This window comes from Rufibacter sp. JT3400010 (assembly GCF_054956755.1).
Map to the genome: position 1 here is coordinate 115,343 of NZ_JBUDXA010000010.1, position 54,761 is coordinate 170,103.

General features: G+C 48.6%; 43 protein-coding genes (1 of these 43 cut by a window edge). 25 read left to right on the forward strand and 18 right to left on the reverse strand.

Going from position 1 to position 54,761, the window contains the following annotated elements:
- From ACY0JR_RS11745 to ACY0JR_RS11755, 3 genes are all read right to left on the reverse strand, one after another.
- Positions 1-293 carry the start of a VWA domain-containing protein gene (locus ACY0JR_RS11745; protein ID WP_462634280.1) on the reverse strand. 757 nt of this gene lie to the left of the window's left edge, so 293 of the gene's 1,050 nt are visible here — the first part of the coding sequence; it begins with the start codon at positions 291-293; its stop codon lies beyond the left edge, outside the window.
- Positions 274-1,200, reverse strand: a complete 927-nt coding sequence (locus tag ACY0JR_RS11750) for a hypothetical protein (RefSeq protein WP_462634281.1) — start codon at positions 1,198-1,200, stop codon at positions 274-276. The genes ACY0JR_RS11745 and ACY0JR_RS11750 overlap by 20 nt, the downstream gene beginning before the upstream one ends.
- A 132-nt stretch (positions 1,201-1,332) precedes the next feature.
- Positions 1,333-2,214, reverse strand: a complete 882-nt coding sequence (locus tag ACY0JR_RS11755) for a DUF58 domain-containing protein (protein WP_462634282.1) — start codon at positions 2,212-2,214, stop codon at positions 1,333-1,335.
- 51 nt (positions 2,215-2,265) lie between these two features.
- On the opposite strand from ACY0JR_RS11755, the gene ACY0JR_RS11760 reads away from it, so the two are divergent.
- Positions 2,266-2,736 carry a DUF4296 domain-containing protein gene (locus ACY0JR_RS11760; protein WP_462634283.1) on the forward strand — a complete coding sequence of 157 codons (471 nt, stop codon included), beginning with the start codon at positions 2,266-2,268 and terminating at the stop codon, positions 2,734-2,736.
- Here ACY0JR_RS11760 and ACY0JR_RS11765 read toward each other — a convergent pair.
- The gene (locus tag ACY0JR_RS11765; RefSeq protein WP_462634284.1) at positions 2,729-3,067 is read right to left on the reverse strand and encodes a tRNA-binding protein; all 339 of its coding nucleotides are present in this window, start codon (positions 3,065-3,067) and stop codon (positions 2,729-2,731) included. The two genes, ACY0JR_RS11760 and ACY0JR_RS11765, sit on opposite strands and share 8 nt — an antisense overlap.
- Positions 3,068-3,208: 141 nt before the next feature.
- Here ACY0JR_RS11765 and ACY0JR_RS11770 point away from each other — a divergent pair, with 141 nt between their 5' ends.
- A complete protein-coding gene (locus ACY0JR_RS11770; RefSeq protein ID WP_462634285.1) occupies positions 3,209-4,747 on the forward strand; it encodes an FAD-dependent oxidoreductase in 1,539 nt (512 codons plus the stop codon).
- A gap of 296 nt (positions 4,748-5,043) precedes the next feature.
- Here the strand turns inward: ACY0JR_RS11770 and ACY0JR_RS11775 are convergent, their stop codons facing one another.
- The 5 genes from ACY0JR_RS11775 to egtB all read right to left on the reverse strand — a co-directional run bounded on the left by ACY0JR_RS11775 (position 5,044) and on the right by egtB (position 10,681).
- Positions 5,044-5,589, reverse strand: a complete 546-nt coding sequence (locus ACY0JR_RS11775; protein ID WP_462634286.1) for a DUF922 domain-containing protein — start codon at positions 5,587-5,589, stop codon at positions 5,044-5,046.
- A 66-nt stretch (positions 5,590-5,655) separates the two neighbouring features.
- The gene (locus ACY0JR_RS11780; RefSeq protein WP_462634287.1) at positions 5,656-6,990 is read right to left on the reverse strand and encodes an MATE family efflux transporter; all 1,335 of its coding nucleotides are present in this window, start codon (positions 6,988-6,990) and stop codon (positions 5,656-5,658) included.
- 132 nt (positions 6,991-7,122) lie between these two features.
- On the reverse strand, positions 7,123-8,217 hold the full coding sequence (locus ACY0JR_RS11785; RefSeq protein ID WP_462634288.1) for a pyridoxal phosphate-dependent aminotransferase: 1,095 nt from the start codon (positions 8,215-8,217) through the stop codon (positions 7,123-7,125).
- Positions 8,218-8,362: 145 nt separating this feature from the next.
- Positions 8,363-9,373 (reverse strand): L-histidine N(alpha)-methyltransferase, encoded by a 1,011-nt coding sequence (gene egtD, locus ACY0JR_RS11790; protein WP_462634289.1) that lies wholly within the window; start codon positions 9,371-9,373, stop codon positions 8,363-8,365.
- Positions 9,374-9,388: 15 nt separating this feature from the next.
- A complete protein-coding gene (gene egtB / locus ACY0JR_RS11795; RefSeq protein WP_462634290.1) occupies positions 9,389-10,681 on the reverse strand; it encodes an ergothioneine biosynthesis protein EgtB in 1,293 nt (430 codons plus the stop codon).
- A 78-nt stretch (positions 10,682-10,759) separates the two neighbouring features.
- Here egtB and menC point away from each other — a divergent pair, with 78 nt between their 5' ends.
- On the forward strand, positions 10,760-11,836 hold the full coding sequence (menC, locus tag ACY0JR_RS11800; protein WP_462634291.1) for an o-succinylbenzoate synthase: 1,077 nt from the start codon (positions 10,760-10,762) through the stop codon (positions 11,834-11,836).
- Positions 11,837-12,226: 390 nt separating this feature from the next.
- On the opposite strand, the gene ACY0JR_RS11805 is transcribed toward menC, so the two are convergent.
- Together ACY0JR_RS11805 and topA are read right to left on the reverse strand one after the other, a co-directional pair.
- The gene (locus ACY0JR_RS11805) at positions 12,227-12,925 is read right to left on the reverse strand and encodes an SIR2 family NAD-dependent protein deacylase (protein ID WP_462634292.1); all 699 of its coding nucleotides are present in this window, start codon (positions 12,923-12,925) and stop codon (positions 12,227-12,229) included.
- A gap of 160 nt (positions 12,926-13,085) precedes the next feature.
- Positions 13,086-15,551 carry a type I DNA topoisomerase gene (gene topA, locus ACY0JR_RS11810; protein WP_462634293.1) on the reverse strand — a complete coding sequence of 822 codons (2,466 nt, stop codon included), beginning with the start codon at positions 15,549-15,551 and terminating at the stop codon, positions 13,086-13,088.
- 149 nt (positions 15,552-15,700) lie between these two features.
- Here topA and ACY0JR_RS11815 point away from each other — a divergent pair, with 149 nt between their 5' ends.
- The 12 genes from ACY0JR_RS11815 to recQ all read left to right on the forward strand — a co-directional run bounded on the left by ACY0JR_RS11815 (position 15,701) and on the right by recQ (position 31,594).
- A complete protein-coding gene (locus ACY0JR_RS11815) occupies positions 15,701-16,177 on the forward strand; it encodes a SixA phosphatase family protein (protein ID WP_462634294.1) in 477 nt (158 codons plus the stop codon).
- 121 nt (positions 16,178-16,298) lie between these two features.
- Positions 16,299-17,048, forward strand: a complete 750-nt coding sequence (locus ACY0JR_RS11820) for a ParA family protein (RefSeq protein ID WP_462634295.1) — start codon at positions 16,299-16,301, stop codon at positions 17,046-17,048.
- A 131-nt stretch (positions 17,049-17,179) separates the two neighbouring features.
- The gene (locus ACY0JR_RS11825; protein WP_462634296.1) at positions 17,180-22,081 is read left to right on the forward strand and encodes a methyl-accepting chemotaxis protein; all 4,902 of its coding nucleotides are present in this window, start codon (positions 17,180-17,182) and stop codon (positions 22,079-22,081) included.
- Positions 22,081-22,581, forward strand: coding sequence for a chemotaxis protein CheW (locus ACY0JR_RS11830; protein WP_462634297.1), 501 nt, complete (start codon positions 22,081-22,083; stop codon positions 22,579-22,581). Before ACY0JR_RS11825 ends, ACY0JR_RS11830 begins: the two co-directional genes overlap by 1 nt.
- Before the next feature lie 23 nt (positions 22,582-22,604).
- Complete coding sequence (locus ACY0JR_RS11835) at positions 22,605-22,985, forward strand: response regulator (protein WP_462634298.1); 381 nt, start codon at positions 22,605-22,607, stop codon at positions 22,983-22,985.
- A 105-nt stretch (positions 22,986-23,090) separates the two neighbouring features.
- Complete coding sequence (locus tag ACY0JR_RS11840; protein ID WP_462634299.1) at positions 23,091-24,119, forward strand: CheB methylesterase domain-containing protein; 1,029 nt, start codon at positions 23,091-23,093, stop codon at positions 24,117-24,119.
- Positions 24,116-25,747, forward strand: a complete 1,632-nt coding sequence (locus ACY0JR_RS11845) for a chemotaxis protein CheA (protein ID WP_462634300.1) — start codon at positions 24,116-24,118, stop codon at positions 25,745-25,747. Before ACY0JR_RS11840 ends, ACY0JR_RS11845 begins: the two co-directional genes overlap by 4 nt.
- Before the next feature lie 37 nt (positions 25,748-25,784).
- On the forward strand, positions 25,785-26,408 hold the full coding sequence (locus tag ACY0JR_RS11850; protein ID WP_462634301.1) for a chemotaxis protein CheC: 624 nt from the start codon (positions 25,785-25,787) through the stop codon (positions 26,406-26,408).
- Positions 26,409-26,602: 194 nt separating this feature from the next.
- Positions 26,603-27,886, forward strand: coding sequence for a polyamine aminopropyltransferase (speE, locus tag ACY0JR_RS11855; RefSeq protein WP_462634302.1), 1,284 nt, complete (start codon positions 26,603-26,605; stop codon positions 27,884-27,886).
- Positions 27,887-27,890: 4 nt separating this feature from the next.
- A complete protein-coding gene (locus ACY0JR_RS11860) occupies positions 27,891-28,982 on the forward strand; it encodes an agmatinase family protein (RefSeq protein ID WP_462634303.1) in 1,092 nt (363 codons plus the stop codon).
- A 21-nt stretch (positions 28,983-29,003) separates the two neighbouring features.
- Complete coding sequence (locus ACY0JR_RS11865) at positions 29,004-29,336, forward strand: phage holin family protein (protein WP_462634304.1); 333 nt, start codon at positions 29,004-29,006, stop codon at positions 29,334-29,336.
- Between the two features lie 125 nt (positions 29,337-29,461).
- Complete coding sequence (gene recQ, locus ACY0JR_RS11870; protein ID WP_462634305.1) at positions 29,462-31,594, forward strand: DNA helicase RecQ; 2,133 nt, start codon at positions 29,462-29,464, stop codon at positions 31,592-31,594.
- Positions 31,595-31,759: 165 nt separating this feature from the next.
- Here the strand turns inward: recQ and ACY0JR_RS11875 are convergent, their stop codons facing one another.
- Complete coding sequence (locus tag ACY0JR_RS11875; RefSeq protein WP_462634306.1) at positions 31,760-32,980, reverse strand: S8 family serine peptidase; 1,221 nt, start codon at positions 32,978-32,980, stop codon at positions 31,760-31,762.
- Between the two features lie 345 nt (positions 32,981-33,325).
- Between ACY0JR_RS11875 and ACY0JR_RS11880 the strand changes: the two genes are divergently transcribed.
- The 4 genes from ACY0JR_RS11880 to ACY0JR_RS11895 all read left to right on the forward strand — a co-directional run bounded on the left by ACY0JR_RS11880 (position 33,326) and on the right by ACY0JR_RS11895 (position 37,794).
- Positions 33,326-34,084 carry a helix-turn-helix domain-containing protein gene (locus ACY0JR_RS11880; RefSeq protein ID WP_462634307.1) on the forward strand — a complete coding sequence of 253 codons (759 nt, stop codon included), beginning with the start codon at positions 33,326-33,328 and terminating at the stop codon, positions 34,082-34,084.
- Between the two features lie 146 nt (positions 34,085-34,230).
- On the forward strand, positions 34,231-34,947 hold the full coding sequence (locus ACY0JR_RS11885) for a pirin family protein (protein WP_462634308.1): 717 nt from the start codon (positions 34,231-34,233) through the stop codon (positions 34,945-34,947).
- Between the two features lie 479 nt (positions 34,948-35,426).
- The gene (locus ACY0JR_RS11890; RefSeq protein WP_462634309.1) at positions 35,427-36,683 is read left to right on the forward strand and encodes a zinc dependent phospholipase C family protein; all 1,257 of its coding nucleotides are present in this window, start codon (positions 35,427-35,429) and stop codon (positions 36,681-36,683) included.
- A gap of 418 nt (positions 36,684-37,101) precedes the next feature.
- Positions 37,102-37,794, forward strand: coding sequence for a hypothetical protein (locus ACY0JR_RS11895; protein ID WP_462634310.1), 693 nt, complete (start codon positions 37,102-37,104; stop codon positions 37,792-37,794).
- Positions 37,795-37,879: 85 nt separating this feature from the next.
- On the opposite strand, the gene rmuC is transcribed toward ACY0JR_RS11895, so the two are convergent.
- Positions 37,880-39,244 carry a DNA recombination protein RmuC gene (rmuC, locus tag ACY0JR_RS11900; protein ID WP_462634311.1) on the reverse strand — a complete coding sequence of 455 codons (1,365 nt, stop codon included), beginning with the start codon at positions 39,242-39,244 and terminating at the stop codon, positions 37,880-37,882.
- Between the two features lie 363 nt (positions 39,245-39,607).
- On the opposite strand from rmuC, the gene ACY0JR_RS11905 reads away from it, so the two are divergent.
- From ACY0JR_RS11905 to ACY0JR_RS11915, 3 genes are all read left to right on the forward strand, one after another.
- A complete protein-coding gene (locus tag ACY0JR_RS11905; protein ID WP_462634312.1) occupies positions 39,608-40,102 on the forward strand; it encodes a DUF2062 domain-containing protein in 495 nt (164 codons plus the stop codon).
- 230 nt (positions 40,103-40,332) lie between these two features.
- Positions 40,333-41,637 (forward strand): cytochrome P450, encoded by a 1,305-nt coding sequence (locus tag ACY0JR_RS11910; protein ID WP_462634313.1) that lies wholly within the window; start codon positions 40,333-40,335, stop codon positions 41,635-41,637.
- Between the two features lie 295 nt (positions 41,638-41,932).
- Positions 41,933-42,406, forward strand: coding sequence for a DUF4920 domain-containing protein (locus tag ACY0JR_RS11915; RefSeq protein WP_462634314.1), 474 nt, complete (start codon positions 41,933-41,935; stop codon positions 42,404-42,406).
- A gap of 194 nt (positions 42,407-42,600) precedes the next feature.
- Here the strand turns inward: ACY0JR_RS11915 and ACY0JR_RS11920 are convergent, their stop codons facing one another.
- Positions 42,601-45,516 carry a PD-(D/E)XK nuclease family protein gene (locus ACY0JR_RS11920; protein WP_462634315.1) on the reverse strand — a complete coding sequence of 972 codons (2,916 nt, stop codon included), beginning with the start codon at positions 45,514-45,516 and terminating at the stop codon, positions 42,601-42,603.
- 179 nt (positions 45,517-45,695) lie between these two features.
- On the opposite strand from ACY0JR_RS11920, the gene ACY0JR_RS11925 reads away from it, so the two are divergent.
- Positions 45,696-46,367, forward strand: coding sequence for a metallophosphoesterase (locus ACY0JR_RS11925; protein ID WP_462634316.1), 672 nt, complete (start codon positions 45,696-45,698; stop codon positions 46,365-46,367).
- Between the two features lie 214 nt (positions 46,368-46,581).
- Entirely contained in the window at positions 46,582-47,229 is a 648-nt protein-coding gene (locus tag ACY0JR_RS11930; protein ID WP_462634325.1) for a metallophosphoesterase, read from the forward strand.
- 639 nt (positions 47,230-47,868) lie between these two features.
- Here the strand turns inward: ACY0JR_RS11930 and ACY0JR_RS11935 are convergent.
- Both ACY0JR_RS11935 and ACY0JR_RS11940 read right to left on the reverse strand, forming a co-directional pair.
- A complete protein-coding gene (locus ACY0JR_RS11935) occupies positions 47,869-49,377 on the reverse strand; it encodes a malate:quinone oxidoreductase (RefSeq protein WP_462634317.1) in 1,509 nt (502 codons plus the stop codon).
- A gap of 128 nt (positions 49,378-49,505) precedes the next feature.
- Positions 49,506-51,548, reverse strand: a complete 2,043-nt coding sequence (locus tag ACY0JR_RS11940; protein ID WP_462634318.1) for a T9SS type A sorting domain-containing protein — start codon at positions 51,546-51,548, stop codon at positions 49,506-49,508.
- Positions 51,549-53,085: 1,537 nt separating this feature from the next.
- Between ACY0JR_RS11940 and ACY0JR_RS11945 the strand changes: the two genes are divergently transcribed.
- Positions 53,086-53,427, forward strand: a complete 342-nt coding sequence (locus ACY0JR_RS11945; RefSeq protein ID WP_462634319.1) for a hypothetical protein — start codon at positions 53,086-53,088, stop codon at positions 53,425-53,427.
- A 213-nt stretch (positions 53,428-53,640) separates the two neighbouring features.
- Here ACY0JR_RS11945 and ACY0JR_RS11950 read toward each other — a convergent pair whose 3' ends face one another.
- Positions 53,641-54,252: a hypothetical protein gene (locus ACY0JR_RS11950; protein ID WP_462634320.1), complete on the reverse strand. Its 612-nt coding sequence runs from the start codon at positions 54,250-54,252 to the stop codon at positions 53,641-53,643.
- A 276-nt stretch (positions 54,253-54,528) separates the two neighbouring features.
- Positions 54,529-54,761 (reverse strand): hypothetical protein (locus ACY0JR_RS11955; protein ID WP_462634321.1); only part of this gene is annotated, 233 nt, incomplete at its 5' end.

Below are 54,761 nucleotides of genomic sequence, written 5' to 3' on the forward strand. Positions count from 1 at the left end.
GTCTTTTGCGGACGGGCCAGTGCTACCAACACCAGCATCAGAAACAACCCAAAAAACACATCTGGAATATAGCGCAGAATACTGGTCCAGTGCCAGGTAAAACTTCCCTCAAACAGGGCCACGTCCATTTTCTTCCGGAACCGCACGTGCAAAAGCCAGCGCAAAAGGAACAGCAGCGGAACGGCCAGAAGCGCGTACAGGTAGCCCGGGTTGGTCCATTCAAACGATTGCCAGGTACGCCAGGAAAACCAGCTCAAGTTGAGCCACGAAAAATCAGCGGGAGTTTGCCACATTGCGGAGGGAGTCTCGGATTAAAACATAGCGGCTGGCGGCAAAATCGGCTAATTGGCCCAATGATTCGGTTTCTTCGCTTTCCTTGTCTGAAATAATATTGCCGTAGATGGCGCGGTCGCAGACTTTCAGGGCATTGCTCACCCGCTCGTCCTCTTCGTAGTAGGTCACAATCTCTTTGGTGGTGAAGGAGTTAATGGCGGTGTCTTCCAGCTTGGTTAAGTAGTTCTTCCAGAGAATGATAGCCCGTTCCAGTTGATCTAAGGTTTTACCTCTAAGAAAGCGCTCTCTGGACGTCTGAAACCTGGATTGGAATTGCGTCTGGTCTTTCTGGAGCACATACAGTTTGTAGCGTAAATTGATTCCTTTCCCGAAAATACCCCAAATACCGCCAATGAGAATAGCAGCGGCCACGGCTCCCAAAAGCCAGTACACATAGTTGAATTCCTCCGGAACAGGCTGTAATAACGTAGTAGACTGCAGCGGCAGCGGCTCCGTGACTTCCGCTACGTTCTGGATCAGAAACACCGTGTCGCGGGCGGTGGTCAGTTGCAGCGTATCGCCGTTGTGGAACAGTTGCGCGGTTAACTGCAGGGTTTGTACGGGTTTTAGGTTAAAGGTGCGCAGCGTGTAAATGGTGCTGTCTGTGCTGATGCCTTGCACCGTACGGGTAGGGTAGAAGTCTTTTCTGACCACTTCAAAAGGGGAGAACACTACGGATGTGTCCGGAAAAACCACCTCGGCCTGAGGTGCATGCCGGGAAAGCAGCACGAATTTCACAGCCTGACCTAGTTCCACAGAATCGCGCAGGAAAAAACCCTCTACCGCAATGGCAGGAAACTGGGCTTGGGCGAAAAATGGCAGCAGACAAAAGAAAAGCCAGCCTGTTTTTTTTAGGAGTGAAAGCAAATTCAAAGTTTCAGTTCAGCCTACCAGATTCAAGGTCTTACTTTGGCAGGCATGATGGTTTGTCAAAGACCGAAGCCGGAAAACGGTTTCGGGTTCAGTTTGGTAAAAATAGCCTTTAAACCGACAGTAAGCTTAGGAGCTGCGTTTCATAATCTTGTTTCGGGCCTTAAACAAATGCACCAATTGGGGCACGTAATCCTGCTCCACAAAAATGGGCAGGAAATCGGCTTGGTACTGGCGACAGAGCTTGGCCAGCCGTTCCTGATTCTGGGCGTACGGGAGCAGGTACTGTTCCCTGAACTCCTTGGAAGACGTATTCACCCAGATGGTTTTGCCGGTTTCTTTGTCCTGCAGCGGAATAATGCCCAGTTTAGGAAAATCAATCTCGCGTTTGTCCATGAGTTGCAGCACAATGAGGTCGTGCTTTTTGGCCAGCATAATGAGTTCGCGCTCGTAATGGAGGTCAATGAAATCAGAAATCAGGATGATGATGCTTTTGCGCTTGACCACGTTCAGGCACAGTTTGATACCGGCACCAATGTTGGTCTTCAGAGATTGGGGCTGCAGTTCCGCCAGCGTTTTGATGAGGCTGTAAGCGTGTTCGTTGCCTTTGCCGGGTTTGAGGTAACGCTCTTTGCCGTCAGAGAAGCAGATCATGCCCAGTTGGCTGCCTTGTTTTATGGCAGATAACGCCAGAATGCCGCCAATCTCTTTGCCAATGTCCATCTTCTGCTCCCCCGGGGTGCCCAGCGCATGGGAACCGCTCACGTCCAGCAGCAGGAACACGTTCTGCTCTTTTTCTTCGCGGTAGGTCTTCACAAATGTACCATGGCCCTTGGCAGATACGTTCCAGTCTATGGAGCGCACATCATCGCCGTACTGGTACGCCCGCACGTCATCGAACTCCAGGCCAGAGCTTTTGAAGACAGATTTGAAGTCGCCCTGCATTTGGGCGTCAATTGCCTTTCTAATCTGTATCTCGTACTTTCGTAGCTTCCTGACCAAGTCTTTCATACCTGCTGAGATTTGCGCCCCGTTTCCATTACCCAAACTTACAACAACCGCGTGAAAAAACGTTTGTGTCTCCTTTTCCTTCCGCTGGTGCTGCTGGCCTGTACCCCTGAGCCCGAGAAACCGCAAGATTTGATTTCTGAGGAGAAGATGACCCAGATCATGATAGACGTTCACCTCACCGAGGCCGCCATTGGCCGCACCATTCAAAACTATGACACCTCCCGGGTGGCGTACCGCGATGCCCACAAACTTATCTTAAAACGCCACGCCGTCTCAGATAGTGCCTTCAAACACAGCTACGACTTTTATCTATCAACCCCCGCTACACTAGACAAGATCTATGAAGATGTCTTGGATAGCCTGAGCTTGCGCGAAGCGAAACTGACTTCTAAAGTAGCTGCGCAGGATTCTGTCAAAATTGTCCCAGACACCACCAAGGCAGTTCTAAGCAAATTCAGGAAAATGCCCATGGAAGATTCTTTGAAATTTATTCAAAGTAAAGTGAAAAGGATGATCAGATAAGACGCTTGCCGTTAGGTACTTGCGCCTGCGGCTGAGAGAGCACAATATTTCCTTCTTCGTCTTCAAAACCCGTTACCAGCACCTCAGAAAGCCAAGGACCAATCTGCTTTACAGGAAAATTGGTGACGCAGATGACTTGTTGCCCCACTACTTCTTCTACCGTATAGCGCCGCGTAATTTGGGCGCTTGATTTCTTGATTCCCAGTTCTCCCAAGTCTACCCACAGTTTATAGGCTGGTTTACGTGCCTCGGGGAAAGCTTCTGCCCGCACAATGGTGCCCACGCGTAGTTCTACGGCCGTAAATTGCTCCCAGGTAATTTTGTTTTCCATGTTTTTTTGCGGTTCAAGATAAGGACTCTGTTTAAAAGGGACAAATACGGAAGATGCTCCGTAGAAACCTCTCCGGCAAGCCCGCGTATCCAAAGAGGCTGTTCTACAGAAGAATGGCTTCCATTCAGTAACTCACAAACTATGAAAAACAATACAGGTACTACTTTATCGGTTTGGCAACCGGGCGTAGAGATGCCCTTTACCCAAACGCTTGCCAACAATATTGCCGCCGATGTGTGTGTGGTAGGAGCGGGAATTTCTGGTCTCACCACGGCCTATTTGCTTTGCAAAGAAGGCAAGAAGGTAGTGGTCCTGGATGCGGGGGAAATCTGCGGCGGCGAAACCAGTCGTACTACGGCGCACCTTTCCTGGGCCCTGGACGACCGTTTCTCTACCTTGATTAAAGTGTTCGGCAAAGCGCAGGCGCTGCTGGCCTATGAAAGCCACCGCGACGCAATCCGTAAAATTGAACAGATAGTCAAAGATGAGAATATCCAGTGTGATTTTGAATATGTGCCGGGCTATCTTTTTCTGGGCGCTACAGATATAGAAAGCCAACTGGACGAAGAGCTCAATGCCTGCAGGGAGTTAGGCATCAAAGACGTTGTAAAACTAAAGCACTGTCCTTTGCTCAGCGTGAGTGAAGGTCCTTGTCTGGAGTTCGCGCACCAAGCGCAGTTCCACCCCGTGAAATATCTGGCCGCTCTCAGCCGCTACATTCTGGAACACGGCGGAGAGATTTACACCAACAGCCACGTCAAGGAATTCGATACCGGCACCGTGCACCGCGCCATCACAGATGCCGGTTTTGCCGTATCTGCCAACCATCTGGTGGTCTGCACCAACTCACCGGTCAATGACATGGTGACCATGCACACCAAACAAGCCCCCTACCGCACCTACGTAATTGGCGCGCGCGTACCCACCGGCAGCGTACCTAACGCCCTGTATTGGGACGATTCTGATCCGTACCATTATGTGCGCCTGGGCACCGTTGCCGGCGAAGAGAACATGACCTCTGAGATTTTGATAGTGGGTGGTGAAGACCATAAAACCGGACAGAGCAACGGCGACGAAAGCGAACGGTTTGACTGCTTGGAAGAGTGGACCCGCAAAAAATTCCCGATGGTGCAGGACGTGGTGTTCCGCTGGTCTGGCCAGGTCATGGAACCGGTTGACTACATGGGTTTCATCGGCCGGAATCCGGGTGACAGCAAGAACGTCTACATCGCCACCGGCGACTCCGGCCACGGCATGACCCACGGTACCATTGCCGGTATTCTCATTACCGATTTAATCTGTGAGCGCGTTAACCCCTGGGAACTGCTGTATGACCCCGGTCGTGTGACGTTCTCCACCGACACCGCCAAAGAATTCCTGAAAGAAAACCTCAACGTAGCCGGTCAGTACCTGGACTGGGTGAAACCGGGGCACAAAGAGGAAGAAGTTATTGCTCCGGGCACCGGCATGGTGGTTCAGAAAGGGGCTGGCAAAGTAGCGGTCTACTGTGATGCCCAGGGCACCCGCCATGAATGCTCGGCGGTGTGTACGCACTTAGGCTGCATTGTGCACTGGAACAACCTGGAAAACTCTTGGGACTGTCCTTGCCATGGCTCTCGCTTTGACCCCTTCGGAAAAGTAGTAGCGGGCCCGGCTTCCAGAGATTTGGAGAAGTTGTAGTGGTGGGTTTTCAGTTTTTAGATGGTTTTCTGAAAAGAGAGCTAAAATGAAATACGGGAAGAGCTTGGCAGGTCTGATTCTGCCAAGCTCTTCCCGTATAATGGCTTTATGAAAGCTAACTAAAAGCTATGCCAAATTACCATGAAAAGTCTTCATTCGAATGCGCACCATTGTTGGTGATCTCACCAACAATCCTTTATCGGCTCCCTTCTCAAAACTAGCATCAAACCAGACTGAGAAAATGTTATTGGTGATAACACCAACAACGGCGAAAATGGCTTCTTGAAAACTAACAACTACTTATAAGCTTCTAGCTGCTTCAGCCGAACTTCAACCGAGGCAATCCATTCTGCTTGCTGGTCTTTGTCTAATCCATGGCGGCTTTCTGCGTCATAGAGGTCTTGCTCTTTGTGCCAGTTGTTGAAGGCTTCGTTGGCATACTTGTTCAGGTCGGCGGCGCCGCGGTTGCAGGCATTGGGGAGTTCGGCCAGGCGCTTGCGCAGCAGGCGGGCGTGCAGCTCCGTCAAGTCAAAATGAAGTTGTTCATGGGCCAGTAGCAGCACGGAGGTTTTGTTCCGGGTCCAGGATTCCTTCGGGTTGAACACGGCCTCTACTTTAAACTTCAACTGGTTGTTCTCGCACTTCACTTTCATCTCCATGTTGGTGGAGGTGAGGGCGTGGTGTTTGTTGGTAGGCGCGGGGTCACCGGCAAAATCGTCCCAGGTGAGGCGCTTCTGCACCGTCCAGGGGATGTTATTCAGGGCAACCGTTGTAGGCTTGGTTTCTGGAAAAGGGGCGAAAAACAGCGCACTTATCCAGAGGGGTAAGAATAGAAATGACATAGCTGCTGCGGTAACACGCTCCTAGGCAAAAGGAGTTTCTTCTCTCACAACTAAGTTATAAAAAAATTATTGCGGACTCAATTTCTTAAACCTGAAAAACAACAACAAAGCCGCAATGGTTAAGCCGGTAAACAGCCCCAGCCAAACGCCCACTGCCCCCAAGCCCAGCCAGAAACCCAAGGCAAACCCTATGGGCAGAGCCACCAGCCAGTAAGAGAACAAGGAAATCATGCTGGGCACTTTCACGTCTTCCAGTCCGCGCAGCGCGCCCAAACCCACTACCTGCACCCCGTCAGACAACTGGAAAACGGCCGCAATAATGAGCAACTTGGACGCTAATGCGTGCACGGCCACGTCTTTTACATAGAAGTGGGGGATAAGGTCTTTGCAAAGAATGATGACAGTGGCACTGGCCGCCATGAACAGAGCGCCCAACACAAGGCTGCTGTGCCCGGCAACATGCGCTCCGTGTAAATCGCCGGAGCCCCGCAGTTTACCTACCCGTATGGTAGCGGCCGCCGATATTCCGCTGGCCATCATGTACGTCACGGAAGCTACGTTGAGGGCAATTTGGTGCGATGCCAGGTCGCGTGCGCCTACCCAGCCAATCATTACCGCCGAGAAGCTGAACGCCCCCATCTCAAAGATCATCTGCAAGGAAATAGGCAAGCCAATCTTGAACATGCGGGCCATGTGCGTCCAGGAGATATGTTGCAGTTTCAGGTACTGGCGATAGCGGGCAAACCGACGGGAATAAAGAATGAACGCCGCCATGATGATGGCCATTAGTACCCGCGAAATGAGCGTGGCCCAGGCCGCCCCGTTCAAGCCCAAGGCAGGTAAGCCGAGCTTTCCGTAGATAAGCACGTAGTTCAGCCCCACGTTTACCACGTTGGCGAAGATGGAGATGTACATAGACTGCTTGGTGAGCGAAAGGCCTTCGGCAAATTGCTTGAACGCCTGAAATACCATAAGCGGCACCATGGACAGAAACAGGATATTCACGTACGGAATGGCCAGCCGCACCACTTCCTCGGGTTGATTCAGGAACGCAATAAGCGGCGAAAGGCCCCAGAAAGCCAGAAACAGCAGTACGCCCATGACCGTGTTCAGGATGAGGCCGTTCAGCAGCACCAAGGCAATGCGGGTGTAGTTTTTCCGGCCGTCGGCGCGCGCCACTAATGGTGTAATACTGAAAGAAATACCCAGTCCGAACACCAGCGTAATGGTAAAGATGCTGTTTCCCAGCGAGGCCGCTGCCAACTGCGTGGTGCCTATTCTGCCCGCCATCACGCTGTCTGCCACGCTCACCAGAATATGGCCCAACTGACTCAATACTACGGGGTAGGCCAGCCAGAAAGTGTTTTTATAATGTTCGCGGTAAAGGGCAGAGAAGATCACGGGCAGATTTTTTTAAAGCCTGCAAAGGTACGGCTTTTTTCTCTTTCTGGTGAAGTGAACCTAAAACCTTTCCAACAGGGTACCCGGCCTGAAATCTGCCAGCTCGTTTCACGCTTGCTTTTGTCAAAACCGCTAAGAAACAAAGGCCTTGAGCCGAAGCAGCACACTTTCCAGGATTTCGTCTGGCAAAGCAAACGACATTCTGACCGCGCCGGGCATGCCCATGTTGGTAGCACACAGCACTTCCAGCCCTACCTGATCTTTAAGTGCCGCGGCCCATTCCTCCACCAACTGGAAAGGAGAAACCGAATTCTGAGGACGCAAGCAGCCGTCTACCTGTAGGGTGAAATAATAACCAGCATCCGGAACGGTGAATTTCAGGTTGGGCATCTGTTCCAGTTCTTTAATTACCCGTTGCCGTTTGGGTTCCAGGTCTGCCTTGAATTGTTTCCAAATGGCGTGTCGTTGCCGCGTGGCTGCCGCCGCTCCGGCTTGCAGAAACGGGGACACGCCGGAGATGAGTTTCCGCTGTAGGTCAGTGGCTTTCAGTAGCAGGGGAAAAGGTGCAATCAGGTACCCAATCCGCCAGCCAGACATGGCAAAGGACTTGGAGAAACCATTGACCACGGCTACTCTATCGCGCAGATGTTCAAAGCGTAAAAAGCTGGTGACGGGACCTCCATAGCTCAGCCCATCGTAGATTTCATCAGAGAGCAGGTGCAGGTTGGGAAATTCTTCCAGCAGTTGGGCTACCTTTTGCAGTTCTTCCAGGGAGTACACTTTTCCGGTGGGATTTCCCGGATTGATGAGAATAAGCAGTCTGGTGTCTGGGGTGATTTTCTGCCGAAGGCTCTCCACATCCAAGGCGTATTCCTGTGCGGGGTTGGCCGGAACGGTGACCAGTTTTCCGCCACTTTGCCGAATTAACTCAGGAAACGCAAACCAGTAAGGAGCCAGGGCCACCACTTCATCGTCGGGGTGCAGCAGGCTTTGGAGGTACAGGTGAATGGCGTGTTTAGCCCCGTGGGTGATCAGAATCTGCTCGGCGGGAATTGGTACGCCCTCGTCTTCAAGGTACCGTTGCGCCAACGCGTACCTAAGTTCGGGAAGACCCTCATTGGGTCCGTAGAAGGTGTTGTGCTGCGTGACCGCTTCCTGCATGGCTTCTACAGCCACGGCAGGAGTGTGGAAATGACTCACGCCTAAATGCAACGGTATGATGTCCATAGTTTGGAGTGTTACTGTTTCAATGTAAGGGCTTTCCTGATGGTTGCACTGATGCGTGTTATCTGCTATCGTAGGACAGGTCGCGACCTGTCCGTACTTTTTCTGGGAGATAGAATAGGTCAACCACCAGGAATTGCCCCTACATTTATTTTGATTCTATTGGCCGCAGCAGCACATCGGCGAAGCCGTGGCTGGAATCTGTGAATACGTCTTGCACGGTGAAACCACAGGATTGAGCCATTTCCTCCACTTGTTTCAGAGAGAATTTGTAGGAGTTCTCCGTATGGATGGCTTCCCAAGCCTCAAAGTGGAAGGTCTGATTGAGGGTACCAATGTGTACCTCCTGGGCTTTTCGGCTGATCAGGAAACTGCGCATGGTGCCTTCCAGCGGGTCATATTCGGCAAAATGCTGGAACTCGTCTAGGTCGAAGTCGGCGTGGAGTTCTTTGTTGATGCGGTGCAGCAGGTTCAGGTTAAAGGCCGAGGTGACCCCGGCGGCATCATCATAGGCGCGCCGTATCTTTTCAGGGTCTTTTTTCAAATCTAAGCCCAAAAGCAAAGAATCCTCGGGGTTCAGGCTTTGCCGAAGGGTACAGAGAAAGTTCTTCGCCTCCGGCACATCAAAGTTCCCGATGTTGGAGCCCAGGAACAGTACCACTTTGCGCTGCCGTTCATTCTGGTTGAGCCATTCCAAGCCCTGGAAGTATTCGGCGGCTAAGGCTTTTACCGGTAAAGAGGGCCAGCGGTGGTGCATATCTTCCAGCAGCAGGCTGAGTTGGTCTTCGGAAATATCCAGCGGAACGTAGGAGAAATTCGCCTTGGACGCTACCAGTTCAGAGAGCAGCAGTTTGGTTTTGTACGCGTCTCCGGCCCCTAAATCTACCAGTTGGAAAGGCTTCTGGGTGTCTATGGCGAAGAGGATTTCCTTCCGTTGCTTTGACAGAATCTGGTGCTCCAGTTTGGTTAGGTAATACTCGGGCAGTTCCATAATCTGCTGGAACAACTGGCTGCCTTTCGCATCATAAAAGAATCTGGATGAGAGCTTTTTGGGGCTTTGGCTCAAGCCTTGCAAGACATCCTGCGCCAGTCCGGTGTCGTCAGACAGACGGGTAGGCAGCAAGTCAATGAGGCTGTTGTTGGTAGAAGTAGAGTTCATAGGGTGTGCTATCATTTATCTTTTGGCCAACCGAATGCCGGTGAACTGCCAGCGTTTGTCTGCGTGGAAAAAGTTGCGGTACGTGGGTCTGATGTGGCTTTGCGGCGTGGCGCAGGAGCCGCCTCTGAGCACCATCTGGTTCACCATGAACTTCCCGTTGTATTCCCCAATGGCGCCGGGGGCCGTTTCAAACCCAGGATACGGAAAATAGCCGCTATACGTCCACTCCCAGGTAGTACCCAAAAGTTGCGCCACTGGTTGTGTCTCCTCTGCCTGCGTGGCCGCCACCGGCTGGTACAAGCCGCTTTCCATGAAATTACCTTGGGTGACAGAAGGTGCGTGCCGCTGCGCCAGGGCCTCCCACTCAAATTCGGTGAGGAGCCGGTGACCCGACCAGGTGGCGTAAGCCAAAGCCTCATAGAAACTGATGTGGGTGACGGGAGCTTCCGGGTCTATTTTCTCTAATCCATGCATAGTGAAGTGCCACCATTCATTCTCCTGTTTCAGCCAGTACAGCGGGGCCTGCCACTGTTGTTGCTGACTGAGTTGCCAACCTTCGTCCAGCCAATATCTGAAATCGGCGTAGCCGCCTGCTTCTATAAAGTTGAGGTATTCTGCATTGGTCACCAACAACCGGCGGGCCTGGAATTCTGGTACGTACACCGGGTGGGCCTGCAATTCATTGTCAAAACAGAAGCCTTCGCCCTGAAAGCCGATGGTGTATAGGCCCGCCGGTACGGTGCACCACTCGTTTTCGGGCTGATTTCTCAATAAGGCACCTGAAACAGCGTTGGGTTTGGAAAAATATACAGGGAGTAAGGGGTTGCAGCTCAGAATGTATTTGATATCGGTGACCAATAATTCCTGGTGCTGCTGTTCATGTTGCAAGCCTAGTTCTAGCACGGCGGCAAGCGAAGCATCCTGTAGCAACTGTTCATCTGAGAGCAACCGCTGCATTCCTTTGTCTACGTGGCGGCGGTAAGTGTAAATGTCTTCCAGCGGTGGACGGGATAACGTGCCGCGGTCTGACCGAGCAATGCGGCTGCCCATGCTGTTGTAGTATGAGTTGAACAGAAAAGCATACTGCGGATGAAAAGCCTCATAACCAGCTAAATGCGGAGCCAGGATAAAGGTCTCAAAGAACCAGGTGGTGTGCCCCAGGTGCCATTTGGGCGGACTCACATCTGCCATGGGTTGCATTACGGAATCTTCGGGGGTAAGCGGAGCGCATATTTTTTCGGTCTGGGCCCGTATGTGTTGGTAGCGGCGAGACAAATTCTGAGGATTGGGAGAAGTAGAGCGTGACATGTGGTTTCTACGTATTTACCCCTTCTAAACTGCTTTTACCCCGAAAGGTTGTACCTTCACTTGCTCTATCCGCCTTCTATGCCCTTCGTCTTAACACCTTTCAGCAGGGAACTTGCCTTTAAATTTGACGCCCGCACGTCGCGCGGTGCTATGAAGACCCACCAGGCCCATTATCTGCGGCTGCACCATACGAATAACCCACAGGTGCAGGGCTGGGGAGAATGCTCGCCGCTGCCGGGCCTCAGCACAGATTACTCCCCAGATTTTCACCTGCTGCTGGAAAGCATCTGCCTCCATTATAATACACTGCGCATTGAAGACCCTAACGGAGAAGAAGGAGCAAACTTCTGGAATTCTCTGGTACAATGGCCGTCTATCTGCTTTGCCTCTGAAACCGCCTGGATTGATTACCTGCGCGGCGCCAACCGTATTCTCTACAAAAATGCGTTCTCGCGGTCAGAAGAAGGCATCAGAATCAATGGCCTTATCTGGATGGGTGACCCGGCATTCATGCGGGAGCAGATTGAAAAGAAGATGGAGCAGGGTTTCAAGTGCCTTAAGCTGAAGATTGGCGGCCTTCACTTTGCCCAGGAACTGAAGATTCTACGGGAAATACGAAGTGTGGCTAGCCCCGAGGAACTGGAGCTTCGGTTAGACGCCAACGGCGCTTTTTCTGCTTTTGATGCCGAAGAGAAACTCCGGCAACTGGCCCAATACCACATCCATTCCATTGAACAGCCCATCAAACCGGGCCAGGCCGATGCCATGCAAACCTTGTGCGAAGTTTCGCCTATTCCTATTGCGCTGGACGAAGAACTGATCGGCCTCAACGGCGAAGAGACCAAGTGGAACCTGCTGAACAAAATACGGCCGCAGTACATCATCATCAAACCAACCCTGGTGGGAGGACTCATCAGCAGCCGCGAATGGATCCAGATGGCCTCCACCTTAGGCATTGACTGGTGGCTCACCTCGGCGCTGGAATCCAACATCGGCCTGAACGCCATCGCCCAGTTTGCCGCCGACCGCGGAAACCCCTTGCCCCAAGGACTAGGAACCGGCCAATTGTACCACAACAACTTCGCCTCGCCACTGGAGATCAGGGGAGAAGAACTGTGGTATAACCCAGATAAAACCTGGGAATTACCGGGGTGAGTGAGTGAGTGAGTGAGTGAGTGAGTGAGTGAGTTGCGTTCAGGGCTAGTTTTTAAAAATCTAACTTAAAAGTAAACTGGCGCGAGACTCCAGTCTCGTGACTAGGGATGAAGCGAGTCTCCAGACTCGCCGGGGAACACGAGCAGGATTTTGTAACAGCTTTACTATTACTTCTTTTTTAATTACTTCTCTTTTGTCATCCTGAAAGGATCTTGTGGGCGAACGGTAATAGCTCTTTTTCAACGCTTTTCTAGTTCGCCCACAAGATCTTTCCAAGATGACAAAGAGGAAAGGTTTAATAGGGAAGAATGAGTGAATTTACTTAACGGAAGGTGGTATCTTGCTTACAGTGTTGTCTTTCTTTTTTGCCTACTTTCTGAAAACCAGCCCCTAAACAGAAGCTTCTTCCATTAGCTTCTTGACCAACGCGGGAACGCCTACCGTTGCTTTTTCCTGAATAAGGGTGATGTTTCTTCTGGAAGGTACGGCCGGAGTATTGGGGTCAATGAGGTAAATGGGCGTGTCATGCGGGGCGTAGGAGAGTAGACCCGCTGCCGGGTACACTTGCAGGGAAGTCCCAATGATGAGCAGGTAATCGGCGGTCATGGTTTCCTCGGCGGCCTGTTCTATGAGGGGAACCGCCTCGCCAAACCAAACAATGTTGGGCCTGAGTTGTGACCCTTTCTCGCAGAGATCGCCTACATTAAGCTCCCAGCCTTGCATAGGGTAAACCAGGTTCTCGTCTTTGGTACTGCGGCTTTCAAACAGTTTCCCGTGCAGGTGCAGAATATGGGAGGAACCGGCTCTTTCGTGCAGATCATCCACGTTCTGGGTGATGATGCGCACTTTAAATTTCTGCTCCAGATCTACCAGTGCTTTGTGGGCTGCGTTGGGTTCAACCCCTAGGGCGCTTTTTCTGCGCTGATTATAGAACTCCAGCACCAATGCAGGGTCCCGTTGCCAACCTTCCGGCGAAGCTACTGCCATCACATCATGTCCTTCCCACAGGCCGTTCGCATCCCTAAAAGTCGCTAACCCACTCTCGGCACTGATTCCGGCACCGGTCAAGACCACAATTTTCTGTTTCATGGGTTTTAGTATTGATTGAGTGATTGAATGATGGAGAGAATGAAGTCTAATACGTAGACATTGCCTTAAATGATAAACTCCGTTTTAAGGCTGCTTTGATGAAACAGCTTCAAAACGGAGTTTATCTTACTTGAATCTACGCTAATGCTGTAGCCAACTTTTAGCTGGCCTTTTTCTTAGCCGTGCTTGCTTTGGTAGTGGTTTTCTTGGCCGCTGCTGCTTTGTTAGTTCCGTTTGCTTTTTTAGCGGCGGGCTTTTTGGCGGCCGTTTTCTTGGCCGCGGGAGTATCAGCGGCAGGTGCGGCTTTCTTCTTAAAGCCACCGCGTGCTGGTTTATCTGGGGTGGCTTCCGCTAATTCCAAGCATTGTTCCAGCGTTAATTCCGCCGGTTCCTGGCCCTTCGGGATCTTCACGTTTTTCTTGCCCACGCAGATGTAAGGCCCGAAACGTCCGTTCAAGACCGTCACCTCCGGATTCTCAGGGAAGGTTTTGATCATTTTCTCCGCGTCTGCCTTGCGCTTGGCCTCAATCAAAGCAATGGCTTCGGTCTCGGTTACCAGCAAGGGATCCAGATCTTTGGGAAGGGAATAGAACTTGCTGTTGTGCTGAATGTAAGGGCCAAACCGCCCGATGGCCGCTTTCATGTCCTTTCCTTCGTACTCGCCTACCACGCGGGGCAACTTGAACAATTCCAAGGCCTGCTCTAACGTGATGGACTCTATGAAAGTACCTTTCCGAAGGCTGGCATATACCGGTTTGGCATCCGTTCCTTCCACTTCTTCGCCCAACTGCACGTAGGGGCCGAAGCGTCCTAATTTGGCAAGCACTTTCATGCCAGAAACGGGGTCAACCCCCAACTCGCGGGCACCGCTCACGGTGGATCGTTCTACGCTGGCGCTGGTTTCAATGGTTTGATGGAAACTTGAGTAGAAGTTGTCCAACATTTTATCCCACTGCTTTTTACCGGCGGCAATCTCGTCAAATTCTTCTTCTACCTTGGCGGTAAAAGAATAGTCAATCACGCTTTCAAAATGGGCTACCAGGAAGTCAGTCACCACCATGGCGATGTCCGTCGGAAATAGCTTTGCTTTTTCGGCTCCGGCCATCTCCGTTTTCTTCTGAGTGGAGATTTGGCCATTCTCCAAAGTGAGCACGTTGTAGGCTCTTTCTTTACCTTCTCTATTGTCTTTTTCTACGTAGCCGCGTTTCTGGATGGTAGAAATGGTTGGCGCATACGTAGACGGACGACCAATGCCCATTTCTTCCAGCTTCTTCACCAAACTAGCCTCGGTATAGCGGGGAGCAGGACGGCTGAAACGCTCGGTGGCTTGCAGACGCTGTAGGTCTAGAGATTGTCCTTCGGACAATGGTGGCAACATGCCTTTCACATCGTCATCGGCTACGTCATCATCATCGGTTGATTCCGTGTACACTTTTAGGAAACCCTCGAAACGAATTACTTCGCCAGTGGCGACTAGTTTCTCGGGCTGACCGCTGATGGTAATGGTAGCGGTAGTTTTCTCAATTTCGGCATCTGCCATCTGTGAGGCAATGGCCCGCTTCCGAATCAAATCATACAACCGTTGCTCATTACGGTCAGAACTCACCTGAAGCGCCGCAAAGTCGGTTGGCCTGATGGATTCGTGGGCCTCCTGTGCTGATTTTGACTTGGTCTTGTATTGACGCGTTTTTACGTAATTGTCGCCAAAAGAACGGGCAATCTCCGCAGCAGCGGCGGCCATGGCATCTTGTGAAAGATTCACCGAGTCGGTACGCATGTAGGAAATCTTTCCGGCTTCGTACAAGCGCTGGGCTACGGTCATGGTTTGCGCCACAGAGAAAGACAGCTTACGGCTGGCTTCCTGCTGCAGGGTAGAAGTGGTAAATGGCGGCGCTGGGCTGCGTTTGGTGGGCTTTTTCTCCAGGCTTTCAATAGAGTAAGCGGCACCAATGCAGCGCTGCAGAAAGTCTTCGGCTTCTGCCTGGGTTTTGAAACGAGTGTTCAGTTCGGCTTCCAGGCGTTTGCCACCGGCATCAAACTGAGCTACTACTTTATAAGACGAGACCGCTTTGTGACGTTCAATCTCGCGCTCGCGTTCTACCACCACACGTACGGCCACCGACTGCACGCGTCCGGCAGAAAGACCAGTTTTGATTTTTTTCCAGAGCACCGGACTCAGTTCAAAACCCACCAGACGGTCCAGCACGCGGCGGGCTTGTTGGGCGTTTACCAGGTTGGTGTCAATGGAGCGCGGGTTCTCAATAGCGTTCAGAATAGCACTTTTCGTGATTTCCCGGAACACAATGCGGCGTGTCTTGGCTTCGCTCAGGTTCAACGCTTCAGATAAATGCCAGGAAATGGCTTCACCCTCCCGGTCCTCATCAGATGCAAGCCACACCACTTCGGCCTCCTTGGCAAGTTTCTTCAGTTGCGAGATCACCTCCCGCTTATCGGCTGAGACCACGTAGGTGGGCTTGAAACCGTTCTTGATGTCAATGGCATTGTTGTCTTTGGGGAGGTCGCGCACGTGCCCAAAGCTGGATTTCACAATGAAATCCTTCCCCAGGTACCCTTCAATGGTCTTGGCCTTGGCCGGCGACTCCACAATTACTAAGTTTTTTATCATATGGGAAGAGAGCAGGGCAGGGCCCTAAATTTTTTCAAAGATGTAGTAATTTTTTGAGACAATCCAACCACTATCTTTATACCCGTTGTTCAAATGGGGTAAAAGAATATACCTTAGAGGCATAAAAAGGGTTGTAAATATAAGTTCGCATGAAGAATCTCCTATTAATGCGCCATGCCACTGCCGCAGATAAAACCATTGGTCAAACAGATTTTGACCGGGAAATTACCTTGTTCGGGCAGCGCCAGGCGGGCGAGGCGGGACTATGGCTCAAAAATCAATCTTTACAACCAGAACTGGTCTTATGTAGTTCCTCGGTAAGAACCCGCATGACACTGGAGCACCTGCTTAGTGAATTGGGCCACAAGGTGCCAGTGGAATTTGAACGTGACATTTATTACGGCTCAGAGCGTGACCTTCTCACCCTTTTACATGGTGTGCATGATGACGTGGATACGTTGCTGGTGATTGGCCATAATCCTACCATCTCCTTTTTTGCCTCTTCTATGGCAAACGAAGAAGTGACTTTCAGTCCGGCTACTATTGCCCACTTGCATTTCAACGGCTATCATTGGGAAAACCTACGGGCGGGTACCTGCAAGCTGCATTTCCTCTATAAAGAATAGTATGCGGTTTTAGGCTTGTTTTCCTATAAACAGACTAAAAACAAATAAACAGCCCTATAATTATTTGTAGTTTAGCGGCTCATCCCACACCAAGAAATTTATTTTCTTTTTTCTGTAACCTATGGCAACAACTATCGTATCGGTCATCAACCAAAAAGGAGGTACTGGTAAAACCACCACTACCATTAACCTGGGGAGCGCCCTGCAGAAACTGGGCAAGCGCGTGTTGTTAATCGATTTAGATCCACAAGCCAATCTTTCTTATTCTCTGGGAATCACGGAACCTGAAAGCACCCTTGCCGATGTTTTTACCGGTAAGGATAAACTGACGGACTGTATCCTGGAGAGCGGCGGCCTCTTCATAGCGCCGGGTTCCAATGAGTTGGTAGACGTGGAAATCTCACTGGTGAACCATGAGGAGCGGGAACGGTTTCTGCAGCAGTTGCTGAGCGAGGTGAAAGGGTATGACTACATCCTGATTGATTGCCCGCCTTCTTTGTCGCTCTTAACGGTAAATGCCTTGGTGGCGTCGCAGGAAGTGTTGATTCCGCTGCAGATGGAGGTGCTTACCTTGCAGGGGCTGGGGCAGATTCTGAACACGGTGCAGCAAATAAAGAAGACGCTGAACGCAAAACTGAAGGTGAAGGGCATTGTAGTGGTTATGTATGACAAGCGCCGCAAACTGAGCACCGAGATAGAAGACTACCTGAAGGAGAACGTGGACGAATATATCTTCCAGCAGCGCATCAGGCAGAACGTGAAACTGGCCGAAGCCCCGTCCTTCGGGAAGAGTGTGCTGGACTATGATGCTTCGTCTTACGGGGCAAAAGATTACCTGGCGTTGGCGAAGGAGTTTGTTTCTATTCCCTAAGGAAAGCGCTTCCAGAAGTCGGGTAGTTTTAGTAAATTGCGAAGTTGCCTGCCTTGGCGGGCACCAGAAATTTAAAAATTGGCAAGCTTTATTGCCGCAGAAGATAAAATTCTCTTCAATTCAAAGATAAGATGGCTTTAGGTAAAAACTTAAAACTCAACAAGGATAAACTAATCGGGAAGACGGAAGTGGGGGCACCCGCTGATACTCCGCCTGCAGAGGCTGTTACCAACGTGACAGAAGAAACCCCGGTACCAGTGCCCGCTGAGGAAACGCCAGTGCAGGAAGAAACAACCCCGGAGGTAAATCTTCCTTTGGCTGAAGTTAACGGGGAGTCAAATGGAAAACCGACGCCCGCCAAAGCCCGTGCAGGAGGAAAAACATTGGAGAAACAAGCTGACAAAACAGAAGCGGTGATTACCTCTGAGCCAGGAAACGACCAGGCCCGGAAAAGCAATTCGCCCCGTCAGGCGCAAACCCAGGACTCTGACTATATTAATGAGCAACTGAACCGCGTGCTCTACGCCTTAGACGCCTTTAAGAAAGGAGACGTCTCGGTGCGCCTGACCAAACAAAACAACGACATCTTCTCAGAAATAGCCGAAGCCTACAACTCCATGGTGGAGATGATTGGGGGCGTAGGTGGCGAAGTGTCGCGTATTTCTAAAGTGGCTGGGGTAGAAGGTAACCTGAAAGCCCGTGCCTCTGCCGAGAACGCCTCTGGTTTCTGGAAAGACATGATCAACAACATCAACGGTCTGGTAGACTCCATCGCCGTTCCGGTATTGGAGGTAGGCAAGGTATTGAAGAACATCTCACGGGGTAACCTGGACGAGACGTTCCAGATACCCGTTTCCGGTGACTTCAAGGTCATGGCTGAAACCATTAACCGTACCATTGATAACCTGAACCTGTTTGCCGGTGAGGTAACCCGGGTGGCCTTGGAAGTAGGTACCGAAGGGAAACTGGGTGGACAGGCCTCGGTGCCGAACGTAGCCGGTATCTGGAAAGAACTAACTGATAATGTAAACGCGATGGCCTCCAACCTGACTCTTCAGGTGCGGGACATTGCTAAGGTAACCACGGCCGTAGCCCAGGGTAATCTGGACCAGAAAGTAACGGTAGACCTGAAAGGGGAAATGCTCCAGCTCAAAGAGAACATCAACCAAATGGTGGATTCTCTGAACATCTTCGGGGACGAGGTAACCCGGGTGGCCCGCGAAGTGGGTACCGAGGGTAAACTAGGTGGTCAGGCGAAAGTGCCGAACGTAGGCGGGGTTTGGAAAGACCTCACCGACAACGTGAACACCATGGCCTCCAACTTGACCTCCCAACTCCGTGACATTGCCAACGTAGCTACCGCCGTTGCGAAGGGTGACTTGACCCAGAAAATCACGGTAAACGTGAAAGGTGAGTTAGCTGACCTGAAGGACAACCTGAACCAGATGGTGGATTCCCTGAACATCTTCGCCGATGAAGTAACACGGGTAAGCCGCGAGGTAGGTACCGAGGGAATTCTGGGCGGACAAGCCAACGTGCCGAAAGTAGCTGGTATCTGGAAAGAGTTGACGGACAACGTGAACTCCATGGCGTCCAACCTGACACTGCAAGTACGTGACATTGCCAACGTGGCGACCGCCGTAGCGAAAGGAGACCTGAGCCAGAAGATTACGGTAAACGTAAACGGCGAGCTCCTTCAGTTGAAAGACTCCTTAAACCAGATGGTGGACTCCCTCAACATCTTCGCGGGGGAAGTAACCAGGGTAGCCAGTGAAGTGGGAACCGAAGGGAAATTGGGCGGACAAGCCAACGTGCCAAACGTAGGCGGCGTTTGGAAAGCACTGACCGATAACGTGAACTACATGGCGTCTAACTTAACGCTTCAGGTACGGGATATTGCCAACGTAGCGACTGCCGTGGCGAAAGGTGATTTGAATCAGAAAATCACAGTAAACGTGAATGGCGAGTTAGCTGAGTTGAAGGACAACCTGAACCAAATGGTGGATTCCCTCAACATCTTCGCTGGTGAGGTAACTCGCGTGGCCCGTGAAGTAGGTACTGAGGGGAAACTGGGTGGTCAAGCAACGGTTCCTAACGTTGGTGGGGTTTGGAAAGACCTCACCGATAACGTGAACTTCATGGCCTCCAACCTGACCCTGCAAGTACGGGACATCGCCAATGTGGCGACCGCCGTAGCGAAAGGAGACCTTACCCAGAAAATTACGGTAGATGTAAAAGGCGAGCTCCTTCAGTTGAAGGACAACCTGAACCAGATGGTGGATTCTCTCAACATCTTTGCCGGTGAGGTGACTCGGGTGGCAAGAGAGGTGGGAACCGAAGGTATCTTAGGTGGTCAGGCCAACGTGCCGAATGTAGGGGGGGTTTGGAAAGACCTGACTGAGAACGTAAACTTCATGGCGGGTAACCTGACCTCGCAGGTACGGGATATCGCCAACGTAGCCACTGCCGTTGCGAGAGGAGATCTTAGCCAGAAAATCACGGTAGATGTAAAAGGCGAGCTCTTGGAACTGAAAAATAACCTGAACCAGATGGTGGACTCGCTCAACATCTTCGCCGACGAGGTAACTCGGGTGGCGCGTGAAGTGGGAACCGAAGGGAAATTGGGCGGTCAGGCCAACGTGCCAAAAGTACGGGGTACCTGGAAAGAGTTGACGGACAACGTGAACTCCATGGCCTCCAACCTAACGCTGCAAGTACGTGACATTGCCAACGTGGCAACCGCCGTAGCGAAGGGGGATTTGACTCAGAAAATCTCGGTGAATGTAAACGGAGAGCTTTTGGAGCTGAAGAACATCCTAAACCAAATGGTGGACTCCTTGAACGTATTCGCCGGTGAGGTAACCCGGGTGGCGCTTGAGGTGGGTACAGAAGGTAAACTAGGCGGACAGGCGGCGGTGCCGAATGTAGCAGGTACCTGGAAGATGCTCACCGACAACGTAAACTCGATGGCTTCCAACCTGACTTCTCAGGTGCGGGATATAGCCAACGTAGCGACCGCAGTAGCGAAGGGTGACCTGAGCCAGAAAATGACAGTGAATGTGAAGGGTGAAATCCTTCAACTGAAAGATATATTGAACCAGATGGTGGACTCCCTCAACATCTTCGCGGGTGAAGTAACCCGCGTGGCATTAGAGGTAGGTACCGAAGGTAGATTGGGCGGCCAGGCTAAAGTGCCAAACGTGGCCGGGGTTTGGAAAGACCTCACGGACAACGTGAACACCATGGCATCCAACCTTACGCTGCAAGTACGTGACATCGCCAATGTGGCGACCGCGGTAGCGAAAGGGGACTTGACCCAGAAAATCACCGTAAATGTCCGGGGTGAATTAGCCGAGCTCAAGGACAACTTGAACCAGATGGTGGACTCCCTGAACATCTTTGCCGGGGAGGTAACAAGAGTAGCCTTGGAAGTGGGTACTGAGGGTCGTTTAGGTGGCCAGGCTTCCGTGCCGAATGTGGCGGGAGTTTGGAAAGACCTGACGGACAACGTGAATATCATGGCCTCCAACCTGACCACTCAGGTGCGCGGAATCGTGAAAGTAGTAACGGCGGTATCTAAAGGTGACTTAACTCAGAAACTTACTTTACAAGCTAAAGGCGAATTGGCAGACCTGGCAGACACCATTAACAGCATGGTGGAAGACCTGAACCGCTTAGCGGGTGAGGTAAGCCGGGTGGCCAGAGTAGCCGGGGTGGAAGGTAAACTGACCGAGCGGGCCTCCGTGCCTGGCGTGAGCGGTAGCTGGAAAGAACTGGTTGATACTTTGAACGACCTGTTAGAGTCTATTGTAACGCCGGTGCTGGAAGTTTCTCGCGTGGTACGTTCCATTTCTGAAGGCGATTTAACCCAGAAAGTGGAAATCCATACTGCCGGTGATATTCTGTCCATGTCCAATGCCTTGAATTTGGCGGTTGATAACCTGAATGCATTATTAGGTGAAATCAATGATTCATCGCTCATTGTAGGGTCTTCTTCCGCAGAAATGGCAGATAAAGGCTTGGAGATGAATCGGGTAACAGTAGACGTAGCTTTGGCCATGCAACAAATGGCAGAAGGTGCGCAGAACCAAGCCTTGAAAACAGACCAGGCCTTCAAACTGATTGAAGAAATCATGAAGGCTACCAAAGAAACCGCGAACAAAGCCGATGTGGTGAACCGTTCGGCGGTAATGGGAGAGGAAACTTCCCAGTTGGGTCTGAAAACAGTGGCCGAGGTGGTGCGCAACATGGAAGAGATTTCGTCCTCTGCGGCCTTAACTGCCAAAACCATTGAAGTACTAAGCACTCGTAGCCAGGAAATCTCCAAATCACTGGGCGTAATTACTGACATTGCCGCTCAAACTAACTTGCTGGCTTTGAACGCGGCCATTGAGGCGGCTAGAGCGGGTGAAGCAGGACGCGGGTTCGCGGTAGTAGCCGAAGAAATCCGGAAATTGGCCGAAGGTTCCCGTAAATCAGCGAGCGAAATCAGTACGCTGGTAGACGATGTGAAGAAAGATACCTCTTCCGCGGCCGCGGCCATCGCGACCATGGAAGGCCGGGTATTGAAAGGGAAAAACGCGACCTTTGAAGCCTCTGGTGCCTTTAAGAACATTGCGACTTCCAGCGGTGAAACGCTGCGCAGTGCCCAGGACATCCTGGTGTCTACGGAAGTACAGAAAACCTCAATCGGGGACGTAGTGAAATACGTGGAAGAGGTGGTAGCCATTGCAGAGCAAACCGCTTCCGGTACCCAGCAGGTAGCCGGAACCGCCAAGCAGTTGTCGTCTTCCATGCAAGAGTTGACCTCTTCCAGCCAGAGTCTGAATGACATTGCCGATGACCTGCAAATGAGTATTTCGGCCTTCAAACTGGTGAATGGCAACCTGGTTTACCCTAACCGCAATGCGCGCAAGTTCACCACGGTACCATCTGCCCGCAAGCGTTCTTTCCAGGGCGGAGATTCCAATGACATGGACTTTGATAAGAAATTTAATGGCAACAAGCCACTTAAAAACAGAGGTCAGGAATAATGGAGTCTCAGAACATCAGAGATAAGAAAGACAAAGTAGTGGAGGAAAAAGTACACCTCATTGTCTTTAAACTAGGCACGGAAGAGTACGGCGTCCGGATTGATCAGGTAAAGGAAGTAACCATTACCCCTGAGATTACCCGCATGCCTAAAACGCCCGCCTTTATAAAAGGAGTATCCAACATTAGGGGTGATATCATAGCCATCATGAACCTGGAAGAACGCTTCAACATTGAGCGTCCTTCCGGCTCAACCGCAAATCACACGTATACGCTGGTGATGGAGGCAAAAGACTATACCATGGGCTTTATTGTGCACGAAGTTCCGCAATCCTTGACGTTGCCGGTCTCCAGCATAGACAAAGCGCCTTCCTTCATCCAGGACATCAACATCCATGAAAACTTCATTGAAGGCATAGGGAAATATGAAGACCGGCTCATCATTGTGCTGGACATCTATAAAATCCTGACGGCAGATGAAGTATTGCAATTGAAATCATAGTGCTCATTTTGATCTAATTACTTATGGAAATTACAGATAAGAAAAGAATACTGATTGTAGATGATTCTTTCTACATGCGCACTATGTTGAAAAACATGCTGCTAGACGCGGGTTATGACGTGGTAGGCGAAGCCCCAGACGGAAAAACTGCCCTGCAAATGGCCAAAGACAAAATTCCGGACCTGGTTACCTTGGATGTGATCTTACCAGACAACACCGGTTTAGATGTGCTCAAAGGAATTAAGCAGGACAACCCAGACATTAAAGTAGTGATTGTAAGCGCCGTAGGGCAGGAAGTGATCATGAACGAAGCCGCTGAGTATGGTGCCCTGCATTACATCATCAAACCTTTCTCAGAAGACAAAGTGCTGGAAGCGTTAAACAACGCTTTTAAAGAAGAATAGAGAAAACAAGCTAAAAACAGCGCCACACCCTTACCTGTGCAGCCATCTAAAATCAGAGTTTTAATTGGGGATTCCTCCGTACGTGCAAGACTTGTGCTTACTGGTATGATAGATGCCGAGCCTCATTTTGAGGTGGTAGATACAGCCCAGTCACAGGAGGAATTGCTGCACAAAGCACTTTCCACCCAACCAGACCTGATTGTGACGCACTACAACCTGACCATGGGGGGCAAAGTGCCTTTGTTCCGGCAAGTGTACGGCGAGAAGGCTTCCGTTTTACTCATGGTTTCCCAAAATTTGGCCAAAAACGCTTCTCCAAGATCTATGAATTTTGCTTCTTTTTCTGAAACAGGCAAGAAAACGGACAAAGAAGCCGCTAAAGCCAGGTTGATGGCAAAGCTCAGAGAACTGGCGTCTAGTTTTTCAGTGAATGATTCTTCTAAAACGCACGTACCCTTGAACAGTCGATGGGGAAAGTACACCAGTACATTGCTGGCGTCTTCGCAGGTAACAGAAACCCCGCTTTCTATGGTCGTGATTGGGGCTTCTACGGGCGGTTCAGCAGCTATTGAGTACCTGGTCCAGGATCTGCATCTTCGGCAACCTACGGTGGTATTGATTGCGGTGCACATGCCCGAGAAATTCACCAAACGGCTGGCCAAACGCTTGCAGAAATTAACCAGCTGGCGGGTAGAAGAAGGAACTGATGGCATGAAACTGTCTGCTGGTACTATTGTCATTGCGCCCGGCGGGCAGAACATGCGGGTGCAAAGAAGATCCCTTCGGCCTAACCAATTTTGCGTGGAGCTGGAGCCTTCCAATACCTTAGATTCACCTTCAGTGGATGTGCTCATGCAGTCGGCGGCGCAATGTGCGCAGGCGCAGGTGTTGGGCGTGATTCTGACGGGCATGGGACAGGACGGCACCGTGGGCGCGCGGGAGATTGTGAACAGAGGCGGGGTAGTGATTGCGCAGAATGAAGAAACTTCCACCATTTTCGGGATGGCTAAATCGGCTATCAAGAATGGGGTGGTAAATGGAGTTTTCCCCTTAGGGCAGCTAAACACCATGATGAACCGGTTTGTGATGAACCGTTATATGAGCCATGAGCTCCAACAGAAATTGGTAGGATGAAGTCGAGAGATCAGGAATATAAAGAGATATTTATAGCCGAGGCTCTCGAGTATTATGATGCGCTGAACCGGCACATCAGTGATCTGGAGAAGAACCCCGAGGACGAGCAGGTGTTAGCCGAGGTATTCAGGTTATTGCATAACCTGAAAGCCAATGCTAAAGCCATCGGGTATGAGACCATTGCAGACGTTTCCCATAAACTGGAAACCGCTTTCGGTCTTATCCGGAACAAGGAGCTGAGTTTCAGTGACGAGGTAGTGACGGTTCTCTTTGACGGCATTGACCTGCTGGGGGAGATGATTACCGGCATTGACGGGGCCAAAGAGGTGGAGCCAAGTCCTGCTTTGCTCCGGAACCTGGACATCATCATCAATTCGCAAGGGGAGAATACCTCAGAACTGTCAAAGGTTCAGAAGTACTATACGTCTAAAAACCTGTCGCTTTCAGACCTGATCTACATTCAGATCAAGAAGCTGGACCATCTGCTGAACCTGGTAGGGGAGCTGATCATTGACCGGGACCGGATTGTGTCCATTGGCAAAGAACTGGACCATGATGACCTGAAAAACGTAAGCGCGCACCTGTACCGCATCACCGAAGATCTGCAGTACAGCGTGATGGATGCCCGTCTGGTAAACGTGGGTTCGCTGTTCAACAAGTTTCCGCGCATAGTGCGGGACATCGCGGTAGCGGAGAAGAAAGAAATAAACCTGGAGATATCGGGGTCAGACATTCAGATTGACCGGAACATTCTCCAGATTATCACAGATTCGCTTTTGCACCTCATGCGGAACGCCATTTCGCACGGGATTGAGAAAGCCGATGTCAGGACCAAGAAAAAGAAAACGCCCAACGGGAACGTCACCCTTTCGGCCCAGAATGACCGTGATACTGTCATTTTGAAGCTGATTGATGACGGCAAAGGCATTGACCAGGAAGAAGTAAGAAAGGCCATTGTGCAGAGAGGATTCCTTTCAGCCGATGCGGCCAGTGACTTGCGGGACACCGAAGTACTCTCTTACCTGTTTGAACCGGGCTTCTCCTTAGCCAAGGAAGTGACCGAGGTTTCGGGGCGCGGCGTAGGCTTGGACGTGGTGAAAAATGCCATAGATTCCATTGGCGGTAGAATAAAGGTAGATTCCAAAAAAGGCGAAGGAACCACCTTTACCTTGTTTCTGCCTACGTCTATTGCCGTGAAAGGGGCGTTGCTCTGCCAGGTGGAAGAGAATTTCTACGCCATTCCGCTGATGCACACAGATTCTGTGGTGGCGCTGCCTACGCAGGAATTGCATGAGGTGGGTGATCTGTTGGTGGCGGACATCAACGGTGAAACCATTACCATTGTCTCTCTGCGCGAACTGTTCAACCGGGAAATTACGGAGTACAGCGTTAAGAAGAATGATCTGGAAGGGGATATTCAGAACATCATTATTGTGACCTATAATAACCGGAAGTTAGGTTTGATTGTAGACAAGCTGCTGCGGCAGCAGGATATTGTGATCAAAGCCCTGAGTAAACCGGTCAATACCATTGAAATTTACGCGGGGGTAACCCTTTTAGGGTCGGGCAAGGTGTGCCTGGTGCTGGATGTGGCCGCCATTACCCGCTATTTTATTGCCAGAAGGTAAGGACTACATGGCACACAACATTTTTATAGCCTGATTCATGGAGCTTCAAGTAAATGAACTAGAGCGGGATATCATCAAAGAAATCCTGAACATAGGCCTGGCAAGGGCAGCAGATTCCTTTGCCGCCATTGCAAAAGACCGGGTTTTGTTGAAAGTGCCAGACCTGCAGTTGATGGAGGCCGAGGAGCTTCTGAAGATTGTACGGGCGTATGAGAACTCGCACACCATTATTCAGTCAGACATAAAAGGCGAACTGAACGGCACAACTCTTATGCTCTTCTCTGAACTGCACGTAGAGCAGCTTTCTAAAGTCTGTTTAGGCATGACCGTGAAGGGAAACGAACCGCTTACTGAGATGCAGGAATCGCTGCTGCTGGAGGTCAGTAACATCATTACCGGGGCTTTGGTGACGCAACTAGCCAACATTCTGAAAGCCAGCATTTACGGTTCGCCGCCCGTGGCGCCCAAACATGACATTGCTGAATCTCTCAAAGGTATTTTCACAGATCATCCTTTGTTCCAGCCCTTGGTGTTCACGGTTATTACCCAGTTTACTAACAACTCCAAAATGGTGGAATTGCCCTTGTTGCTGTTTTTTGACACCAATACCTTCATTAAAATCCTGGAGATTATCCGCTCCTATAATTTCCTGACCAAGTAGTTCCGGTAAAATTTACTTAAGCAAAAGAGCCGCCCCGTGCGGCTCTTTTGCTTAAGTAAAAACCTGAGAAGAACGGTTTTGGTGCCGTTTTACAGAAATCAGCTTTAAAACCGAAGAAGCTACACATTTTCCATTACAGTATCTTTTTTGTTGTTTTGCGCGTCTGAACAAATAACTGATTTAGAAATACCCTTATGGACGCTTTAGGTAGACATATTCTGGTGGAGTTTTACAACTGCTCACCAGAGTTAATGAACGATGTGGTACACATTGAGAACAGCATGGTAGAAGCCGCCGCAACGGCTGGCGCCACCGTCATCAATAGTACCTTTCACCACTTCTCTCCCTATGGCGTGTCGGGCGTAGTGGTGATCCAGGAGAGCCATTTGGCCATTCATACCTGGCCCGAGTATGGATATGCCGCGGTAGATTTATTTACCTGCGGTGATTCGGTTGACCCTTGGGTTTCCTATAACTTCCTGAAAGAAGCGTTTGAAGCCAGCCACGGCTCTTCCATGGAATGCCTGAGAGGCCAGCAAAGTCTCCTGAAACGGACAGACTTCAACGTAGAAGCCCGTGATTCTGGTCAGCCCGTTGCTACCATCCCGCGCATCACCCGCGATGTCTGGTTTACGGAGCGTGATGAAAACATTGCCCTTTCCCTAAAACACACCGGAAACCAGTTATACAAGAAACAATCGCCTTACCAGAAAGTAGAGGTGTTTGAAACGCTGGCGTACGGCAACATGCTTACGCTAGACGGAATGGTGATGTGTACCCAGAAAGATGAGTACGTGTACCATGAAATGATTACCCACGTGCCGTTCTTCAGCCATGGAAACGTGAAGCGCGCCCTGGTAATTGGCGGCGGCGACGGCGGTACCGTGCGCGAGCTGCTTCGCCACGATAGCATTGAGGAAGTGGTGCTGGTGGAAATTGACGAACTAGTGATTGAAGCCTGTAAAGCCCATTTGCCGGAAACCGCCAGTGCCTTCGGACATCCTAAGCTGAAATTGCTAGTGGCAGACGGTATCAAGTACATTAAGGAGTGTGCCAATGAACCCTTTGACCTCATCATTGTGGATTCCGCAGATCCTGTTGGTCCGGGCGAAGGCTTGTTTACCGCCGAGTTCTACGCAGAAGTACACCGCTGCCTCACCCCAGAAGGTGTGATGATTACCCAGAGCGAATCGCCGAGGTTCAACACCAATGTGTTTGTGGAGATCTATGATACCTACAAAGGCATCTTCGGGAAAGATAACGTGCATTGCTATCTTGCTGCTATTCCCACGTATCCTACCGGCACCTGGAGCTTCTCGTTCAGTTCCAAAGGCAGCGTGCATCCTAAGAAATTCAACCAGGAAGCTGCCGCTGCTTTTTCCAGAGAGCAGGGCTTGCGCTACTATAACGAAGACATTCACTTGGCAGCTTTCGCCTTACCTAATTACGTAAAAGACTTACTCTCCTCTAAAGCCTAGTACTATGAGCATTAACATGCCCACCATGTGTGATTCTAAACACAAGAAGATTACCTCATTTGACCAGAATGGCGTAGGGGATGTAGGCAGTGGCCTTTTCGGACTTCCGTTTACCGAAGAAGAATCTGAAGTCGTGATTTTCCCTATTCCGTGGGAAGTGACCGTTTCCTACAACGCCGGTACCGCCGAAGGCCCCGCCGCTGTACGCGATGCCTCTCCGCAACTGGATCTTTTTGACCCAGAAATTCCAGATGCCTGGCACCTGGGCATTCACATGCCGGTAGTACCAGAAAACTGGGCGAATGAAAGCCAACGTCTGCGCGAGAAAACCGATGCTTATATTGATTGGCTGGAAACCGGCAGTCCCGGGCAGCCAAACCGTTTTGACCTTACGTTGGCAGAAGTAAACCGGAAAGGCGAAGAACTGTTGCAGTGGTCCAAAAAGGAAACACTGGCGTACCTGGAGCAAGGAAAACTGGTGGGGGTTTTAGGCGGAGACCACAGCACGCCATTGGGTTTTATGCACGCTTTAGCCGAAAAGCACGAAGAATACGGCATTCTGCAAATTGACGCCCACGCCGATTTACGGGATGCCTACGAAGGTTTTACGTACTCGCACGCGTCCATCATGTTCAATGCCCTCAAGCTGCCGCAGGTGAAAAAACTGGTGCAGGTAGGCATACGAGATCTTTGCCAGGCCGAAGCCGAGTTGGTGGATCAGTCCAATGGCCGCATCACTACGTTCTATGACAGCAAGATCAAAACCAAAATGTACGAGGGTACTTCCTGGCGGAAGCAGTGCAAGAAGATCATAGCGCAGCTGCCGCAGAAAGTATACATCAGCTTTGACATTGACGGGCTAGACCCAAAACTTTGCCCTGCAACCGGTACCCCGGTGCCCGGCGGTTTTGAATTTGAAGAGGCAGTATACCTCATTAAGGCCCTGGTGAAATCAGGAAGGGAAATCATTGGGTTTGACTTGTGCGAAGTGGCGCCCGGTGACAGCGAGTGGAACGGGAACGTGGGCGCGCGGCTTCTCTACAAACTCTGCAACTGGATGGCCGTATCTCAGAAAAGATTAGAATCTACTATATAACCTACCTCCTGAACTACTACTATGGGATTCATCCTTAAGATTATCATCACGGGCATTGTGGCTCTGGTGCTGGCGCAGTTTTTTCCCGGCGTTACCATTGACGGCATTTCCAGCGCTATTCTCCTGGCTTTGGTACTGGCTGTTCTGAACGCCATTGTGCGGCCCATTCTGGTGTTCCTGACCATTCCCATCACGTTTATGACCTTGGGTTTGTTTCTGTTGGTCATCAATGCCATTATTCTTTACATGGCAGATTATCTGCTGGACGGCTTCAACATAAGCGGACTCATCACTGCCATTTTGTTTAGTTTGGTGTTATCCATTGCCACGTACATTGTTGATCTTATCTTCTAAAATTTAGTAAGATTGCTAAATAGGTTAGATAGCCCGGGAGCTTTTCCGGGCTATTCTTGTTTCTGGGGGTACTTGTAAAAGGAAAAGAGAGGTTTTTGGCGTATTTTTGTCAAAACGATTAGAAAATGGGAGTAAAGGAAGCACGGGATGCCCTCAAGCTTTATTTTGGTTATGACCAGTTCAGGCCAGGGCAGGAAGATATTATCTCTAATGTACTGGAAAAGCGGGACACAGTGGTATTGATGCCAACGGGGGGCGGAAAATCGGTGTGTTACCAAGTGCCGGGTTTGGTGATGCCGGGGCTTTCTGTGGTGGTTTCTCCGTTAATTGCCTTGATGAAAGACCAGGTAGAAGCGCTGCTGGCCAACGGCGTAAACGCCGGCTACCTGAACAGCTCGCAGTCTGCCAAAGAGCAGCAGTTGATTGAACAGCAGTGTTTTGACGGCCGCATGAAAATGCTGTACGTCTCCCCGGAAAAATTGCTTTCAGCGGGTTTCTTTTCCTTTCTGAAACGCTTGCAGATAAACCTCTTCGCCATTGATGAGGCGCACTGTATTTCGGCTTGGGGTCATGATTTCCGACCGGAGTACCTGCAACTGAAGAACCTGAAGCTCCAGTTCCCTGAAGTGCCCATCATCGCGCTTACCGCCACCGCAGACCGCCTCACGCAGCGCGATATCCTCACGCAACTTTACCTGCAGGACCCCAAGGTTTTCATTTCCTCGTTTGACCGCCCTAACATCTACCTGCAAGTGCAGCCGGGACAGAAACGTATGGAGGCCATTCTTGATTTTCTGGAGGAACGGCCCTTCCAGCCAGGAATTGTCTACTGTCTAAGCCGGAAAGCCTGTGAGTCTCTGGCCGCCAAACTAAAGGAGAAAGGCTACAACGCCGATTATTACCACGCCGGATTATCGGCCCGCGACCGGGAGCAGGTGCAGGAGAAATTCCTGCAGGACAACATCCAGATCATGTGCGCCACCATTGCCTTCGGCATGGGGATTGACAAGTCTAACGTGCGCTGGGTCATACACTACAACCTGCCTAAGAACCTGGAGAGTTATTACCAGGAGATTGGTCGGGGCGGACGTGATGGCGCTCCCGCCGAGGCCTTGTTATTTTACAGTCTGGCAGATGTTATGACCCTGCGCGATATTGTCACGCAAGGCGACAGCAAAGAACAAGCTTTGTCGCTTGCCAAACTGGACCGCATGCAGCAGTTCGCGGAAAGTACCAGTTGTCGGCGCAAAACCCTCATGCACTACTTTGGCGAGGAGTACTCCAAAGACTGCGGCAACTGTGATATCTGCGATAATCCGCCTACATCTTTCAATGGCACCGAGTACGCGCAGAAGATTCTGTCGGCGGTAGCCCGAACCAAAGAAACCGTAGCCACGGCCCAAGTAGTGGATATTCTGCGGGGCTCCCGAAACCAACTCACCTTGACCAGAGGCTATGACCAACTGAAGACCTTTGGCGCGGGCCGCGATGTGCCTTCCCAGGATTGGCAACGGTACATTCACCAGTTGATTAACCAGGGAATTCTGGAAGTGGCCTATGATGAGCACGGGGCATTAAAATTGACCAATGCCAGCCAGGAAGTGCTTTTCAACGGCAAAAAAGTGGAACTGGTGAAATTCCAGCCCGTCAGCCCTAAAGAGGAGAAGGAGAAAAGGGAGAAGAAGAAATCCAGAAGCGGGGTGGAAACGGCCTTGTTTGAACATCTGAGGCAACTCCGGAAACAATTAGCCAATGAGCGCAACATTCCGCCATACGTGGTCTTCACCGACAATACGTTGCAGGAGATTGTAGAACAGCGTCCCACTAATAAACCGGCATTCCTGTCTATTTCCGGGGTGGCGCAGGCCAAGTACGAGCAGTACGGTGAAATCTTCATCAACGCCATCCTGAGTTTCCTGGCCCAGCAAGCCGAACAACAGCAGGCTCGCTTGAAAGGCACCACGCACCTGGTTACCTATGAACTTCTCCGGCAAGGCAAGACATTGGAAGAAATCTCGGAACAGAGACAGGTTCAGTTAACTACCATTTATTCGCATTTGGCCACGCTGTACCAGCAAGGATATGACATTGATTTGAAACCGTATCTCTCTGATTGGGAATACAGTAAAGTGAAAGAAGGTATTTTGCAAACGAAGCAAACGGCGGCCATGAAACCTATCTTTGATTACCTAAACGGTGAAATTGATTACCTTAAAATACGCCTTGGGATTGGAAGGTTTAATAAAGAAAATGCCTGAGCGAAGGACTACACCTTTAGTCATTAATAAGAATGTTTTCATTCATGCTTTAAACCTGATTTCCTGAAAATAAGCTTAAAAAGGAGCCATAACTTAGTTGTTGATATAACAAAAAGGCCTGTCTATTAAGACAGGCCTTTTTGTTATATCAAACATAACGTTTTGTTATTTTAAAGCAATAGCATCTGGTTTGCCGTCTGGGTCGTTGGTAACCACACCTTGCGAATTAACTTTTCCGCCGGTCAGAGCCAGGATTCCCGCTACGTGAGGAGCAGCGTAAGAGGTTCCGCTACCGGTGGTGTACCCGCTGCCTTTCCAGGTGGTGTAGATATTGGTACCTGGGGCAGAGAAGTTCACGGAGTTACCGAAGTTAGAGCTAGGGTGTAGGCTGCCGTAAGAATCCATGTTAGACACCACATACACATTAGGGGCGATAACACGGGCCGGAGAATCTGCTTTGCAGTCTATGTGGCTGTTACCAGAGGCAACCGCGATGAAAATACCTTTAGCGGCGGTTTTCTTCACTAATTCGTCCAGCATGGAAGAGGCGTCTACCCGAAGGCTCATGTTCACCACATCGCCTGGTTTGCCGTTGTTGTACACGTGGTTTACAGCCGAATAGATGCGGGTAAGCGTACCGGCACCGGCGTTGTCAAACACCCGCAGCGCCACAATAGAAGCATTGGCGGCTACGCCAACCACCCCAATGTTATTGTTTTTCGCGCCGATGATACCCGCCACCGCAGTTCCATGACCGTAGCCGTCTTCCCAGGATGGAACACCAGAGATGAAGGATTTGCTTCTGGTTGCATCTACGTTCAAGTCAGGATGTGAAGCTTGTACCCCAGAGTCAATCACCCACACCGTTTTACCCGTACCGTCGCCGTAACCCACGCGGGCAACTCCCCAGGGAATGGTTTGCGAAGAACTTAAGGTGTTGTTGTCAACCGTACCAACGGCAGAGGTTTTCCCCACGGGCGTGGTCGCTTTTCTAGCCGATGCGTCTGAACTTATTACTTTACCAAGAGATACTACCTGGTCTTGCTCAATAAATGCTACGTTTTTGTCTTTTCTAAGAATGTCAATTTCCTCTTTGCTGAAGTTGCCAGAGAAGCCATTGATAGCCCCTTGGAGAATTTCACGGGCCCGGGATATTTCAAATCCGTTTCTACCTAAAACCCGCTCCCGCAACTCAGCTGCAGATTGCTGGTTGTTGTCTTTTAAAACAACAATGAACTTACCTGCAATGGAAGTGGAAGAAGCCGTAGGTTCCACGGGAAGCTGGGTAACTTCTTCTAATTCTGCAACTTGCTGACAACCAGACATTGAGAAAACGGAGGCTAGTGCAAAAAAAGACACTGCTTTCTTAAACGTAGCTGTGTTCATGGGCTTCTTAGTTTTGTTTAATCTGTTTTAAAAAATGATGGGTAAAACAGCTGTTAGAAAGAGTTATCTTGCTGTTTGTTTGACAAAGGTACTGAATAATACAACTTTTAAACAAATAGATACGTAAAGAAAATTTTTATATTTGATTTAGTTAATATATTAATATTTATGTTTTAAGCTCGCAAAACTTCGTTTGTTTAGAGTAGAGCCATTTTTTGGAAAATTTCTGGTTTGAAAATTTTTTAAGAAAATGTAAAAAACAGGAAAAAATCAGTTGCCAAAAATTTTAGTTGTTTGCTAAAGAATTAGTACTTTTACTCTGTAAAACCAACTACAGACCTTCCTATGCTTAGCACTAATCTTAAATATCTTAGAAAACAGCTTAATCTAACCCAGGTACAGCTTGCCGAGAAGCTGGAGATAAAGCGTTCCTTGATTGGTGCCTATGAAGAGGGACGAGCGGAGCCTAAATTGGCTACTTTGATGAAGATGGCCCAGGTATTCCAGCTGTCAGTAGATGAGCTGATAAATCCAGATTTGCCTAACAATGCCAAAAACGGTTCTAAGCGCCAGTCTAACGTAAAAGTACTATCCATCACGGTAGATAATCAGGATAGAGAGAACATTGAGCTGGTGCCCTACAAAGCCAGCGCCGGTTACCTCAACGGCTATTCTGACCCTGAGTTCATGGAAGAACTTCCGAAGTTCAGGTTGCCTATGATCCAGAGTCCGGGTACGTACCGGGCCTTTGAAATCAAAGGTGATTCTATGTTGCCTATTCCGTCTGGCACTGTGATTGTGGGTCGGTATGTGGAGCAATGGCAAGAGATAAAGGACGGTACGCCTTGTATTGTGGTTAGCCTGCAGGAAGGTATTGTCTTCAAACGCATTTACCATCAGCCTAAGCAAACCGCATTGCGTCTGCACTCAGATAACCCCAGCTATGAGCCGTACAATGTTGCTTTAGATGACATTGTGGAACTCTGGGAGGCGAAAGCTTACATCAGTACTACGTTCCCTATGGCTGAGATCTCTTTGGATAAACTCACCTCCTTGGTGCTTGACCTGCAGCAGGAAGTGAAGAAGTTGAAGACTTCCAACTAATCTGTTCTGGTATAATGGTTCGGAGCGCTTTGAGGCTACTTTCATGAAAGTAGCCCCAAAGCGCTCCACTGTTTTATAGCAAAACCTCAGCATAAACCTCCTAGACGTGCGTACGTATTTATCTTTGAACATCAACTCTCTTTCCCATGATCAAAGTGATATCTGCCTCTGACAGACACCATGCCTCCCACGGCTGGCTAGATTCCTATTTCCTGTTTTCCTTTTCAGATTATTATGACTTAAATAACGTGCAATGGGGACCACTGCGGGTCTTCAACGACGACTATGTCAAAGGAAACAGCGGTTTCCCAGAGCATTCACATGCTGAAATGGAGATTGTGACAATTGTTCTGGAAGGGGAAGTGAGTCATAGAGACAGTCTGGGGAACGAAACGGTGATTAGGGCGGGGGAGGTGCAGCGCATGACCGCTGGAACCGGCATCAGTCACTCTGAGCATAACCATTCAGATAAGGACCTGCACCTGTACCAACTTTGGTTTATTCCAAACAAAAAAGGTCTGGCACCCAGCTATGAGCAGAAGGCGATTGATTTCACTGATGAGAAGAACGAGTTGATTCCTTTGGTGACCGGCCAAAAAGTTTTGGAAGATGTGCTGTACCTTAACTCTAACTCCACGGTGTATTATTCCAACCTGAAAGAAGGAAAGGAAATTGATTTCAAGACTTTCCCCATCCGGAAAGGGTTTATTTATGTGACTTCCGGAGAGTTGTTCGTAAACGGCATGCAGGTGCAGAAAAACGATCAGGTAAGAACATCAGACATAGATGCCTTACGCATCAAAGCATCGGCAGACAGCACGTTTATTCTGATAGATTTACCAGGAGTAGAAGCTAATTATTAAGATATATCTCCCATAAACAGAGAAGGCGCATCTACAGGATGCGCCTTCTCTGTTTATGGGAATGCTTACTGTTGCATTGATATACTATAAAACCTTTGAAAGCCATTGTTTGTGTTATCACCCTCTGTTAAGGAAATGTTCTCAGTTTCATGCTAGTTTCAAGAAAACAGCTGATAAAGGATAGTTGGAGAAAACATAAACGAGGAACAGTTTACTCCAGCTGTATTGCTACTCCTTTTCTCCGGAATTCAGAAAATGCTTTACACATACGAGTGGGTAATAGTTTTCTTTTTAAAGAGCGAATTAGGAGATATTCTCTACTTCAACATAGTGCTTTAAAAGTGTTTTCAGAAAACAGGCCATTTTCTGTGTTCTTGTTTTCTATTGCAGGAAGAACTTGTTCAAGACTTTGCATCCGTAGTTAACGTAAGATAGACAAGCAAACTACTTAGCTAGTCTGAACAAGAAGCATCTTATTTATGAAAGGTAACCGGTACACAACTGTAGTTCTATTCGTTTTATTCTTTTTTGTGGCACACCCGCCGGAAAGTAAAGCCTATGGTGTTCTTACCCATCAGGCAATTATAGATGTGGCGTGGCAGCCTTCCATTGTACCGCTCTTAAAGAAAAGATTCCCTACCGCTACTCCAGATGAATTAACCAAAGCCCACGCATACGCCTACGGTGGTGCCATCATTCAGGACATGGGGTATTATCCCTTCGGGAATACGTTTTTCACAGATTTGACCCATTATGTCAGGAGCGGTGATTTTATTGTCGCGTTATTGGAGGAAGCACAAACCTTAGAGGAAGTTGCCTTCGCCGTTGGGGCTTTAGCCCATTATTACGCAGATAATTATGGACATCCTATAGGAACTAACAGGGCTGTGCCGATGGTGTACCCGGAGGTGAAAGCCGCCTTTGGCAACAGTGTGACGTATGAGCAAAACCCCATTGCACATGTTAAGATGGAGTTTGGGTTTGATGTATTGCAAGTAGCCCGGGGAAATTACGCCCCAGAGTCTTACCATGATTTTATTGGTTTTGAGGTAAGTCAGGAATTGTTGGAACGCGCTTTCAAAAAGACGTATGGTCTTGTGTTAAGCAGTTTATTTGTCAGCCTTAAATTAACCATCGGCTCGTTCAGGCGTTCCGTGAGCACCATTATTCCTAGTCTGACTAAAGCCGCCTGGAATTTAAAATCTTCTGAAATAAAAGCCGCTAAACCAAGCACCACCCGCCGGCAATTCTTATACCGAATCAAGAATACTACTTACCACAAGCAGTGGGGCAGAGAATACCAGAAACCAAACCTTTTCCAAAAATTTCTGAGTTGGTTATTGAAAGTGCTACCCAAGATAGGGCCTAACCGAACATTTGCCTTTAAACCTCCTACCTCTGAAGCAGAAAAGGTGTTTATGGAAAGCTTTAACATGACCTCCCAGAAGTATGCCGTGGGTATGCGCAATCTCCCCGAGACCAGAACCACCCTCATTAATACCGATCTGGATACGGGTAATAAAACGAAGTTCGGCGATTATGAAAAGGCTGATAAAACTTATGCCGAGTTATTAAGCAAATTAGACAAAGAAGACTTCAATAGTCTAAGCCCCGCACTAAAACAAAACATACTAAACTTCTATATGAATGCTTCTATGCCAGAAAAGAAAGATAAAAAAGCAGTAGAAGAATGGCATAAAACTGAAACCTCCCTGGCTAAGTTAAAAGCTAAATAGATTTTTTTATTATTATCAAAATTTTAATAAATAATGATTGAATTTAATGATAAGTTAAAGTTGATATAATTATTAAAATTTGCCTGAATATATCAAATAACAAAAATTTATATCTTAATGAGTGATTCTTGTTTATCAACTCCTAAACTTCGCTTATTTTAACAAGTAATTCAATAATTAATAAGTATTTATTATAAATTCAAATTGTTGTATATAAGCAACTTGTATATATTTAAAGCTGCATATATGTTTGATTTAATAATTCTTTAAATGTTTAAATATTTAATTATAGTAATATAATGTAAAATGTTTATACGGATAAAAAACCGTATAAATCCTCTTCTATTTCGTTATTATTAAAATTTTTAAGCTCGTATAAACTATCGGTTTAGCTTTCTAAATATTAATTTAAAAGATTATGAAGAAGAAATGGATATCAGTCCTGATGGCCCCCATGTTTGTTGCAGGAATATCATTAGCAACAACATCATGTGACGATGATGATGATGCACAATATGGACCAGGTGGTACCACGGGTACTACGGGTACCACCGGAACTACTGGCACGACCGGAACTACAGGCACCACAGGTACGACTGGTACTACAGGAACAACAGGCACTACTGGTACTACAGGCACCACTGGTACAACAGGCACAACCGGAACTACAGGTACAACTGGCACCACAGGAACAACTGGTACCACAGGTACTACGGGCACGACTGGCACTACAGGAACCACGGGTACCACTGGAACGACCGGCACTACAGGAACGACCGGAACAACTGGAACTACAGGTACTACAGGAACTACCGGAACAACAGGTACTACAGGTACTACGGGTACAACCGGCACTACAGGAACTACCGGCACCACAGGTACGACTGGTACGACTGGTACCACAGGTACGACTGGTACCACAGGTACGACTGGTACCACAGGCACCACTGGTACCACAGGCACCACTGGTACCACAGGCACCACTGGTACTACAGGCACTACCGGCACTACCGGAACTACAGGAACTACCGGAACTACAGGCACTACGGGTACCACTGGAACTACAGGTACAACTGGTTCAACAACTGGCGGTGGAACGACAGGTGGCTGATAAGCCCATTCTTTAAAATAAAAGAGGCAGCTATTTCTATAGCTGCCTCTTTTATTTTAAGCTTCAATCATGTGTTCTATTCCATTTAGATCTCTTCCAGATTTTCTTCTAAGGGGTTGCCTTCCAGTAAGCTCGCAGTAACCGTAGGGGCATTTTGGAGCCATTGAGTTTCCATTGTTTTGCTGGTACGGGCTCCTAATTTCTTCAGCAGTTCTACCTTTTTCAGCAGGTTTCCGTTGCCTTCAGACAGTTTGTTCATGGCAGCGTTGTACTTCTGTTGGCTTCGGTCCAGGTTTACGCCAATGTCTTTCAAGTCCTCCAGGAAATTAGCGAACTTGTCGTAGAGCTTTCCGCTCTCTTCGGCTATGCGCAAAACGTTACGCTTCTGGCTTTCCTGTTTCCAGACACTGGCTACAGTGCGCAGGGTGGCAAGCAGGGTAGAAGTAGTCACGAAGACAATGTTCCGGTCTAAGGCTTCCAGGAAGAGGTCACGGTCATGCTGAATGGCCAGATTGAAAGCCGGTTCAATGGGAATGTACATCAGCACGAAATCAGGAGAGTCAATACCGTGCAGGTACTGGTAATTTTTCCGGCTTAAATCAGAGAAGTGGGTTCTAATAGCCTGAACGTGGCTTTTAAGATGCAATTGTTGCTGGAGTTCGTCTTCACAGTTGCAGTACGCGTCATACGCGACTAAACTTACCTTAGAGTCTATGACCAGGTGTTTGTTATCTGGCAAGTCAATGATCACATCTGGCCGGAAGACTTTGGCGTCGTCATGTTGCAGGACCTGTTCCCGGCGGTAATGCACATTGCGCTCTAATCCAGATTTTTCCAGCAGGTTTTCCAGCAGATATTCGCCCCAGTTTCCCTGCGCTTTTTTTTCGCCCCGTAACGCTTTGGTGAGGTTTATGGCGTCCTGGCTCATCTGTTGGTTCAGGCTGGCCATGTAGGTGATCTGTTCCTTCAAAGAAGTGCTGTCTTTCAGGGTCTTTTCATACGTCTGCTCTACTTTGCTCTCAAATTCCTTGATCCGGTCTTTCAACGGAGAAAGTACCTGCTCCAGGTTTTCGGCCGACGCTTTCCGGAAATGCTCAGCATTGGTGACCAGCACCTGGTTTGAAACCTGCGTAAACTGCTGCATAAACGTCTCGCGCAACTCAGACAGTTCGGCGCGCTCGTCAGCGAGTTTTTGCTTCAGGTGGTAAATGTCGTTCTCGGCGCGGGTCACCTCGGCGTGCAGTTCCATCACTTTGCTGTTCTCCCGGCGCAATTGTTCCTGAAGTTTCTGCATTTCGGCCTGAGCCGATTCCTGTTGCTTCAGGGCGAAGATTTTATCTGCTTCCTGGGTCTGTAGGGTGTTTTTCAAAGCCGAAAGTTTGCTCTGCACCAGAAAATAGGCCAGAATAGCCCCAATCAAAAAAGCGAGTAAAGCGAGCGTTATATCCATGGCAGAGTAGGGTAAGTCAGCGAAATCAACAGCTAAAGATAACGCAAAAGTGCTCAAGACTAAAATATTTCGCAAATAGTAATAGGGTTAGCAATAAATTTGGCTGTCCCTTAAAATGCGGAACAAGATTAAATTTTATTTATCTACTGCGTGGGTGGTTACTTTCCAGGAAAAAGGGTATAAATACAGGTAGGCTTCAGGATAGAACATTTTAACGGAAGTTTAGCTAACTGGCTGTTTCTCAAAACCTGGTATCTTGCAGGAAAGTGTTTTATTTTGAAGGAAAGGGATGTGCTGCCAGTGTTTAACGTTACCTATGCAACGCAGCTCTACTTTTGAACAACTGCTATAAATTTGAATAACGTGTTACTAACTAAAAATGGCGGTATAAAGCATTTCATTCGGCGGAAGCTTTGGGAGCCGGTGCTGGAAATGATAAAGCAGGGCATTACCCCGCATCAATTAGCGTTAACTATTACCTTGGGAGCAGGTTTCGGGATGATTCCGTTTCTGGGGTTGACAACTGTGCTCTGTACGTTTTGGGCCCTGCGACTAAGGCTTAACGTGGCGTTTACCATTCTGGTTGGGTACCTCATGCAGCCATTCCAAATTGCCTTGTATGTGCCTTTTGTGGAACTGGGTCAGAATATATTTCCGGTTACGCCCATTCCTTTTTCCCTGGTGAAACTAACCAGTATGTTCAGAACCGACTGGCTTAACGCCCTGCAACAATTGTGGCTGGCTAACCTGGTGGGCATCATGGCCTGGTTACTGTGCTTTGTACCCTTTGGGGCAGTGCTTTATTTCACTAGCCGCAAAGTCCTGCGCCGCGTGCTTCCCGTACAGCAAGTGGCGTAGTATTTTCCTGCCCTTTTCTGAAAAACAGGTTAAAACACGCTTGTTCCGGGTGAATGGCAGCCTTACCTATGGCAAGTTGTGGTTTATACCCGTTTTCAAATCAAAGACACTAAAATAGGAACACCCAGGCAGTAGGTGCGTACGCTGTAACAATGATAAATTTTTGAAGCCGAATCCTGCCGGATTTTGCTTTAGAGAGTACCGATTGTTCATTCAAACTGCGCACCATCATGTCTGCTATTCCCCAAGAAAAAGTACTTGACAATTCTGTTCGCCTGCTGTTGGAAGGCTTTCCTTTCATTCAGAACAGGGTAGAGCGTTTCAACTCCAATATCTTCAAAACCAGGATCATGTTTCAGAATGTGATTTGTCTGCATGGCGAAGAAGCGGCCAAAGTTTTCTATGACCCAGACAAGTTCATGCGATACCAAGCCATTCCCAACCGCATACAAAGAACCCTTATGGGCAAAGACGCCATCCAAACCATGGACGGGGAAAGGCATGTACACCGCAAAGCCATGTTCATGTCTTTGATGACGCCAGACAGCCTCCATCAACTGAACCGTCTCATGACCGACCAATGGCAAGCTTCGCTTATACGTTGGGAAGAAATGGAGGAGGTGGTTCTTTTTGAGGAAGCCCAGGATTTGCTTTGTCGGGTAGCCTGCGCCTGGACAGGAGTTCCACTAAAAGAAGAGGAAGTACGCCTTCGGGCCCAGGATTTTGCCGCCATGGTAGATGCCTTTGGAGCGGTAGGACCCCGGCACTGGCGCGGAATAAAAGCGCGGGCCCGAGCCGAGAAATGGATTGGCAAGATGATCAAGCGCATCAGAAAGGGGAAACTGATGGTGAAGGAAAACTCACCAGCCCACGTCATCGCCTTTCACCGTGACTTAGAAGACAACTTGCTGGATGAAAAAATGGCGGCGGTAGAATTGATTAACCTGTTAAGGCCCATTGTCGCCATTGCCTGGTACATCACCTTTGGTGCGGTAGCCCTGCATGAGCATCCGGTGGCCCGCCAGAAAATAGCTGATGGCGAAGATGGCTATGTGGAGATGTTTGTGCAGGAAGTGCGGCGGTATTATCCTTTCGGGCCGTTTTTAGGAAACCGGGTCAAAAACGATTTTGAGTGGAGAGGCCACCACTTCAAAAAAGGCACCCTGGTATTTCTGGACATTTACGGCACCTTGCATGATGCAAACATCTGGGAGCATCCAGATGAATTCTATCCGTACCGTTTCAGAAACTGGGACGGAAGCGCGTTCAATTTCATTCCGCAGGGCGGCGGCGACCATTTCACTGGGCACCGCTGCGCCGGGGAATGGGTGACCATTGAAGCAATGAAGGTTTCCATGGTTTTCCTTTCCAAATACATGGAGTACGAGGTGCCGCCGCAAGATTTAAGTTTCAGCTTGGTGCGCATGCCTACCTACCCCAAAAGTAAGTTCATCATGAAGCACGTACGCAGCGTTAAACAGCCAGTAGAAGAAGAAGTAAACCGAATTTCTAAATGCCCTTTCCACCACGGGTAAGCAGCTTTCAGTAAAAGTAAAGCCATTGCTTATTTTATGGTTGTTTTTCTGAAATAAGCCCTAAACTGAAGGTTTGCCTATACCCAGGTTCTGGAAGTTGACCCCAAAATCAAATTAATTTGATTTCAGAGATTTATGCGCTAATTTTCAGAAAGTTGGCTTAAAACAATATATCTTCTTTTGATAGGGTAATTTCCTGCCTGGTATGTCTATAGGCTAAAAGAAAATAAGTTTCAGGCGAACTGCGCTTGGGCAACAATATCTTCATTACTAAACGTTTTTTTAATCCTGCATAATGAAAAATCTGGTAGTCCTTTCTCTGCTGCTTCTCGCTTCTATAACCATGTATGCGCAAGGAGACATTCCTTCGGCTAAACCAGGCACTACGTACGGTAAGAAAGTAAAATCAGCCAAAGCCGTACCCGTAGCTGAACTTACCCAGAAGCTAGCGACTACAAACGAGTTTACCGGTAAGATTGAAGGCACGGTGGTGGAAGTCTGCAAAAAGAAAGGCTGTTTTATGAAATTGGCCCGTGAAAATGGCGACCCTATCATGGTGAAGTTCACAGACTACGCCTTCTTCATGCCGCAAGACATAGTAGGGAAAACCGTAGTCTTGCAAGGCAATGCCCAGGTCAAGGAAACGTCTGTGGAGCGTTTGCAGCACTTCGCGCAAGATGCCGGTAAGAGCAAAGAAGAAATTGCAGCCATCACCCAGCCCAAGAAAGATATTGAGATTGTGGCAGATGGCGTGTTGGTAGTGAAATAGTTTTTGCTGCTTGATTTACAGAAAGGGTCTTCTTTTACCTGAAATGGTAGAAGAAGACCCTTTCTGTTTTAGCCTATTCTGGTGAAAATAGGCTAAAAATAGAAAATCTTGTAAGGGCAATCCCTTGTGGTTGCTCTATCGCGTTTGTGAACGTACATAGGGCAACCGAAAGGGATTGCCCCTACAAGATCCTGCTACCCCCGGGCGCAGATGCTTTTATAGGCGCAGTACTGGCAGGTTTCCAAATCGTTGGTTTTCCGGATGGGTTCCTCTGGGTTCAGCATTCTAATAACCAAATCTTTCAGCAGCCGTTCTGAAGTTTCCATGAAGTTGGCGGGTTCTCCCTGGGCATCTACAAAAGGCAATTCTGAGGTGAGCACTCCGGCTCCCAGATTACGGAACGAAATAATACCTGCCTCAAAATCATAATTGGCTTTGGGAAGTTTCAGAACCTTACTTTCCAGTAAACTTCCTTTCTGGATTTCCTTGGCCAGAATGTACCGGTATAACCAGAGTTGGCGCACCTTGTCCAGGTGACGGTCGTGCAGGAGGGTTGTTTCCAGGTCCTCGGGATTTACCTTGAGGTTGCGGGCTTCCACTTTGCCGGTTTTGTAGTCAATCACGCGCAGGGTGCGGCCGCTTAGGTCAATGCGGTCGGCTTTGCCGGCAATGCGCACGGGCACCTTTTCGCCGGAAGGCAGTTTCACATCCAGTTCGGTGAGCAGTGTTTCTTCCAGTTGCAGGATGTACAATGGGAGTTCCTCTGATTCACGCAGGCCTTCCAGGTAGCGGGTGAGCAGTTGTACGGCCACTTTGTAGAGAATCAGGTTCATGCCCTGTTCCGGCAGATTGCCCAGGGTACCGCGCTTGAACTCCAGTTGCACCTTCTTGGGCAAGTTGGCCAGCATCACGTCCACATCGGCTTTCTCAATGGGCCTGCCTTCTTCCGCGAAGGGCCTGAAATAATCCTCCAGCACCTGGTGCACAATCGTCCCGAAGGTATCAGCGCCCACCAGTTCATCTATCTCGTCTACTTCCTCCAGTTTGGCAATTCGGCTGAAGTAGTACTGGAGCGAGCAATTCACGAACTGGTTCAGGTGCGAAGGGTACAAACCGCGCTTTAACTGTTCCTTGAGCTTCTGCAGCACCTCACCGTCTTTCTGGATGATAATGTCCGGCTCGTACTCCTTGGTGTCCAGTTGCTCCACCACCGCCGTCAATTCCCGGAAGGTGATGTTCGGGTTTCTGCGGGCCAAATCATGCTGAAGTTGCAGAATAAAGCGGCTTTTCTCGCCGGAACCATAGGTGTCTGACGGCAACACATACAACAGGTTCACGCGCTTGGCCCGCTGCAACAACCGGTAGAAGTAGTACGAGGTAATGCTCTCTTGTTCAGCATAGGTTGGCAAGCCGAAGGTGCGCAGCACGTCATACGGGAACAGCGAGTTCTGCTTCTTGGGTTGTGGCAGCACGTTCTCGTTTACACTCAGGATAATGAGGTTCTCAAAATCCAGGGCGCGGGTTTCCAGCATCCCCATGACCTGGGTAGGTGAGATAGGTTCGCCGCTAAACGGAAGCTTGGTGTTGCCTATCTGCTCGTACAGAAACTTCTTGAAACTGCGCACCGAAATTTTGTGCTCGCGGCAGTCAAAAAGCGTATCTAGCCGCTTCACAATGGTGTAGAGCAGGAACAGGTATTCAGTTTCAATGGGGTTTTCAGATTCTACACGGTAAATGCGGCCCAGGGCATCTACCAAATTGTACAGCGCGTCAATGAGATCAGTACAGTCGTTCCAGGTTCTAAAGAGGGTGATGAACATAGGGTGCTCACGGCCCAGCCTGATGATTTCCTCGGCGGTAAGCAAGACGCTGTTGCGCTGCACCATCTCGTCCAGCACGTGCTGGAACAAATCCAGATCGGTTTCCCGCTCGGCAATGCTGTTCAGGTATTGCTCGTAGCGTCGCAAGAAAGGGTGTTGCAATAGTTTCGTGACGGCCAGGTGATGGTAGCGGTTCACTTTGTAGCCGGTATCGGTGGGTTGCACCACGCCGGTTAAATGCACGTCAAAGAGCAAATCTACCAGGTTGAAGAGGGGCGTGCCCTTGAAAGAGAGCCCCATGGTCACGTTGTAATCCGTCACTTCGTCTGAAATGGAGTGCAGCACAGGCAGGAGCAGGGTTTCATCAGGCAGTATAATGGCAATCTCGGCGTTGGGGTCTTTCTGCCGAATCTCACGGAGAAGCTGTCCGGCTATTTTGCCCTGCATGCTGGCGTTGGCCACGCCAATGGCGTTGATTTCTTTCGGGTCTGAGAGCAACAGGTTTTGTTGCCAGTTCCACTCGGGCAGCCGCCATTTTTCTTTGTAGCGTTTCAGGAAATGCCCGGCGCGTTTGTCTGACTCCTGAGCCATGTAATAGTCATCAGAATCAAAGAAGATATCTGCTTTGCCGACTTCCAGCAACGTCTGGATAATCTTCTGCTCAGCTTTGGAAAGCGCATTCAAACCCACAAAAATATACCGGAAAGGGCCTTTGTCGCTCTGCGCGATGTCTTTGATGCGGTTGGCGACCATTCTGAAGGCCATGCCGGTGTACGCTTGTTTGTCTTTCTTCAGCTTCGCGTGCAAAGCATGGTAGGTGCGCTCCAGGTTGCTCCAGAGCTGGAAGTACTGCTTCACATTGGCCGTAGGCACACTGCTGCCCGGTTTGCCGGGGTCCCAGCGTTCCAGCGCCTTCGCCTCGCTCACGTACTCAAACACCTTTGAGGCGTCTACCATCTCCATATCCATGCGCGAGAAGTCTTCCAGCAGCGTGGCACTCCAGCCTACAAACTGGTCAAAGTCCAGCTTGGGGTCATACTGCAGCATAAGGTCATACAGATCCAGTTGCAGGTGCAGCGGTTCCAATACCTCTACACTGGCCATGTTGCAGACAAATTCCTCCATGGAATAAATCTCTGGCGACCAGATACCGGTGGGTGCCGCCTGGGCCAGGGCATTCTTGAAATATAAGGTGGCCCGGCGGGTGGGAAGCACAATGCACAGGTCGCTCAGTTGATCAGTATAGGTCTGGTAAATATGTTCAGCGGTTTGCCGCAGGAAAGATTGCATGACGAGGGGTGATATCAAGTAGCACGTATTAAGTAGCAAGATACAACGTTTATAGGCCTTTTTCTCGATTTGAGCTATAAACAGGTTGAAGACTGAAACAAGACATAAAATGCGTGTTTCTACTATAGATTAGAATAGGAATATGCCGTAGATAGAATTGAAATTAAAACAGAGATTCTATGCGCCGATTTGCCATTTCAGATATACACGGATGCTGTAAAACCTTCAGGTATCTGGTAGAAGAAGAGCTAAAACTAAAAACTTACGACAAGCTGTACCTGCTGGGCGACTACATTGACCGGGGACCTGATTCAAAAGGTGTCATTGATTTCATTCTGGAATTGCGCGACAAGGATTTTCAGGTGATTACGCTTTGCGGAAACCACGAAGACATGCTGCTGGAGGCCAGAGCCGATTCAGAATATCTAGAGAGTTGGCTCCTGAATGGAGGCATACAAACTCTTAAAAGTTTTAAAACTTTAAACATTAAGGAGATCCCCGCCAAGTACTGGAAGTTTCTGGAAGAGTTAGAGCTTTACGTGGAGTTAGAAGACTACCTTCTGGTGCACGCCGGTTTTGACTTTTCCCACGACTATCCTTTTGAGGACCGCGAATCTATGCTCTGGATCAGGGATTTTGAGGTAGACAAGAAAGTGCTGGGACCTCGGAAAATAATACACGGGCATACCCCCATTTACCTGGATGACATTGCAACTTCCCTGAAAGCACCCGTTTCTGATGCGATCAACATAGACGGAGGTTGTGTTTTCACGAGGCAATTAGGCTATTTAACCGCGCTGAACCTAGACACCTTGGAACTGCACGCTTTGAAGAACAGAGAGGAAATGTAAGGCTTCGGTCTGAATCTGAAAGGAAGGATTGGGAATATGAAGAAAAGCCGTTGGCAACCCTTTTTTAAGCCGATTCCCATAAAACTGCCCTAAAACATTCAGCCGCATGAATTGACAATTTCATACAATAAGCTCAGACGCGTTATCTCATTGCCCGTACGTTGTTCATCCATCTCTAGCTTTTTCGATTATAAGCCGTTACGCCATTTCAGATATTCACGGATGTTTAAAGACCTTCCGGTACATGGTGGAAGAGGTGATTAAACTGAAGTACAGAGACAGGCTGTATCTGTTAGGCGATTACATTGACCGTGGGCCTGATTCAAAGGGCGTTCTGGATTACATTATGAAACTTCAGAAAGACAGTTATCGGGTGGTTGCATTGTGCGGAAACCACGAAGACATGATGATGAAGGCCCGAGACAATTCTCTGTACCATACCTCCTGGATGTTCAACGGCGGAAAAGAGGCCCTCAAGAGTTTCAAGGCCGCAAGCATCAAAGACATCAGAACCGTTTACTGGGACTTCCTGGAAAGCCTGGAACTCTACCATGAACTGGACGATTATCTGCTGGTACACGCAGGATTTAACTTTACCATCCCAGACCCCGCCACCGACCGGCACACCCTGCTTTGGGCCAGAGAATTTGAAGTAGATTGTTTCAAGCTAGGTACCCGTAAGATTGTCCACGGTCACACGCCCATCCCCTTAGACCAAATTACCTCTTCGCTCCAGAAACCCGTTTCCAGTGTCATCAACATTGATGGAGGCTGCGTCTTCAAACCCCGCATGGGCTATCTTACTGCCCTCAATCTGGATACGTTGGAATTGCTTTCTGTAGCGAACAGGGAGGATCAGTAAGGCCCGTTTTACTACCCCGCCCTCCGGGCACCCCTCCTAAATTAGGAGAGGAGTTGTGGTTCTCACAGTAATAGCGATGCTCAAAAGATTTCGCAGCGTCTGCAAAACCTGCGAGTGTCTGTGCCAATGGCTTTGGAATGGATGAAAGGAAGGTTAAAATATCGAACCTTACCTTTCTTTGGCACGGGAATTACTTCCGTGGCTTTAGACGATAAGTCACGGAAGTAATTCCGAGCCATAGTTTTTCGCTGCGGGGCAGCGAGGGTAGTCAGAGACTACCCAGTACGGTAGGCACGAGTCAGAGACTCGCGCCAGCAAATTGGGAAAGTTTATGCGGGAGACCTCACAGGTTTCCAAAACCTGTGAGGTCTTAACTCCACTACCCCACGTATACCCGTTTCCAGCCTTTCGCTTGAGCGCCTAGAGTTCGACCGTCCCTGAGCGAGAGCGAAGTGGGCGAGGAGAAATCACAGCGCGAAGGTGGAAGGCGGGGCCTCGCGGGCGTGAGCGCTTACTAGAAAAGATGAAACAACAAAGCTCCTAAACCCACGCAGAAAGCAGCTACTCCCAGGCATCAGCAAACTGCGTGCACATATCTCACCAATAAAAAAGCCTCAGAATAAATCTGAGGCTTTCCAATTATCTCTGTACCGGATGCGGCTCCTGCAACTGAAGCATACGCCCCGTATACGCCCTGGTTTCTTCGCAAAGTTGCGGATTCTCCGCGAGGGCAACCCCAAAGGTAGGAATCATCTCTTTGATTTTCTCCTGCCATTCCGGCGTGGCTGCTTTCTGCGGGAAGCACTTGTGAATAAGGTTCACCATAATGGAAACAGCTGTAGAGGCACCCGGAGAGGCTCCTAAAAGCGCTGCAAGGGAGCCGTCAGCGGCACTTACTACTTCAGTGCCGAATTCCAGCACACCACCGCGTTTAGGGTCTTTCTTGATGACCTGCACCCGTTGTCCGGCCACCTCTAATTCCCAATCTTCGCCTTTCGCCGTAGGCACGTATTCTCTCAGGGCATCCAAACGGTCTTCCGGAGACTGCCGAACTTGATCAATGAGGTATTTTGTCAGCGGAATATTGGTGTAACCGGCAGCCAGCATAGGCCGAAGGTTGTTCAGTTTAATTGACAAAGGCAAATCAAAGAAAGAGCCTTTTTTTAGGAATTTAGTCGTGAAACCGGCATAAGGTCCGAATAATAGCGCTTTCTCCCCATTAATCACGCGCGTATCTAAGTGCGGTACCGACATGGGCGGTGAACCCACGGCGGCCTTGCCGTACACCTTGGCCTGGTGTTGGGCAATCACCTCGGGGTTGGTGCATTTAAGCCACTGGCCACTTACCGGGAAGCCGCCAAAGCCTTTCCCTTCGGGAATGCCAGAAGCCAGCAGGAGCGGCAATGATCCGCCGCCGGCCCCAATAAAGACAAATTTGGTACGGGCGCGGCGTTTCTGACCGGTGGTCAAATCTTTGATGCGTACGCGCCAGATACCGTCGTCTTTGTGTTTAAAGGAACGTACTTCGTGGTTACGGTACAGCTGTACGCCGCCCATTTCTTTCAGGTGCTTGAAAAGTTGCCGGGTTAAACAGCCGAAGTTCACATCAGTACCCACTTCCATGCGGGTGGCGGCTACTTTCTCTGCCCGGTCGCGGCCTTTCATGATGAGCGGCATCCATTGGGTTAAGGTCTCAAAATCCTCTGAATACTGCATCCCCTGGAACAGGGGAGACTTCGTCATGGCTTCGTACCGCTTGCGCAGGAACGAGACATTTTTCTCGCCCCACACAAAGCTGATGTGCGGCACGCTCCTAATGAACATTTTAGGGTCAGCGAGAATGCCACGGTCTACCAGATACGCCCAGAACTGGCGCGACTGTTCAAACCACTCGGCAATCACATCGGCTTTGGAAATGTCAATGGCGCCGTTGGGCTTCTCTGGGGTATAGTTTAGTTCGCAGAAAGCGGAGTGGCCCGTTCCGGCGTTGTTCCAGGCATCAGAACTCTCAGCGGCAACCTCGTCTAGGCGCTCATATATTTCTATGGTCAGATCTGGTTGCAGTTGCTTGAGCATGACGCCCAAGGTGGCGCTCATAATACCGGCCCCAATCAACACTACATCTGGTTCAGTTACTATCTTATCCATGGTCTAAGGTTAATTACTTCCTAGAGTACGAAGAAACCACCAGAAAGTGTTATCCCCAAATGTACCAGTCTTCCCCAGAAAAAAGTCAGGACTTGGAAGAGAGGCTTTTTAGACCTGGTTTTTGAAAACTACCTGTTTTTTACCAGTTTATGGACCACCACCTGATTACCCTGGTATACCCGCAGAAAGTAGATACCCGCCGGAACATATTGGAAAGGCCCGAAGATAACTTTCTGGCTGCCCGCCTGCCCTTGCACAGCCTTGGTATGAAGAGTTTTTCCGGTGATGTCCACCAAAGAAAGGGAGAACTCCTGGGCTTGCGGTAACACAATCTCGGCCGTAAGTTCATCTTCTGAGGCAAACGGGTTAGGGTACACTACTGCCACTGTTAAATTTTTAGCTTCAGGCTGAATTCTAACAGACACGGCAATCACTTTTGAATACTCAAAGGTGCCATTAAAATCTATCTGTTTCAGACGATAGTACATCGTGCCAGCCGCCGATTGGGCATCGGCAAAGGAATAATTTTGCGTGATCTGGCTGTTCCCGTTGCCTTTTACCTGGCCAACCTTCACAAAATCCAGCGCATTGGTGCTGCGCTCTACTTCAAAGTAGTCATTGTCTTTCTCTGAGGCAGTGCTCCAGGTGAGTTTCACCGCATCTTTGGCGAAAACACCCTCAAAACGGATGAGTTCTACCGGCAACGGAGCAGCGTCTTTGTCTAAGATGGTAACATTTTTCTGCGAAGTAGCCATACCGCAGGTATTCGAGGCCCACACCTTCAACGTATAGGACCCAAGTTGATCTTCGTCCAGAGCAGACCAGACGTTAAGGTAACGCTTGCCGTTTTGGATGTACTCTTCATACGAAAATCCATCTGGTATTTCATACGTGTAAGTGGTAGTGCTCTGCACAGAGCCAATCAAGAAAGTAGCGGGTTCATCTGAAAGGTTATAGAAGTTGGAAACTCCGGTAAAACTTATCTGTGGCTTGGTGCAGGTGGCAGGGCAGTAGCCGGTTTCCTGGCCGGTGCCGGTTTTCACTGTAGCAGCAATTTTATTGGCATCATAACTGTCTAAAATACGAGCGGAGTTGGTTTTACTGAAGTCATGAATGACCATATTCCCTGTAATGGTGCCCTGGTTGTTGTTCGCTGAATTTTGGTAGATGTGGAATAAACCGGAACCATTCACCAAACCATCATTGGTGAAATCCCCTTTGATATTGATAAAGCCATTATTCGTCAGTCTTGCCTGGGAATTCCAGTTGTGGAATATACGGTTACTGGTAGATTGCTCCATGTAAGCGCAGGGATAATTAATGACAATGGCATTGCTGTTTCTGAAATCATTGGTGCAGTACAACTTACCCCAGTTCTCAATGGCACTGTTGGTGTTCATGTACACCTCTCTGGCTTTAAAGGTCCCATAGTTATATAAACTGTTGATCTTGTTATTACTGGCGAAGTTGATGCCTCCTATTACTTCTATGTTTCCATAGTTGTACAACTTGCTATGGTTAAGGTTAATGGCATCAGCGTCGGTCGCCTCCACCAGAAGGTTGCCCTTGTTCAAAAGCTGAGAATCTTCATTGAAGTGAAACTTGTTTAATATCTTCAGGACACTTGTGGTGGTGCAGTCAAAGCTGGATTTAGCTATGGTATAGTTATTACTGTTTAGGACAAGCGCTCCATTATTCTTGAAGCGCGTGTTTTTCATGATTCCGCCCAAAGTGATCTCTGCGGTCCCATTGTTGGTGAAGTAAGTGGAATCTGCCTTGTCGCCCCCTAAGAATAAGTTGCTTAGTTTAAGGATACCATTGTTACAGAGTTTAGATCCGTTGTTTTGGATAGTGAGTTTGTTAGATCCCATGAGGATAGCTCCTTTCTCTATCACCAACTCCCTTTTAAGAGACGTGTTGTTGCCTTGTTTTCCCAGTTCAAAATCTATATTAAGGGTAACCGTATGACCTGCTTTGATCACATACTTCACAATGCTGGGACCATTCCCATTATTGTAGTCGTTTGTGCCCGGTACAAAGGTTTGGCCCCATGTCTCTGAGCTGTTAAAATTCCCAGACTTTTTGGAAGTATAGGTGACTTGTGCCTGAACGCGAACGGAAAGTGCTATAAAGCAAGCAGTAAAAAATGAAAGCTTAAAAAATTGTATCATTACAAAGACGGTTTTCGGTATATTTTATTGAAAATTTTATATTTTATATGATTTAAGCTTACTAAAAATAGATTATGTATGAGTATTCCTTTTTTTTATAAGAAACTGCAAAGGTAAAAGTATTTATACTATAATTACAATATATTATTTTTTAATTTAACTTATTGTAGTTGAAAGCTGTGTTTAGGAGGATGAAACCCAATATTTTGACTTTAAATAGGTCAATTTTCTAGTGTAAATGTCTTAGTTCTTGATTAAAAGTAGGAAGGGAAATCAATGATAGAAGACGGAAATGTTGGGTAGGAAACAGTCAGGTCGCTACGGTCTCTAGCGCTTGGCTGAACTTATACTGTTGATCGGAAAGTAGCCTTGAGTTTATTTTGATCTTGTTTTTAGAGAATTCGCCTTAAAATCAAAATTGCTGCCTGCTGGTGCTATTTCATGCAGAAGGAACGCACAAAGAGAGCAGCCCAGCTTGCGGATAATTCTGAAATGCGCCTGTATAGGAGACCTTCACCAGATCCTCCGGTTTTCCCTGATGAGATGGAATTGAAACTGTATTTTTACCAAACAAAAATGCTCTGTCGCTAGCCGCGTGTTTCAGCAATCTGAATCAGGTCCTGTGCCTGGATTGTTGAAGAGAATACCATCGCCGCCAGAGGGACTATCTTCTTGCATCATGAAACAGATCCCGTATTGCCGCATCTTTCCTGTAACATGCTTGCAAAGCAGAACCCGCATATGTATGGTAAAGGTTATGTATTGGTAAGGCTGCTTACCACAAAGAGTTGGTATGGGATGGCTGTGCCGTTTCTTTGCCAAACAGGGTGGAAAGGGAAATCAGGAGTGGTGTGTGAAGGACTTTAATTTAGCGACCTTGAAGTACTCTGAAGTTAAGGTGCGGCTTTAATGGGAAAGTGGTGAGGCTAGGTGAGTTCTAGTGAGCCGCTCGTTTTGGAATCTGAAAAGCTAAGGGAATTTTCCAATGGAGGGAGAGGCATTCGCCTCTCCCAGATGGTTGTTGGTTTGAGAATAAGGAGCTTAGTATTAAATATTGGTGCTTCTTTGTAATATAAAATTCTTTGTTAATAGAATGAAATTGTAAGTCTTTTTGATATAAATATTATATGTTTTATTTGTAATGATCCAAAGGTAAGTGTATAAAGGTTAGTAGTTTAATCTATTCGATGAAACGTTATTTTTTCAAGTTTAACTTAAATAAACGGCAGGTGAACTCTCTATCACTATTCATGAACCATGTAGTTAGCAGAGGTGAGTAGGAGAGGGTGTTAGAGATAGCGCGATGAGTTGGTGGAAACTTTAAAGGTAAATAAGGTATGATTCAGTTGTCTTGCCTTCTGCATTCACTTAAATCCCAGCCAGCGTCATTTACGAGTGGTTTTTGCTGAGGTAAGCAGCTTTGAGATCAAGTTAAGCAGGCGAAAATTAGTATGGAAATCACCTTTGGCATGGTTCTAGAGGCTGTTTTCGCAATGTTTCTAAAATTATTCGACCTAACCTCTAATGAAAGACAACTATGAAAAAAAGACTTTACCTTCTAGCATTGACTGCCTTGTTTTACGGGCAAGTATTCGCCCAGGAAACCCCTTCCAGAAGAACCGAGGAATTCTGCGATGTCACCATTATTGAGAAATCCCTGAGTGAAAAGGTGCACATAGCGGTAGACTACGGACAAGAGCGGAAACGGGAGTTTGAGAAACTGAAAGACGCCTCGGGAAATCCCCTGACCTTCAACTCGCCCATAGATGCGCTCCACTATATGCTAGAGCAAGGATGGGAATTGGTAGATACTTACCAAGACCATGATCTGAAATACGACAATAAGCATTACTTGTTGAAACGTAAGCGGAGCATCTAAAGCCTGCTAACTGAAAAGCCCCAGTCCATTTTCCGCCTGTTTTTGGATTATAGGCCTGGAAACGGACTGGGGCTTTTGCATGCTAGGGAACGAAGCTAGGTATGGGCCTGATTTTGAGCAAGTAGTCTGTAATCAGATTTTACAGAAGACGAACTCTTATTGAGTCTTTGGTCTGTGGTCAAGGTTTGCGATAAATCAGAAAGCGTTTGTTTCTCAGCAACCCATGGGTACTTCTATCACCAGCAATTTTTGAACAGATTTGCCTGTGTCTTTTCGTTTGCCGGTCACCCGTAAAAAGTACCGACTGATGCCTACGCCACTGGGATATTCAGTAGGCGACTTCACTTTTCTGATGTGCTTTACCCAGTCATCTCCGCATTGTTGTTTAACTGCCGCTTTTAACTCCACCATAGACACTTCGGGAAATCTCTCCCAGTCTTTTTCAGAGTATTCTTTTGCGGTGAAAACGCCCGTGCCTTTGGCGGGTAAGTTGACCCATTCTGAGGTGTAGTGTTTCCAGTCCGTTAAGTCGCAGTGCGGACCTTCATCCATAATGGTCACACTGGTTTCGTAACGCTGCTCCACGGTGATGTCTGTCAACGCCTCTGAGGTAACGATGATGTTCTGGCCCTCTATGGTCTCCCCAAGGTCTGCGTAAATCTCTACCGTATCTTTTTCAAGAACTCCCTTGTATGCATTCTGGTCATCTTCATACACTATGAAGCGGTTGATGTTGATGGTGAGTTCTTTGAAAGAAAGCGTAAGGCTGGTGTCTTCTGCGGTTAGTTGGAGAGGAGTAGGAACAGGTTCTGTCTCCACTTGCATTATGGGTGTTGGTGTAACAGCAGTTGCAAGGGGAGGAGCGATGCTGGTTTTCTTTGTTTGCGGCGCTGGTGCTTGGTTGCAAGAGTAGAAGGTTGACAGCAGCAGACATATAAAGGGAATATGGGTGAGCCTCATGCTTAGTAATTCTCTAGGGAAATTTCAAGGAATAAAATCTATTATAAAACTCAAATAGTTGTAAAATGTTTTGTCTAAACATAGGAATGATAGACAAAATCGATTGGATAAACGATTTAATTATTTCGCTAGACAAACAGATTAGCTAACTCCAATTAACTTTCTAAACTCTTCTGCTAAATCAAGCCTAGCAGTGTTAATTTCATTTTTGACTTTATAATTTAAATTATTCCATTTTTCGATAGGTTCTACTAAGTCTTGTTCACGTAACGGTAATCTTCTATTGTTATAAGATTCATTTTTTTTCTCCTTTCTTTTGGCTTCTCTCATTCCAAATGTTATTTCTTTTGAAAGCTCTATAATAAAATTTATTC

Coding starts and splice junctions, on each gene's coding strand:
- ACY0JR_RS11830 (WP_462634297.1), top strand. CDS start 22,081: ATGGAGTCTCAGAACATCAGAGATAAGAAAGACAAAGTAGTGGAGGAA.
- speE (WP_462634302.1), top strand. CDS start 26,603: ATGGACGCTTTAGGTAGACATATTCTGGTGGAGTTTTACAACTGCTCA.
- ACY0JR_RS11825 (WP_462634296.1), top strand. CDS start 17,180: ATGGCTTTAGGTAAAAACTTAAAACTCAACAAGGATAAACTAATCGGG.
- ACY0JR_RS11820 (WP_462634295.1), top strand. CDS start 16,299: ATGGCAACAACTATCGTATCGGTCATCAACCAAAAAGGAGGTACTGGT.
- ACY0JR_RS11845 (WP_462634300.1), top strand. CDS start 24,116: ATGAAGTCGAGAGATCAGGAATATAAAGAGATATTTATAGCCGAGGCT.
- ACY0JR_RS11770 (WP_462634285.1), top strand. CDS start 3,209: ATGAAAAACAATACAGGTACTACTTTATCGGTTTGGCAACCGGGCGTA.
- ACY0JR_RS11950 (WP_462634320.1), bottom strand. CDS start 54,252: ATGCAAGTGGAGACAGAACCTGTTCCTACTCCTCTCCAACTAACCGCA.
- ACY0JR_RS11765 (WP_462634284.1), bottom strand. CDS start 3,067: ATGGAAAACAAAATTACCTGGGAGCAATTTACGGCCGTAGAACTACGC.
- topA (WP_462634293.1), bottom strand. CDS start 15,551: ATGATAAAAAACTTAGTAATTGTGGAGTCGCCGGCCAAGGCCAAGACC.
- ACY0JR_RS11755 (WP_462634282.1), bottom strand. CDS start 2,214: ATGAAAGACTTGGTCAGGAAGCTACGAAAGTACGAGATACAGATTAGA.
- ACY0JR_RS11840 (WP_462634299.1), top strand. CDS start 23,091: ATGATAGATGCCGAGCCTCATTTTGAGGTGGTAGATACAGCCCAGTCA.
- ACY0JR_RS11895 (WP_462634310.1), top strand. CDS start 37,102: ATGAAGAAGAAATGGATATCAGTCCTGATGGCCCCCATGTTTGTTGCA.
- ACY0JR_RS11925 (WP_462634316.1), top strand. CDS start 45,696: ATGCGCCGATTTGCCATTTCAGATATACACGGATGCTGTAAAACCTTC.
- ACY0JR_RS11885 (WP_462634308.1), top strand. CDS start 34,231: ATGATCAAAGTGATATCTGCCTCTGACAGACACCATGCCTCCCACGGC.
- ACY0JR_RS11835 (WP_462634298.1), top strand. CDS start 22,605: ATGGAAATTACAGATAAGAAAAGAATACTGATTGTAGATGATTCTTTC.
- ACY0JR_RS11880 (WP_462634307.1), top strand. CDS start 33,326: ATGCTTAGCACTAATCTTAAATATCTTAGAAAACAGCTTAATCTAACC.
- ACY0JR_RS11860 (WP_462634303.1), top strand. CDS start 27,891: ATGAGCATTAACATGCCCACCATGTGTGATTCTAAACACAAGAAGATT.
- ACY0JR_RS11865 (WP_462634304.1), top strand. CDS start 29,004: ATGGGATTCATCCTTAAGATTATCATCACGGGCATTGTGGCTCTGGTG.
- ACY0JR_RS11875 (WP_462634306.1), bottom strand. CDS start 32,980: ATGAACACAGCTACGTTTAAGAAAGCAGTGTCTTTTTTTGCACTAGCC.
- ACY0JR_RS11775 (WP_462634286.1), bottom strand. CDS start 5,589: ATGTCATTTCTATTCTTACCCCTCTGGATAAGTGCGCTGTTTTTCGCC.
- recQ (WP_462634305.1), top strand. CDS start 29,462: ATGGGAGTAAAGGAAGCACGGGATGCCCTCAAGCTTTATTTTGGTTAT.
- menC (WP_462634291.1), top strand. CDS start 10,760: ATGCCCTTCGTCTTAACACCTTTCAGCAGGGAACTTGCCTTTAAATTT.
- ACY0JR_RS11910 (WP_462634313.1), top strand. CDS start 40,333: ATGTCTGCTATTCCCCAAGAAAAAGTACTTGACAATTCTGTTCGCCTG.
- ACY0JR_RS11805 (WP_462634292.1), bottom strand. CDS start 12,925: ATGAAACAGAAAATTGTGGTCTTGACCGGTGCCGGAATCAGTGCCGAG.
- ACY0JR_RS11850 (WP_462634301.1), top strand. CDS start 25,785: ATGGAGCTTCAAGTAAATGAACTAGAGCGGGATATCATCAAAGAAATC.
- ACY0JR_RS11940 (WP_462634318.1), bottom strand. CDS start 51,548: ATGATACAATTTTTTAAGCTTTCATTTTTTACTGCTTGCTTTATAGCA.
- egtB (WP_462634290.1), bottom strand. CDS start 10,681: ATGTCACGCTCTACTTCTCCCAATCCTCAGAATTTGTCTCGCCGCTAC.
- ACY0JR_RS11915 (WP_462634314.1), top strand. CDS start 41,933: ATGAAAAATCTGGTAGTCCTTTCTCTGCTGCTTCTCGCTTCTATAACC.
- ACY0JR_RS11815 (WP_462634294.1), top strand. CDS start 15,701: ATGAAGAATCTCCTATTAATGCGCCATGCCACTGCCGCAGATAAAACC.
- ACY0JR_RS11945 (WP_462634319.1), top strand. CDS start 53,086: ATGAAAAAAAGACTTTACCTTCTAGCATTGACTGCCTTGTTTTACGGG.
- rmuC (WP_462634311.1), bottom strand. CDS start 39,244: ATGGATATAACGCTCGCTTTACTCGCTTTTTTGATTGGGGCTATTCTG.
- ACY0JR_RS11920 (WP_462634315.1), bottom strand. CDS start 45,516: ATGCAATCTTTCCTGCGGCAAACCGCTGAACATATTTACCAGACCTAT.
- egtD (WP_462634289.1), bottom strand. CDS start 9,373: ATGAACTCTACTTCTACCAACAACAGCCTCATTGACTTGCTGCCTACC.
- ACY0JR_RS11935 (WP_462634317.1), bottom strand. CDS start 49,377: ATGGATAAGATAGTAACTGAACCAGATGTAGTGTTGATTGGGGCCGGT.
- ACY0JR_RS11890 (WP_462634309.1), top strand. CDS start 35,427: ATGAAAGGTAACCGGTACACAACTGTAGTTCTATTCGTTTTATTCTTT.
- ACY0JR_RS11785 (WP_462634288.1), bottom strand. CDS start 8,217: ATGGACATCATACCGTTGCATTTAGGCGTGAGTCATTTCCACACTCCT.